At 70.7% G+C, this 56,255-nt stretch carries 50 protein-coding genes and 5 pseudogenes (2 of these 55 only partly in view); 32 read left to right on the top strand and 23 right to left on the bottom strand.

Going from position 1 to position 56,255, the window contains the following annotated elements; genetic code table 11:
- From ACZ6TU_RS04555 to ACZ6TU_RS04530, 6 genes are all read left to right on the top strand, one after another.
- A protein-coding gene (locus tag ACZ6TU_RS04555; RefSeq protein WP_467672536.1) for an acetoin utilization protein AcuC crosses the window boundary here: on the top strand, nt 1-1,000 show its 3' portion. Its footprint begins 173 nt before the window's first position; the window shows 1,000 of its 1,173 coding nt (coding positions 174-1,173); its start codon lies off the left edge, out of view; the stop codon is at nt 998-1,000.
- A gap of 101 nt (nt 1,001-1,101) precedes the next feature.
- The gene (locus ACZ6TU_RS04550) at nt 1,102-1,917 is read left to right on the top strand and encodes a phosphatase (RefSeq protein ID WP_467672534.1); all 816 of its coding nucleotides are present in this window, start codon (nt 1,102-1,104) and stop codon (nt 1,915-1,917) included.
- Between the two features lie 129 nt (nt 1,918-2,046).
- The gene (locus tag ACZ6TU_RS04545; RefSeq protein WP_004984898.1) at nt 2,047-2,259 is read left to right on the top strand and encodes a helix-turn-helix domain-containing protein; all 213 of its coding nucleotides are present in this window, start codon (nt 2,047-2,049) and stop codon (nt 2,257-2,259) included.
- A gap of 153 nt (nt 2,260-2,412) precedes the next feature.
- Nucleotides 2,413-2,511 (top strand): 30S ribosomal protein bS22, encoded by a 99-nt coding sequence (locus tag ACZ6TU_RS04540; RefSeq protein WP_003948845.1) that lies wholly within the window; start codon nt 2,413-2,415, stop codon nt 2,509-2,511.
- A gap of 202 nt (nt 2,512-2,713) precedes the next feature.
- Nucleotides 2,714-3,775, top strand: coding sequence for an NAD-dependent epimerase/dehydratase family protein (locus tag ACZ6TU_RS04535; RefSeq protein WP_467672532.1), 1,062 nt, complete (start codon nt 2,714-2,716; stop codon nt 3,773-3,775).
- A gap of 14 nt (nt 3,776-3,789) precedes the next feature.
- Nucleotides 3,790-4,845: a lysophospholipid acyltransferase family protein gene (locus ACZ6TU_RS04530; protein WP_467672530.1), complete on the top strand. Its 1,056-nt coding sequence runs from the start codon at nt 3,790-3,792 to the stop codon at nt 4,843-4,845.
- 81 nt (nt 4,846-4,926) lie between these two features.
- Here ACZ6TU_RS04530 and ACZ6TU_RS04525 read toward each other — a convergent pair whose 3' ends face one another.
- From ACZ6TU_RS04525 to ACZ6TU_RS04515, 3 genes are all read right to left on the bottom strand, one after another.
- Nucleotides 4,927-6,174, bottom strand: coding sequence for a DUF5667 domain-containing protein (locus ACZ6TU_RS04525; RefSeq protein ID WP_467672528.1), 1,248 nt, complete (start codon nt 6,172-6,174; stop codon nt 4,927-4,929).
- 236 nt (nt 6,175-6,410) lie between these two features.
- Complete coding sequence (locus tag ACZ6TU_RS04520; RefSeq protein WP_037671603.1) at nt 6,411-7,181, bottom strand: ECF subfamily RNA polymerase sigma factor, BldN family; 771 nt, start codon at nt 7,179-7,181, stop codon at nt 6,411-6,413.
- A gap of 363 nt (nt 7,182-7,544) precedes the next feature.
- A complete protein-coding gene (locus ACZ6TU_RS04515; RefSeq protein ID WP_467672526.1) occupies nt 7,545-8,462 on the bottom strand; it encodes an HAD family hydrolase in 918 nt (305 codons plus the stop codon).
- Nucleotides 8,463-8,624: 162 nt separating this feature from the next.
- Here ACZ6TU_RS04515 and ACZ6TU_RS04510 point away from each other — a divergent pair, with 162 nt between their 5' ends.
- From ACZ6TU_RS04510 to ACZ6TU_RS04490, 5 genes are all read left to right on the top strand, one after another.
- The gene (locus ACZ6TU_RS04510; RefSeq protein ID WP_436730732.1) at nt 8,625-8,903 is read left to right on the top strand and encodes a glutaredoxin family protein; all 279 of its coding nucleotides are present in this window, start codon (nt 8,625-8,627) and stop codon (nt 8,901-8,903) included.
- 313 nt (nt 8,904-9,216) lie between these two features.
- Nucleotides 9,217-9,981 (top strand): redox-sensing transcriptional repressor Rex, encoded by a 765-nt coding sequence (locus ACZ6TU_RS04505; protein WP_467672524.1) that lies wholly within the window; start codon nt 9,217-9,219, stop codon nt 9,979-9,981.
- Nucleotides 9,978-11,675: a glutamyl-tRNA reductase gene (locus ACZ6TU_RS04500; protein ID WP_467672522.1), complete on the top strand. Its 1,698-nt coding sequence runs from the start codon at nt 9,978-9,980 to the stop codon at nt 11,673-11,675. The genes ACZ6TU_RS04505 and ACZ6TU_RS04500 overlap by 4 nt, the downstream gene beginning before the upstream one ends.
- Nucleotides 11,672-12,631 carry a hydroxymethylbilane synthase gene (hemC, locus tag ACZ6TU_RS04495; protein WP_086852382.1) on the top strand — a complete coding sequence of 320 codons (960 nt, stop codon included), beginning with the start codon at nt 11,672-11,674 and terminating at the stop codon, nt 12,629-12,631. Before ACZ6TU_RS04500 ends, hemC begins: the two co-directional genes overlap by 4 nt.
- Entirely contained in the window at nt 12,628-14,334 is a 1,707-nt protein-coding gene (locus ACZ6TU_RS04490; RefSeq protein WP_467672518.1) for a bifunctional uroporphyrinogen-III C-methyltransferase/uroporphyrinogen-III synthase, read from the top strand. Before hemC ends, ACZ6TU_RS04490 begins: the two co-directional genes overlap by 4 nt.
- Before the next feature lie 24 nt (nt 14,335-14,358).
- On the opposite strand, the gene ACZ6TU_RS04485 is transcribed toward ACZ6TU_RS04490, so the two are convergent.
- Entirely contained in the window at nt 14,359-15,747 is a 1,389-nt protein-coding gene (locus ACZ6TU_RS04485) for an FAD-binding oxidoreductase (RefSeq protein WP_469546526.1), read from the bottom strand.
- Between the two features lie 320 nt (nt 15,748-16,067).
- On the opposite strand from ACZ6TU_RS04485, the gene hemB reads away from it, so the two are divergent.
- Nucleotides 16,068-17,066, top strand: coding sequence for a porphobilinogen synthase (gene hemB, locus ACZ6TU_RS04480; protein WP_467672514.1), 999 nt, complete (start codon nt 16,068-16,070; stop codon nt 17,064-17,066).
- Here hemB and ACZ6TU_RS04475 read toward each other — a convergent pair.
- Nucleotides 17,060-17,758 carry a DUF4232 domain-containing protein gene (locus ACZ6TU_RS04475; protein ID WP_467672512.1) on the bottom strand — a complete coding sequence of 233 codons (699 nt, stop codon included), beginning with the start codon at nt 17,756-17,758 and terminating at the stop codon, nt 17,060-17,062. The genes hemB and ACZ6TU_RS04475 overlap by 7 nt on opposite strands.
- Before the next feature lie 228 nt (nt 17,759-17,986).
- On the opposite strand from ACZ6TU_RS04475, the gene ACZ6TU_RS04470 reads away from it, so the two are divergent.
- The 4 genes from ACZ6TU_RS04470 (at nt 17,987) to ACZ6TU_RS04455 (ending at nt 22,604) form a co-directional block, all read left to right on the top strand.
- A complete protein-coding gene (locus ACZ6TU_RS04470; protein WP_469546521.1) occupies nt 17,987-19,309 on the top strand; it encodes a helix-turn-helix domain-containing protein in 1,323 nt (440 codons plus the stop codon).
- A 103-nt stretch (nt 19,310-19,412) separates the two neighbouring features.
- Nucleotides 19,413-20,315 carry an SAM-dependent methyltransferase gene (locus ACZ6TU_RS04465; protein ID WP_467672508.1) on the top strand — a complete coding sequence of 301 codons (903 nt, stop codon included), beginning with the start codon at nt 19,413-19,415 and terminating at the stop codon, nt 20,313-20,315.
- A gap of 143 nt (nt 20,316-20,458) precedes the next feature.
- Complete coding sequence (locus ACZ6TU_RS04460; protein WP_469546519.1) at nt 20,459-21,682, top strand: aminotransferase-like domain-containing protein; 1,224 nt, start codon at nt 20,459-20,461, stop codon at nt 21,680-21,682.
- Between the two features lie 88 nt (nt 21,683-21,770).
- Nucleotides 21,771-22,604, top strand: coding sequence for an arylamine N-acetyltransferase family protein (locus ACZ6TU_RS04455; protein WP_469546516.1), 834 nt, complete (start codon nt 21,771-21,773; stop codon nt 22,602-22,604).
- A gap of 9 nt (nt 22,605-22,613) precedes the next feature.
- Here ACZ6TU_RS04455 and ACZ6TU_RS04450 read toward each other — a convergent pair whose 3' ends face one another.
- Entirely contained in the window at nt 22,614-23,399 is a 786-nt protein-coding gene (locus ACZ6TU_RS04450; RefSeq protein ID WP_467672502.1) for a DUF4253 domain-containing protein, read from the bottom strand.
- Between the two features lie 87 nt (nt 23,400-23,486).
- On the opposite strand from ACZ6TU_RS04450, the gene ACZ6TU_RS04445 reads away from it, so the two are divergent.
- Nucleotides 23,487-23,987 (top strand): DinB family protein, encoded by a 501-nt coding sequence (locus ACZ6TU_RS04445; protein WP_469546512.1) that lies wholly within the window; start codon nt 23,487-23,489, stop codon nt 23,985-23,987.
- Nucleotides 23,988-24,303: 316 nt separating this feature from the next.
- Nucleotides 24,304-24,687 (top strand): peptidase inhibitor family I36 protein, encoded by a 384-nt coding sequence (locus ACZ6TU_RS04440; RefSeq protein ID WP_467672498.1) that lies wholly within the window; start codon nt 24,304-24,306, stop codon nt 24,685-24,687.
- Nucleotides 24,688-24,764: 77 nt separating this feature from the next.
- Here the strand turns inward: ACZ6TU_RS04440 and argS are convergent, their stop codons facing one another.
- Entirely contained in the window at nt 24,765-26,537 is a 1,773-nt protein-coding gene (gene argS / locus ACZ6TU_RS04435; RefSeq protein ID WP_467672496.1) for an arginine--tRNA ligase, read from the bottom strand.
- A 149-nt stretch (nt 26,538-26,686) separates the two neighbouring features.
- Here argS and lysS point away from each other — a divergent pair, with 149 nt between their 5' ends.
- Entirely contained in the window at nt 26,687-28,429 is a 1,743-nt protein-coding gene (gene lysS / locus ACZ6TU_RS04430; RefSeq protein WP_469546508.1) for a lysine--tRNA ligase, read from the top strand.
- Nucleotides 28,430-28,472: 43 nt separating this feature from the next.
- On the opposite strand, the gene ACZ6TU_RS04425 is transcribed toward lysS, so the two are convergent.
- The 3 genes from ACZ6TU_RS04425 to ACZ6TU_RS04415 form a co-directional block, all read right to left on the bottom strand.
- Entirely contained in the window at nt 28,473-29,744 is a 1,272-nt protein-coding gene (locus ACZ6TU_RS04425) for a DUF2637 domain-containing protein (protein ID WP_467672492.1), read from the bottom strand.
- 115 nt (nt 29,745-29,859) lie between these two features.
- On the bottom strand, nt 29,860-30,729 hold the full coding sequence (locus ACZ6TU_RS04420) for a DUF3558 family protein (RefSeq protein ID WP_469546505.1): 870 nt from the start codon (nt 30,727-30,729) through the stop codon (nt 29,860-29,862).
- Between the two features lie 118 nt (nt 30,730-30,847).
- Nucleotides 30,848-31,666, bottom strand: a complete 819-nt coding sequence (locus ACZ6TU_RS04415; protein ID WP_469546502.1) for a DUF3558 domain-containing protein — start codon at nt 31,664-31,666, stop codon at nt 30,848-30,850.
- A gap of 172 nt (nt 31,667-31,838) precedes the next feature.
- Between ACZ6TU_RS04415 and ACZ6TU_RS04410 the strand changes: the two genes are divergently transcribed.
- Nucleotides 31,839-33,032, top strand: coding sequence for an RtcB family protein (locus tag ACZ6TU_RS04410; RefSeq protein WP_469546499.1), 1,194 nt, complete (start codon nt 31,839-31,841; stop codon nt 33,030-33,032).
- A 26-nt stretch (nt 33,033-33,058) separates the two neighbouring features.
- Here ACZ6TU_RS04410 and ACZ6TU_RS04405 read toward each other — a convergent pair whose 3' ends face one another.
- Together ACZ6TU_RS04405 and ACZ6TU_RS04400 are read right to left on the bottom strand one after the other, a co-directional pair.
- Entirely contained in the window at nt 33,059-33,229 is a 171-nt protein-coding gene (locus ACZ6TU_RS04405) for a hypothetical protein (RefSeq protein WP_469546496.1), read from the bottom strand.
- On the bottom strand, nt 33,229-34,005 hold the full coding sequence (locus tag ACZ6TU_RS04400; RefSeq protein ID WP_467672482.1) for an SDR family NAD(P)-dependent oxidoreductase: 777 nt from the start codon (nt 34,003-34,005) through the stop codon (nt 33,229-33,231). Before ACZ6TU_RS04400 ends, ACZ6TU_RS04405 begins: the two co-directional genes overlap by 1 nt.
- Before the next feature lie 121 nt (nt 34,006-34,126).
- Between ACZ6TU_RS04400 and ACZ6TU_RS04395 the strand changes: the two genes are divergently transcribed.
- Nucleotides 34,127-34,561: an ester cyclase gene (locus ACZ6TU_RS04395; RefSeq protein WP_467672480.1), complete on the top strand. Its 435-nt coding sequence runs from the start codon at nt 34,127-34,129 to the stop codon at nt 34,559-34,561.
- A 21-nt stretch (nt 34,562-34,582) separates the two neighbouring features.
- On the opposite strand, the gene ACZ6TU_RS04390 is transcribed toward ACZ6TU_RS04395, so the two are convergent.
- The gene (locus tag ACZ6TU_RS04390; protein WP_467672478.1) at nt 34,583-34,918 is read right to left on the bottom strand and encodes a YnfA family protein; all 336 of its coding nucleotides are present in this window, start codon (nt 34,916-34,918) and stop codon (nt 34,583-34,585) included.
- A gap of 244 nt (nt 34,919-35,162) precedes the next feature.
- Between ACZ6TU_RS04390 and ACZ6TU_RS04385 the strand changes: the two genes are divergently transcribed.
- The 4 genes from ACZ6TU_RS04385 (at nt 35,163) to ACZ6TU_RS04370 (ending at nt 39,781) form a co-directional block, all read left to right on the top strand.
- Nucleotides 35,163-36,239, top strand: a complete 1,077-nt coding sequence (locus tag ACZ6TU_RS04385; RefSeq protein ID WP_469546491.1) for an LLM class flavin-dependent oxidoreductase — start codon at nt 35,163-35,165, stop codon at nt 36,237-36,239.
- Nucleotides 36,240-36,356: 117 nt separating this feature from the next.
- A complete protein-coding gene (locus ACZ6TU_RS04380; RefSeq protein ID WP_467672474.1) occupies nt 36,357-37,076 on the top strand; it encodes a response regulator transcription factor in 720 nt (239 codons plus the stop codon).
- On the top strand, nt 37,077-38,495 hold the full coding sequence (locus ACZ6TU_RS04375; RefSeq protein ID WP_467672472.1) for a sensor histidine kinase: 1,419 nt from the start codon (nt 37,077-37,079) through the stop codon (nt 38,493-38,495). It begins immediately after the preceding gene.
- A gap of 236 nt (nt 38,496-38,731) precedes the next feature.
- Complete coding sequence (locus ACZ6TU_RS04370; RefSeq protein WP_469546607.1) at nt 38,732-39,781, top strand: LacI family DNA-binding transcriptional regulator; 1,050 nt, start codon at nt 38,732-38,734, stop codon at nt 39,779-39,781.
- A gap of 53 nt (nt 39,782-39,834) precedes the next feature.
- On the opposite strand, the pseudogene ACZ6TU_RS04365 reads toward ACZ6TU_RS04370, so the two are convergent.
- Nucleotides 39,835-39,957, bottom strand: a pseudogene (locus tag ACZ6TU_RS04365) (GNAT family N-acetyltransferase); the annotation flags it as partial.
- A 277-nt stretch (nt 39,958-40,234) separates the two neighbouring features.
- Between ACZ6TU_RS04365 and ACZ6TU_RS04360 the strand changes: the two are divergent.
- On the top strand, nt 40,235-40,474 hold the full coding sequence (locus ACZ6TU_RS04360) for a hypothetical protein (RefSeq protein ID WP_467672470.1): 240 nt from the start codon (nt 40,235-40,237) through the stop codon (nt 40,472-40,474).
- A gap of 194 nt (nt 40,475-40,668) precedes the next feature.
- On the opposite strand, the pseudogene ACZ6TU_RS04355 reads toward ACZ6TU_RS04360, so the two are convergent.
- The 8 genes and pseudogenes from ACZ6TU_RS04355 to hemL form a co-directional block, all read right to left on the bottom strand.
- A pseudogene (locus tag ACZ6TU_RS04355) lies at nt 40,669-41,097 on the bottom strand (zinc-dependent alcohol dehydrogenase); the annotation flags it as partial.
- Between the two features lie 202 nt (nt 41,098-41,299).
- Nucleotides 41,300-42,379: a c-type cytochrome biogenesis protein CcsB gene (gene ccsB, locus ACZ6TU_RS04350; protein ID WP_467672468.1), complete on the bottom strand. Its 1,080-nt coding sequence runs from the start codon at nt 42,377-42,379 to the stop codon at nt 41,300-41,302.
- On the bottom strand, nt 42,376-44,118 hold the full coding sequence (resB, locus tag ACZ6TU_RS04345; protein ID WP_469546485.1) for a cytochrome c biogenesis protein ResB: 1,743 nt from the start codon (nt 44,116-44,118) through the stop codon (nt 42,376-42,378). Before resB ends, ccsB begins: the two co-directional genes overlap by 4 nt.
- Nucleotides 44,119-44,121: 3 nt before the next feature.
- The gene (locus ACZ6TU_RS04340) at nt 44,122-44,892 is read right to left on the bottom strand and encodes a cytochrome c biogenesis CcdA family protein (protein ID WP_467672464.1); all 771 of its coding nucleotides are present in this window, start codon (nt 44,890-44,892) and stop codon (nt 44,122-44,124) included.
- 13 nt (nt 44,893-44,905) lie between these two features.
- The gene (locus tag ACZ6TU_RS04335; protein WP_469546483.1) at nt 44,906-45,553 is read right to left on the bottom strand and encodes a TlpA family protein disulfide reductase; all 648 of its coding nucleotides are present in this window, start codon (nt 45,551-45,553) and stop codon (nt 44,906-44,908) included.
- A 66-nt stretch (nt 45,554-45,619) separates the two neighbouring features.
- The gene (locus ACZ6TU_RS04330; RefSeq protein WP_469546480.1) at nt 45,620-46,909 is read right to left on the bottom strand and encodes a polysaccharide deacetylase family protein; all 1,290 of its coding nucleotides are present in this window, start codon (nt 46,907-46,909) and stop codon (nt 45,620-45,622) included.
- Nucleotides 46,910-47,060: 151 nt separating this feature from the next.
- Entirely contained in the window at nt 47,061-47,798 is a 738-nt protein-coding gene (locus tag ACZ6TU_RS04325; RefSeq protein ID WP_467672458.1) for a histidine phosphatase family protein, read from the bottom strand.
- Nucleotides 47,795-49,111, bottom strand: coding sequence for a glutamate-1-semialdehyde 2,1-aminomutase (gene hemL, locus ACZ6TU_RS04320; RefSeq protein ID WP_467672456.1), 1,317 nt, complete (start codon nt 49,109-49,111; stop codon nt 47,795-47,797). The genes ACZ6TU_RS04325 and hemL overlap by 4 nt, the downstream gene beginning before the upstream one ends.
- 491 nt (nt 49,112-49,602) lie before the next feature.
- On the opposite strand from hemL, the gene ACZ6TU_RS04315 reads away from it, so the two are divergent.
- The 6 genes and pseudogenes from ACZ6TU_RS04315 (at nt 49,603) to ACZ6TU_RS04290 (ending at nt 55,354) form a co-directional block, all read left to right on the top strand.
- The gene (locus ACZ6TU_RS04315) at nt 49,603-50,040 is read left to right on the top strand and encodes a hypothetical protein (protein WP_467672454.1); all 438 of its coding nucleotides are present in this window, start codon (nt 49,603-49,605) and stop codon (nt 50,038-50,040) included.
- A gap of 43 nt (nt 50,041-50,083) precedes the next feature.
- Nucleotides 50,084-50,894: pseudogene (locus ACZ6TU_RS04310) on the top strand (DUF2637 domain-containing protein).
- Between the two features lie 239 nt (nt 50,895-51,133).
- Complete coding sequence (locus ACZ6TU_RS04305; protein WP_469546604.1) at nt 51,134-51,658, top strand: MobC family plasmid mobilization relaxosome protein; 525 nt, start codon at nt 51,134-51,136, stop codon at nt 51,656-51,658.
- Nucleotides 51,655-51,846, top strand: a pseudogene (locus ACZ6TU_RS04300) (mobilization protein); the annotation flags it as partial. The gene ACZ6TU_RS04305 and the pseudogene ACZ6TU_RS04300, both read left to right, overlap by 4 nt.
- Before the next feature lies 1 nt (nt 51,847).
- Nucleotides 51,848-52,513 (top strand): annotated as a pseudogene (locus ACZ6TU_RS04295) (class II glutamine amidotransferase); the annotation flags it as partial.
- 165 nt (nt 52,514-52,678) lie between these two features.
- Nucleotides 52,679-55,354: a winged helix-turn-helix domain-containing protein gene (locus tag ACZ6TU_RS04290; RefSeq protein WP_469546601.1), complete on the top strand. Its 2,676-nt coding sequence runs from the start codon at nt 52,679-52,681 to the stop codon at nt 55,352-55,354.
- Between the two features lie 182 nt (nt 55,355-55,536).
- On the opposite strand, the gene ACZ6TU_RS04285 is transcribed toward ACZ6TU_RS04290, so the two are convergent.
- Nucleotides 55,537-56,255: the 3' portion of a hypothetical protein gene (locus ACZ6TU_RS04285; RefSeq protein ID WP_467672450.1), read on the bottom strand. Its footprint extends 247 nt past the window's final position; the window shows 719 of its 966 coding nt (coding positions 248-966); its start codon lies off the right edge, out of view — the gene reads right to left on this strand; its stop codon occupies nt 55,537-55,539.

Genomic DNA, 56,255 nt, shown 5'->3' with positions numbered 1-56,255 from the left:
GCGGCTCGTCCACCGGGAGGACTACATCGAGGCGGTGAAGGCCGCGTCGGCGGAGCCGGGGGCGGCGGACCAGTCGTACGGGCTGGGGACGATGGACGATCCGGCCTTCGCCGGGATGCACGAGGTGTCGGCGCTGATCGCCGGGCAGTCGGTGGGGGCCGCGGAGGCCGTGTGGCGCGGTGACGCGCTGCACGCGGTGAACTTCGCGGGTGGGCTGCACCACGCGATGCCGGGTGGGGCGTCCGGGTTCTGCATCTACAACGACGCGTCGCTGGCGATCGCCCGGCTGCTGGAGCTCGGGGCCGAGCGGGTGGCGTACATCGACGTCGACGTGCATCACGGGGACGGGGTGCAGGCGGCGTTCTGGGAGGACCCGCGGGTACTGACGATCTCGCTGCACGAGCATCCCCGGACGCTGTTCCCGCAGACCGGGTGGCCGGAGGAGACCGGGGCGGACTCGGCGGAGGGCTCGGCGGTGAACGTGGCGCTGCCGGCCGGGACCGGGGACGCCGGGTGGCTGCGGGCGTTCCACGCGGTCGTGCCGGAGCTGATCGCCGACTTTCGGCCGCAGGTGCTCGTGACGCAGCACGGGGCCGACACGCACTTCGAGGATCCGCTGGCGCATCTGGCGGTGTCGCTGGACGCGCAGCGGGCGGTGCAGGTGGCCTGTCACGACCTGGCGCACGAGTACGCGGACGGGCGTTGGGTGGCGCTGGGCGGGGGCGGATACGCCGTCGTGGACGTCGTGCCGCGGTCGTGGACGCATCTGGTCGGGGTCGCGGCGGGCCGGGCCGTGGAGCCCGAGGCGATGATTCCCGAGGCCTGGCGGCAGGAAGTGTTCGCCCGGACCCGGCAGTTGGCCCCGGCGCGGATGACGGACGGGCGCTGGCCCGTGTCCTTCCCCGGATGGGAGGAGGGGTACGACCCTGCGGACCGGCTGGACCAGGCGGTGCTGGCGGCTCGGCGGGCGGTGTTCCCGCTGCGGGGGTTGCTGGCCTGACCGGGTGGGGCCGGCCGGGGTGCTGCCCCTCTCGTAGGCCGACCGTGCGGTGTTCCCCGGTTCTCGGGACACGTGGGGTTCCTGTCGCGCACGATCTCCTCGTGCTGACCCCCGAAGCCCTTCGTGCACACCTGGTGGGCGCACGCCTCGCCGGGACCGTGGCCACGCCTCGGGAGGAGAGCCTGCGGAGCTACCGGCTGTTCGCCGCCCGGGATCCCCGGGTGCTCCTCGGGCTCGATCCCGAAGGAGCCTGGAGCCAGCGGGATTTGATCGAGCTGATGGCGGACCGGTGCGGGGTTTCGGCCGATTTCCGCCGGATTTCCGGCCAGGATGTGATCGATCCGGAACGCACCCTGGCCGCGCTGGACGCCTTCGCGGAACGCCTCGCCGAGGCCGCCCGACGGAGCGCGCCCGTGCTCCTCGGTACCGGGCACCCCCACCGGCTGCTCGGTTTCTACGCCGCTCTGGCAGACGCGCTGTCGGCGGCGGGGTGTGAGGTTCTCACCCCGGCGCAGGGTCGCTGTGTCGACATAACGACCCGGTTCGGCCTACGCACGTACAACCTCGACTACGTACGAGGAGTCGCGCTGGTGCGGGGCCCCGGTGGGGAACGCCCCGGTTGTGAGCCCGGCGCACATACGCACTCACCCCTCCCGGTTCGTACCGTGCTGGCCGCTGCCGCGGAGGCCGGCGAGCCCCTTCCCGTGCTGGTCATCGGGGACCACGGGTGGGTCTGCGGAGCAGGTCAGCTGGGGTTCGAGGCCATCGGGCCGGCCGACACCGACGACCCCGCCCTGTTCGTCGGTGAGGCGGAGGGGTCCGTCTCCGTCGTTGTTCCACTTGATGACGGCGTGCGGTCTGATTACTACCTGCCGCTTACCCGCTACGTACTCAATCGAGCGTGTCTGTCACAGTAGGCCGCCGATGGGTGCACCTCTTCCCCACTCGCATCACCCGCCCCTACATTGGGGAGTGAGCACGCAGCGACGAAGAGTCACCGGAAGGGGAAGCCGGTGGCCGTCGAGTGCGGAAGGTTCAGGTGTGTCATGGCTGCAGCTGGCGAGAGGCCTCTGAACGAGGTTCAGTTCCTTACCGTGGCGGAAGTCGCCTCGGTGATGCGAGTGTCGAAGATGACCGTGTACCGGTTGGTGCACAGCGGTCATCTGCCCGCGATCCGTGTGGGGCGGTCCTTCCGCGTCCCGGAGCAAGCGGTTCACGAGTACCTCCGCGAGAGTTATGTGGGGGTGGAAACCGCCTGACGGCTGGGGCGGGGTGATCCCTCACAGGGCACTCGGGATCACCCTGGCCCCCTCGATTACGACCTCAGCGCTCGGACGGGTAGGCTGGCCCCTCGTAGGTCGTGTGGGCCCCGGCGCCCAGCACCGAGTGATGAGAAGTGAGCGAGGGTAGTCGTGGGCTCTGTTATCAAGAAGCGGCGCAAGCGGATGGCCAAGAAGAAGCACCGCAAGCTGCTCAAGCGCACGCGCGTTCAGCGTCGCAACAAGAAGTAAGTTCGCGACGCGGACGCCGCGAGAGCGTTGCTGTGGCCCCCCACCCACCGGTGGGGGGCCACACGTGTTCCGGCTCGTACGTCCGGCTGCTTCCGTCACTTCGCGCATCGGGCGGTCATCACAGCGCAACACCGACCCGCTAAGTTGGCCCCACGGGGGAACGCGGCGGGGCAAGAGGTTTTCTGGAAGGAAGGCGCTGATCTTGGGCAAGGTCGTGCTCGTGACCGGTGTGGCCCGCCAGCTGGGGGGCCGGTTCGTACGGCGGATCCAGCGTGACCCCGAGGTGGACCGGGTCGTCGCCGTGGACGCGGTGCCGCCCGAGCACCATCTGGGCGGCGCGGACTTCGTCCAGGCCGACATCCGGCAGCCCGGAATCGCGCGGGTGCTCGCCGAGACGGGCGCCGACACGATCGTCCACCTGGACGTGACGGGCACGCCGCTGGGCAGCGGCAACCGGGCCTCCCTGAAGGAGACCAACGTCATCGGCACCATGCAGCTGCTCGGTGCATGCCAGAAGTCCCCGAACGTGCGGCGGCTGGTCGTGAAGTCCAGCACCAACGTCTACGGGTCCGCGCCCCGCGACCCGGCCGTCTTCACCGAGACGACTCCGCCCAAGTCCCTGCCCAGCGGCGGCTTCGCCAAGGACACGGTGGAGGTCGAGGGCTACGTCCGCGGCTTCGCGCGCCGTCGGCCCGACGTGGCGGTGTGCGTGCTGCGGTTCGCCAACATCCTCGGCCCGACCGCGGACACCCCGCTCGTCTCGTACTTCGCGCTGCCGGTCCTGCCGACCGTGTTCGGCTACGACCCGCGGCTTCAGTTCGTGCACGAGGACGACGTGATCGAGGTGCTGCGGATCGCCTCGCACGAGCCGCGGCGGGGCACCCTCAACAGCGGCACGTTCAACATCGCCGGTGACGGCGTGCTGCTGCTCTCGCAGTGCTCCCGGCGCCTCGGGCGCCCCACCGTGCCCCTGCTGCTCCCGGCCGTCACCTGGGCGGGCTCGCTGGTGCGTACGCTGGGCATGACGGACTTCTCGCCCGAGCAGATCCGGCTGCTCACCCACGGCCGGGTCGTGGCCACGGGCCAGATGCGCGAGACGCTGGGATTCCAGCCCAAGTACACGACGGCGGAGACGTTCGCGGACTTCGCACGCAGCCAAGGTCCCGGACTTCTTCCGCCGGAGGCCCTTGCGGGGGCCGTCGACCGGATCGCCGCGCTGCCCCTCGCGGGCGGCGGCCACCCCCCGACGCAGAGCGCCAACTGAGGAGCGCATCAACGATGGCGGATGCCAAGGTCATTCCGTTCGACGACGACCGGTCCCGCGGGGGCGCCGTGCAGCGTCCGCAGCGGCGCCGGAGCGCGGGGAACCGGCGCCCCGGCACGGAGTCCGCGCCGGTCCGTGAGGTGCAGCCCCTGCCCACCAGGACTGTTCCGCAGGATGATGTTCCTGTGACATCCGAGGAACAGCCGCCGGAGGGGCTCCAGGGCGGCGAGGGCGGCCTGGAGCGGCGTATCGCGGGCGGCCTGGCCTTCCTGCGCCGCCGCCTCACCGGGGACTACGAGGTCGACGACTTCGGCTACGACGAGGAACTGACCGACCAGGTCCTGATGTCCCTGCTGCGCCCGCTGTACGAGAAGTACTTCCGGGTGGAGGTGAAGGGCATCGAGAACATCCCGTCCGAGGGTGGCGCCCTGATCGTCGCCAACCACTCCGGGACGCTGCCGATGGACGGCCTGATGATGCAGGTCGCCGTGCACGACAACCACCCGGCGGGCCGGCATCTGCGGCTGCTCGCCGCGGACCTGGTGTTCATGCTGCCGGTGGTCAACGAGCTGGCCCGCAAGCTCGGTCACACCCTGGCGTGCGCCGAGGACGCGTCCCGGCTGCTGGAGCAGGGCGAACTGGTCGGGGTGATGCCGGAGGGCTTCAAGGGCCTCGGCAAGCCCTTCGCGGACCGCTACAAGCTCCAGCGCTTCGGCCGCGGCGGTTTCGTCTCGACCGCCCTGCGCGCGGGGACGCCGATCGTGCCCTGCTCGATCGTCGGGGCCGAGGAGATCTACCCGATGATCGGCAACGCCAAGACGGTCGCCCGGCTGCTGGGTTTCCCGTACTTCCCGGTCACGCCCACGTTCCCGTGGCTCGGGCCGCTCGGCGCGGTTCCGCTGCCGACCAAGTGGACGATCCAGTTCGGCGAGCCGATCCCCACGGACGGCTATCCGCCGGAGGCCGCCGAGGACCCGATGCTGATGTTCAACCTGACCGACCAGGTCCGGGAGCAGATCCAGCACACCCTGTACAAGCTGCTGGTGCAGCGCCGGTCGGTCTTCTTCTGAGGCAGTGCGTACGACCGAGGCCGTGCCTACGACGATGGGGGCGCCCCTTTCGAGGGGGCGCCCCCACTGTCGTACCGCCGGCTAGTTCGCGTCCTCGCTGTCGATGCCCAGCCCGGGCAGCAGATCGGGCAGGAGCGGCGGGAGCGTCACGTCCGGCTCGGGGACGGGCGTGTTGCCTTCCGCCGACGGCGAGGTGCTCGTGTCGCCCTCCTGCGGTGGGTCGAGCAGGCCGCCGGTGTTGCCGCCGAGCAGGCCGTCGCTGTCGCTGCCGGAGCCGGCCGAGCGGCTGGGGCTACCGCTGTCGGCGTTTCCCTCGTCGGAGTGGCCGCGGCCGCTGTCGCTGGGCCGGGCCGACCGGTCGGTGGCCGAGGAGCCGGTGGAGGCCGACTCGGAGACGCCCTGCCGGTTGCCTTCGCCGCCGCTCGGGGCCGGGGGCTCGGGCAGCAGGGACCGCAGCGGGGCGACGTCCTCCTCTATGGCGTCGAACACCGACGACACCTGCTCGCTGACGTCCCCGAGCTGGACGGGGAGCCTCTCGCGCAGTTCGCCCCAGGCCGCGCGGTGGGAGCGGGAGAACGAGGACAGGGCCTGGATGGGCTCCAGGGAGTCCGGGTCGCGCTCGTACGCCTCGCTCAGCAGCCGGTGGCCCTCCGACGCGTCGTGCCGCATGCCGGACAGGGCGCGGCGGATCTCGCCCAGGGACTCGTGGTCCAGCGGGCCGCTGCGGCCCCGCTCCATCAGGCGGCGGGCTTCGCTGAGCCGGGTGGAGGCGTGGTCGAGATGGACCCGGCCGCGCTCGTCGACTCCGTCGGCGAGGCCGAGTTTGACGTCCTCGATGCCGCGCTTGAGGCCGTAGAGCGAGTCGCCGGGCAGGGCGTCGGAGCTGGCGGCGGCGGCTCCGCCGAAGGCGCTCGCGGCGACGCCGACGCTGAGCCCGCCCGCGGTGAGGCCCTTGGCGAGGCGGGACCGGGGCCGCAGCTTCTTCAGTGGGGTCGCGCGGTGGGCGCCGCGGGCCCGGGGAGAGCGCTGTTCGGGGACTGTTCGGTCCGTCGCCCCGCCTCCCGCGGCGCCCTCCTGGAGCATGGCCTCGAACGCGGCCACCAGCTGGGCCCGCTGGACGACCTTGACCTCCGGGTCGAGCTCCGGCTTGGGCAGCGCGCCGAGACCGGAGGCGAGCGCCAGCTGGCGTGCCTGTTCGGTCCGCTCCGCAGCGGCCGGGGCCGGTGCCGATCCTTCGGACTGCTCGGCCGCCGTGCCCTGCTCGGACTGCTCCTGAAGGGCCTGGGCGAAGGCGTTCGCCCGCCGGTGCGCCGATACGTTCGCGATCACTGGCGGCACCTCCTCTCGTCATGACGGTCGACTCCCCAGGGGGTCCTGAGGGTTACACACCCTGACCACGACCGCACGATCGAGTGATCGGGGCCGGTCAGGGGGTGACCACAGGGAGCCTGCATCCCGCACAACGAGCGGCGCGGCACTTGGGTTACGGACGCCGCATGATCGGATGCCGAAGTCAACAGACTTTCACGGAACGTGAGTTGACCGTCGCCGAGCGTGCGGCCCGATCAGCGGGCGTCTTCCGGGAGGAGCCGGGCGAGAGTGCGGACGGCCCGGTACTGGAGGGTCTTGATGGCGCCCTCGTTCTTGCCCATCACACGGGCGGTCTCGGCGACGGAGAGGCCCTGGAGGAAGCGGAGTGTCACGCACTCCTGCTGCTGGGGGTTGAGTCGCCGCACGGCGTCGAGCAGGGCGGCGTTGGAGAGGGACTCCAGGACGGAGTCCTCGGGGGAGCGCTCGACCTCGTTGGCGTCGAGCATCTCGCCGGTGGTGACCTCGAGGCGGAAGCGGCTGGACTTGAAGTGGTCCGCCACGAGGTTCCGGGCGATGGTGACCAGCCAGGCGCCGAAGTCGCGGCCCTGCCAGGTGAACGTGCCGATGCGGCGCAGGGCGCGCAGAAAAGTCTCGCTGGTGAGGTCCTCGGCGGTCGCCTTTCCTCCGACCCGGTAGTAGATGTACCGGTAGACGGTGTCGCTGTATTGGTCGTAGAGACGGCCGAAGGCGTCGGCCTCGCCGGCCTGGGCGCGCTCCACGAGGTCCATCATGCGGGCGCTGTCGCTGTCCGCCGCCGGCCGTCGGGCGGTGGCCGCGCCGGACGGGCGCCCTCGTCTGCCGACCGCGGCGCTGCCGTCGGCCAGTGCATAGCACGGGCCGACGGGCGCGGCGGTGGCGAATGCGGGGCCGGCGTACGCGGTGGGGACGAAGCCGCGCAACAGGTCGAGGACCGTTGCGCGCAGCGTAGCCAGGCCCGAGGCGTCAACCCCGACGTGTGGGTACACGGGACTCCCAGAGGCAGAGCTTCCATCACGTGCAGTGCGGGACCTTTCACCCGTCGTAGCGACGGAGGGGTACCGGTTTGCGTCTGAGGAGAATAACGCTTCGTGTAGGCCCCGCTACACCGAGTTGCTCAAATCATCGATTACGTCGCTTCCGTAACCGATTGACGCCGCATCAAGTGCCGGAGCGTGACCGGTTATTGATCGGAAAGGTTCGAATTGAGGCTGAGTCCGGGGCGTGTTGTGGCCGTGTGCAGCCAAGAGGACTGGATACGAGGTTGTGGGGGTACGCCAGTTGGATTTACGGGGTTTGTCATCCCTAAACGAAGGTGTCCCGGATTGATCGGCCGTCGGCTTGATCGCTCGTCAGCGGCGACGGCGGTGCAGGGCGATCGCCGCCGCCGTGCCGCCGGCCACCGCGCCCACGCCGGCCGCGGCCGGGATGCCGACCTTGGCCGCCTTGCGGCCGGTGCGGTAGTCGCGCAGGCGCCAGTCCAGGTCCCGGGCGTGCTTGCGCAGCTTGGAGTCCGGGTTGATGGCGTAGGGGTGGCCGACCAGGGACAGCATCGGGATGTCGTTGTGCGAGTCGCTGTAGGCGGCGCAGCGGCTCAGGTCCAGGCCCTCGGCCGCGGCCAGCGCGCGGACCGCCTCGGCCTTCGCGGGGCCGTGCAGCGGTTCGCCGACCAGCTTGCCCGTGTAGACGCCGTCGACCGACTCGGCGACCGTCCCCAGGGCGCCGGTCAGGCCCAGTCGGCGGGCGATGACCTGGGCGATCTCGACGGGGGCCGCCGTGACGAGCCAGACCTTCTGGCCCGCGTCCAGGTGGGCCTGGGCCAGGGCGCGGGTGCCGGGCCAGATGCGCTCGGCCATGTACTCGTCGTAGATCTCCTCGCCGATCGACTGGAGCTCGGCGACGCGGTGGCCCTTGACGATCGACAGGGCCGAGTCGCGGGCCTCCTGCATGTGTTCGGGGTCCTCGACCCCGGCCAGCCGGAACCACGCCTGCTGCCAGGCGAACCGGGCGAGGTCGCGCGTCTCGAAGAACTTCCGCTTGTACAGGCCCCGTCCGAAGTGGAAGAGGGCGGCGCCCTGCATGACGGTGTTGTCCAGGTCGAAGAAGGCGGCGGCCTGGACGTCGCCGTGGACCGGGAACTGCGGTTCCTCGGTCGTGCCGGCGGCCTCCTGTGAGGACTTGCGGGCAGCCTCCGCCGAGGCCTCGCCTGCCAAAACGCTCCGCGCCGTGGCGGAGCGCCTACGGGGAGTGAGCCATCCGAGAGCGGCCATGGCGTGAGCATAGCCAGTTTGTTCGGGGGTTCCGGAGTCGAGAGGTTTGGAGCGTGTGAACTCTCGGCGAGTGTGTCGTCAAAGAGACCGAACGTGGCGGACGTGGTCGGCGTGTCCGCTTCCGCTTTCGTGAGTGTTCCCCTCGTTCGCCTGCGCGCGACAATGGCCGACATGAGTCCCCTCTTTCGTCGCAGGCCCCCCCGGGACCGGCTCGTCACCCTGATCCGCAAGCCCGGCTGTCATCTGTGTGATGACGCACAGGTCGTCGTGGAGAAGGTGTGTGGTGATCTCGGCGTCCCCTGGGAGCAGAAGGACATCACCGAGGACCGGGAACTGCACGACCGGTACTGGGAACAGATCCCGGTCGTGCTGGTGGACGGCAGGCAGCACACGTTCTGGCGCGTGAACGAGGACCGCCTGCGCAAGGCACTGACCGACTGATCCCGACCGGTCCCGCAACTGACCGAGCAGTCCAAAGGGCCCGCCGGCTCGCTTAGGATCGACGGTGGCTGGTCTCGGGGGCGGGATACACAGAGGAGAGTGTGCGGTTTTGCCCCCAGAAGTAAAGGAACTGTGGTGCGTATGCGCCGGTTCCCCACGAGTGCGCCGGGGGCGCGTGACCCCGGTCACGTTGGCCGGGCAAATCGGACACCATCTTTGTGCACGCGTTCACAAAGACATAGCCTGCTTTCGACGGGGCGGTCATGTAGGGACGTATGACCGCCTACAGCCCCGCTCTACCCGCAGGAGCACCGTGGCAACTGGCCGAACTCACCGACCGGCGACCCGCAGCCGAGGGATTCCCGAGGCCACCGTCGCCCGGCTTCCGCTGTACCTCCGCGCTCTGACCGGGCTGTCGGAACGCTCGGTGCCCACGGTCTCCTCCGAGGAGCTCGCGGCCGCGGCGGGGGTCAACTCCGCGAAGCTGCGCAAGGACTTCTCCTACCTCGGCTCCTACGGGACCCGGGGCGTCGGCTACGACGTCGAGTATCTCGTCTACCAGATCTCCCGCGAGCTGGGCCTCACCCAGGACTGGCCCGTCGTGATCGTCGGTATCGGTAACCTCGGCGCCGCCCTCGCCAACTACGGCGGGTTCGCCTCCCGCGGCTTCCGGGTCGCCGCGCTGATCGACGCCGACCCGGCCATGGCGGGCAAGCCCGTCGCCGGGATCCCCGTGCAGCACTCCGACGACCTGGAGAAGATCATCCAGGACAACGGCGTGTCGATCGGTGTCATCGCCACCCCCGCCGGTGCCGCCCAGCAGGTCTGCGACCGGCTCGTGGCCGCCGGTGTCACCTCCATCCTGAACTTCGCGCCGACCGTGCTGTCCGTCCCCGACGGCGTCGACGTGCGCAAGGTCGACCTCTCCATCGAGTTGCAGATCCTCGCCTTCCACGAGCAGCGCAAGGCCGGCGAGGAGGCCGCCGCCTCCGACGGTGGCGTCCCGGCCGCCGCCGCGCGCAGCGACTCCGCCGACCAGGGGCCCGACGGGGACATGCCCGCCGTGATGCCGGCATGAGCCTCCTCGTCGTCGGACTCAGCCACCGCAGCGCCCCGGTCAGCGTGCTGGAGCGGGCCTCGCTCAACGCGGACGCGCAGGTCAAGCTGCTCCAGGACACGGTCGCCGCCGAACCGGCCGCCGAGGCCGCGGTGCTCGCCACCTGCAACCGCATCGAGCTCTACGCCGACGTGGACAAGTTCCACGCCGGTGTCGCCGAGCTGTCCACGCTGCTCGCCCAGCACAGCGGGGTCGGCCTGGAGGAGCTCACTCCCTATCTCTACGTGCACTACGAGGACCGGGCCGTCCACCACCTGTTCTCGGTGGCCTGCGGGCTGGACTCGATGGTCGTCGGCGAGGGGCAGATCCTCGGCCAGATCAAGGACTCCCTGGCCCGTGCGCAGGACCTGAACACCGCGGGCCGGTTGCTGAACGACCTGTTCCAGCAGGCCCTGAGGGTCGGCAAGCGCGCGCATTCCGAGACCGGCATCGACCGCGCCGGCCAGTCCCTGGTCACCTTCGGCCTGGAACAACTGGCCGCGGGCGGCGATGTGGAGACCTGGGCCCGGGGCAAGAAGGCCCTGGTCATCGGCGCCGGGTCGATGTCCTCACTGGCCGCGGCGACGCTCGCGCGGGCCGGGGTCGCCGAGATCGTGATCGCCAACCGCACCGTCGACCGCGCCGAGCGGCTCGCGCAGATCCTTTCCGAGGGCGACGACACGGACGTGCTGGCCCGCGCGGTACCGATGGATGCGGTGCCGACCGAGCTGACACGTGCCGACGCCGTCGTCTCCTGCACCGGCGCGACGGGCCTGGTCCTGACGGCCGAGTCGGTCGCCGCCGCGGTCGAGGGCCGGACCGGGCAGCCGGCCGCCGAGGTCGAGGACGACCGGCCCGCGGAGTCCCGGCAGGCCCCGCTGTCTCCATCCTCCGCCGGCAACGACGAGAACTGCCCGCTCGACCTGGCCGCCGTGCAGCCCGGCTTCTCCGTCATGGGCGAGGCCGCCGTGGCCGGCATGGACGCCGCCATGCTGGAGCAGCACGCCGCCTGGGCCGCGGGCGCCACCGTCGACCGCCGGGACGCGGCTCGCCGCAGCCCCGAGGCCGACGCCGAGCTGATCGGCGCGCTCGCCGCGACCGCCGCCACCGTCGGGCGCATCCCCGAGCGGCGCCGGCCCGAGCCGGTCGAGGAGCCGCAGCGCCCGGAGCCCGTGCTCTTCCTGCTCGACCTGGCGATGCCGCGGGACATAGACGCGGCCGCGCACCGGCTGGCCGGGGTGCGGCTGGTGGACATCGAGTCGCTGGCGGAGGCCTCCGCGGGCGCTCCGATGGCTGCCGATGTGGACCAGGTCAGGCGTATCGTCTCCGACGAGGTCGCGGCCTTCGGGGCAGCACTGCGGGCCGCGCACATCACACCGACCGTGGTCGCCCTGCGCACCATGGCCGCCGATGTCGTGGCCAGCGAGATCGCCCGCCTGGACGGGCGGCTGCCCGGCCTCGACGACAAGCACCGCGCGGAGATCACCCAGACCGTGCGGCGCGTGGTGGACAAGCTGCTGCACGCGCCGACCGTACGGGTCAAGCAACTCGCGGCCGAGCCCGGCGGCGCCGGGTACGCGGACGCGCTGCGGACCCTGTTCGACCTCGACCCGGAGGCGGTTGCCGCCGTCTCCCGGGCCGAGGACAGCACAGAGAAAGACCGAGGGCCGGCATGAATGACAAGGCACTACGGCTCGGCACCCGGCGGAGCAGGCTAGCCATGGCCCAGTCCGGGCAGGTGGCCGAGGCCGTGAGCCGGGTGACCGGGCGGCCCGTCGAGCTCGTGGAGATCACCACGTACGGCGACGTCTCGCGTGAGGCGCTCGCCCAGATCGGCGGCACGGGCGTGTTCGTGACCGCCCTGCGCGACGCGCTGCTCAAGGGCGAGGTCGACTTCGCGGTGCACTCGCTGAAGGACCTGCCGACCACGCAGCCCGATGAGCTGGTCGTGGCCGCCGTCCCCGCGCGGGAGGACCCGCGGGACGTGATCGTCGCCCGGGACGCGCTGAAGTTCACCGACCTGCCGAGCGGGGCCCGCATCGGTACCGGATCGCCGCGCCGCATGGCCCAGCTCAACGCGTACGCGCGCAGCCACGGCCTGGACATAGCGACGGTCCCGATCCGCGGCAACGTCGACACCCGGATCGGATACGTACGGTCCGGTGAGCTCGACGCCGTCGTGCTGGCCGCCGCCGGACTGAACCGGATCGGCCGGGGTGACGAAGTGACCGACTTCCTGTCGGTCGACACGGTTTTGCCCGCCCCCGGCCAGGGGGCACTGGCGATCGAGTGTGCCGCGGGCAACGCGGACCTCGTCGCCGCGCTCGCCGAACTCGACGACCCGTTCACGCGGGTCGCCGTGACGGCCGAGCGGTCACTGCTCGCCGCCCTGGAGGCCGGTTGCAGCGCCCCTGTGGGCGCGCTGGCCGACCTTTTGGCCGACGGGCAGATTGTCAAGGAAATGCGCCTGCGCGGCGTCGTCGGCACGACCGACGGCACCCGCATGGTGCAGCTGTCCACCACCGGTCCCGTGCCCGAGACGCACGACGGGGCAATGGCGCTCGGTCGCGAACTCGCGGCCGAGATGCTCGCCCAGGGCGCGGCCGGTCTGATGGGGGAGCGAGCACATTGAGCCCCACCACCCTTTCCGCCGGTCCTGAACACGGGCACGTCACCTTCCTGGGTGCCGGACCCGGAGATCCGGGACTGCTTACTCTGCGCGCCGTCGAGGCGCTGGCGAACGCGGACGTCCTCGTCGCCGAGCACGAAGTGCTCGACGTCGTACGTCAGCACGCCAGGCAGGGCGTCTCCGAAGTGACCACGGACTCGGATCCTTCCCAGGAGCCGGGTCCGGGCACAGGAGCGCCCCAGCTGACGGTAGTTGACGGCACGTCAACCGCCGTCGCCGCCCCCGCGGTGCGGGATGCCGCACATCTTGTCATGGAGGCCGCACGGGGCGGCAGGCGGGTCGTGCGTGCGGTGTCCGGGGACCCCGGACTCGACACGTACGCCGCCGAGGAGATGCTGGCGTGCGCCGCCGCCGGGGTGCCCTTCGAGGTCGTCCCCGGTATCGCGAGCGCCGTCGGTGTGCCCGCGTACGCCGGTGTGCCGCTGCGGGACGCGCAGGGCGCGGACGTGCGGTTCGTGGACGCGCGGACGGCGTCGGACCGGTGCTGGACGGAGGTCGGGGCGTCGGACGGCACGGTCGTCGTGTCCACCACCCTGGACTCCGTCTCCGCGGCGGCCGGCGAGCTCGTCTCCGCCGGCCGCAAGCCGGACACCCCGATGACGGTCACCGTCGCCGGTACGACCACCCGGCAGCGCACCTGGACCGCCACGCTCGGCACGATCGCGCAGACGCTGAAGCAGGCCAAGGTGCTGCCCTCACCCGAGGGCGGCCGACCGGTGATAGCCGTGGTCGGGGAGCGTTCCTCCGCCGCCCAGCGCGACCAGCTCGCGTGGTTCGAGTCCAAGCCGCTGTTCGGCTGGAAGGTGCTCGTGCCGCGCACCAAGGAGCAGGCGGTGTCGCTCTCCGACCAGCTGCGGTCGTACGGGGCCGTGCCGCACGAGGTGCCGACCATCGCCGTCGAGCCGCCGCGCACGCCCCAGCAGATGGAGCGGGCGGTCAAGGGCCTCGTGACCGGCCGCTACGAGTGGATCGCCTTCACCTCGGTGAACGCGGTCAAGGCCGTGCGGGAGAAGTTCGAGGAGTACGGGCTCGACGCACGTGCCTTCGCGGGCATCAAGGTCGCGGCCGTGGGCGAGCAGACGGCCAAGGCGCTGATCGCCTTCGGCGTGAAGCCGGACCTGGTGCCGAGCGGGGAGCAGTCCGCGGCGGGGTTGCTGGAGGACTGGCCCCCTTACGACCCGGTCTTCGACCCCATCGACCGGGTGTTCCTGCCGCGTGCCGACATCGCCACGGAGACGCTGGTCGCCGGGCTGATCGAGCTGGGCTGGGAGGTCGACGACGTCACTGCGTACCGCACCGTGCGGGCCTCGCCGCCGCCGGCCGAGACGCGGGAGGCGATCAAGGGCGGCGGGTTCGACGCCGTGCTGTTCACGTCGTCGTCGACCGTGCGGAACCTGGTCGGTATCGCCGGCAAGCCGCACAACGTCACCGTCATCGCCTGTATCGGGCCGGCCACGGCGAAGACCGCCGAGGAGCACGGGCTCCGGGTGGACGTGATGGCTCCGGAGCCGTCCGTGCACAAGCTGGCGGAGGCGCTGGCCGACTTCGGCGCGAAGCGGAGAGCTGCCGCTCTCGAGGCCGGGGATCCGGTGACGCGGCCGAGCGAGAGGCGGCCGGGGGCTCGGCGGCGGCGTTCGACGACGTAGGTGGATCGACTGTGCCGGCTGCGGCTACGCGGGGGTCACCGCGTGGCCGTAGCGGAGCAGGTTGGACGGGTCGTAGGTGGCCTTGTCGTGGCGTAGGCGCTCGTAGACCTCCGGGGTCCAGGCGCGGGCGCGGTCCTGTTCGTCGCCCGGGGTGCCGTGGATGTTGACCATGGTGCGGCCCGTGCCGTAAGGGGCCATGGCCGTGTAGAGCTGCTGCGTCGCCTGTTCGATGGCCTCGGCGGCGGGTGGCGCGGCCATGATGCCGACCGAGTCGATGAAGTACAGGGCGTCGCGGGCGCAGACGGCGTCCTCGACGGGGGACGGGCGGGACAGCGCGCCGCCCATGTGGCGTATCTCGACCATCAGCAGGGGGTGGTCTGCGCCGGCCGCGGGGCCGGCCTGGTCCAGGAACGTGCCGATGGCGTCGGGCGTCAGGTCGCGCAGGAGCAGGCAGGACTCCCTTCCGGGGAGCGGGTCCTGCGGTTCCATGTGGATGCGGTCCAGGGCCGCGTGGTCCATCACTTCGACCGTGTCGACGGCCACGGGGGCGGCTGCGCGGAGAGGCGCGATCAGGGCCTCGCCCTCGGCCGGGAGGCCGGGCCAGGCGATCGCCACGCGGGCCCAGAAGCCGCCGCGCAGGGGCTCCGGGATCTGGGGGATGGGCGGCAGACGGAGGATCGTGAACGCGCTGCACATCTGGTCCGGGACGGTGCGGGTCCAGTGCGCCCAGGCCTGGAGCAGGGCCTCGGTGTGCTCGCCCGGGCAGTAGATGCCGCCGCCGTAGAGGCGTGGGAGGGGGAGCAGTTCGGTGACGAGTGACGTGACGACGCCTACGTTGCCCTTGCCGCCGCGCAGGGCCCAGAACAGTTCCGGTTCGTGCTGGGGGTCCGTTTCGCGCGGTTGGCCGTCCGGGGTGACGACCTGGAAGGAGCGGACCAGGTCGGCGGCGTAGCCGTAGGCACGGCCGAGGACGGGGAGTCCGCCGCCGAGGGTGTAGCCGATGACGCCCGCGTCCGTGGAGGTGCCGCAGAGGCCGGCGAGGCCGTGCGGGGCGCCCGCGGCCATGACGTGGCTCCACTTCGCGCCCGCGGCGATGGTGGCCGTGCGGGTGGCGGGGTCTATCCGTACGTCGGTCATGCGGGCCGTGTTGATCAGGAGGCCCTGCTCGATGGGGAAGTTGGCCCCGTGGCCGGTGGCCTGGACGGCGACGGGTGTGTGGGTGGCCTTCGCCCAGCGCATGGCGGTGACGATGTCGTCGGGGGCGGTTGCTCCGATGACCACGTCGGGGGTGTGGAGGGCGGCCAGGTTGAAGCCGGTGACCTCGTCGGCGTAGGCGGGATCGCCGGGGCGCAGGACCGGGCCGTGGATTTCAGAGAGGGCGAAGAGGTCGGGCGTGTCGTGGCGGGCGGTCATCGCGTCCTCCGTGGGTGGCGTACGGAGGGACGGCGGCGGCGGGGGGCAGGCCGTCGGGGTCCTTGTCCTTGTTGTTGTTCTCAGGATGGACCTGGTGAGTGGCGGGCGCACCGTGGGGTTGTGGGGTGCTTGGTGCCCGGCGTGGGGGCTGGGGCCGGGCGGGTGCGCAGCTCGGCGCGACGGGGTGCCGCTGCGCCCACCCGTGCCGCCCTGGGGGTACCTCCCAGGCCCTTAAGGCACTGGGAGGCACGCATGCCCGCAGCTGAGTTCCGACAGTGCGTCGGCATCGGGCGGTTTTGGGCGGGCGTAGCGTAGACGGCATGACGACGTACGGATCTTTTCCCGGTACGCGGCCGCGGCGCTTGCGGAGCAATCCCGTCATGCGTCGGATGGTCGCCGAGACCCGGTTGCACCCTGCCGATCTCATTCTTCCGGCCTTCGTGCGGGAGGGCGTCAGCGAGCCGGTGCCGATCGCGGCCATGCCGGGGGTCGTGCAGCACACCCGGGACAGTCTGAAGAAGGCCGCCGCGGAGGCCGTCGCGGCGGGGATCTCCGGGATCATGCTGTTCGGCGTGCCGGAGGAGTCGAAGAAGGACGCCCTCGGGACGCCGGGGACCGACCCGGACGGGATTCTCCAGGCCGCCATCCGGGACGTGCGAGCCGAGGTGGGTGACGACCTGCTCGTCATGTCCGATCTGTGTCTCGACGAGACCACCGATCACGGGCACTGCGGGGTGCTCGACGCTCAGGGGCGGGTCGACAACGACGCGACCCTGGAGCGGTACGCCGAGATGGCCCAGGTGCAGGCCGATGCCGGCGCTCATGTGGTCGGCCCCAGCGGGATGATGGACGGGCAGATCGGCGTCGTCCGGGACGCCCTCGACCAGATCGGGCGGGAGGATGTCGCCATCCTCGCCTACACCGTGAAGTACGCCTCCGCGTTCTACGGGCCGTTCCGGGAGGCCGTCGGCTCGTCCCTGCAGGGGGACCGGAAGACCTATCAGCAGGATCCGGCGAACGTGCGTGAGTCCATGCGGGAACTCGCCCTCGATCTCGAGGAGGGAGCCGACATGGTCATGGTCAAGCCCGCGGGGCCCTACCTGGACATCCTCGCCCGGGTCGCGGACGCCGTGGACGTGCCCGTCGCCGCCTACCAGATCTCCGGTGAGTACTCGATGATCGAGGCCGCCGCCGAGAAGGGCTGGATCGACAGGGATCGCGCGATCATGGAGGCCCTGACCGGTATCCGGCGGGCGGGCGCCCGGAGCATCCTCACCTACTGGGCCACCGAAGTGGCCCAGCGGCTCAAGGATCAGTAGGACAGGGCCTGCTCCATGTCCCGCAGCCAGTACGTGACGGTCAGCGAGCTGTCGTAGTACACGCCCTCGGAGGGCAGCTGCGGGATCGCCGAGGGGCCGCCGCTGCTGTGCGGCGTGCGGCCCTGGAAGCCGACCGTGAGCTCGCGGCCGGTGGTGCCGCCGGAGCCGCTGCCGTCGGCCGCCGACAGCGCTACACCCGCGTATCCGGACTCGCCGGGTGCGAGGGTCGTCACGGCCTGCGGCTTGGACTCCTCGATCGGCTGCGGGGCCCACTGCATCTCGTCGAAGCGCAGCATCGGGTAGTAGGTGAGGTCGCACGTCTTCGAGCCGGTGTTCTTCACCGTGATCAGCATGTGGTTGATGGGGCGGCGGACCGGCTTGGCCGTGACGGTGGTGTTGGCGCCGTTGCAGGAGACACGGGCGGCGGGGGCGGCGGCCGACCCGGGCTTCCTGCCCTTCGCGTTCGTGCCCCGCGTGTTCGTGCTCTTCGTGTGCGTGGCGTTCGTGTTCGTGGCCGTGTCGGCGGCCGTGTCGCTCGCCCTGCCGGGGGCCGTGTCGGTGGGCGCGGTGTTCGCCGTCGCCGTCAGCTGCGGCTCGGCTGCGCCCTCGTCCTGCGTGCCCGTGCCGTCCTGGCACGCCGTGAGAGCGAGGGCGGCCAGGAGGGCGACGGGGAGAGCGTGGTGTTTGCGCATGAGTGGGTTCCCTTTCGGACAAAGGTCGTCGGCAAGAAGGCCCGAGCGAGCCGCTCTACCGGTCGGCCGGGAGCGGCGTGCTTGGATGACCAGAGCTTGTGCGGTGATCCGTCCCAGCCGCCACAGCCGGCGGACGATCAGGGACGCTGGAATGCCCGCACAGGCCTTGACCAGGGGAAATGACTCTCCCCTGGAACGGGGGAACGGGACATGGGGGATGGAGGAACGGTGTCGGAAGGCACGGCCGCGGCAGACTTCGCCGCGTTGCTGGGGGAGTTGAAGGAGCGGTCCGGGCTGAGCTACGGGGTGCTCGCCAAGCGGCTCCACATGAGTACGTCGACGCTGCACCGGTACTGCAACGGGGATGCCGTACCGACCGACTACGCGCCTGTGGAGAGGCTCGCCCGGCTGTGCAAGGCGTCGCCCGAGGTGCTTGTCGAACTGCATCGGCGGTGGGTGCTGGCGGATGCCGGCCGAGGGCGCAAGGGGGTCGGCGCCGCTCCGGCCGGCGAGGCGGTGTCCGTGGTGGAGGCTCCTTCGGAAGCAGGCCTTCCCGAGGAGTCGGGCGGCGTTGTTTCAGCGGGACCGGCGGATCGCCGCCCGCGCCGTCCACGTCCCGCCCTGCTCGCCGCTGCCGTCGCAGCCGTCGTCCTGGGTGGGGTCGGGCTCGCCGTGGCCCTTCCCTCCGGCGGGGTGGACGACGACGGGCGTCGTGGCTCGGCGGCGGTCTCCGACGGGCGTCGGCAGCAGCTGGATGCCGGCCCGGCCGCGTCGGTGTCGCCCTCGGGCAGTTCCTCCTCCGGCAGCGGCAGCGGCAGGAAGAAGGGCGCCGGAATGGACACCGCCTCCGCGACGCCCACCTCATCCGCCTCTGCCACCGGTAGCGGTAGCGGTACAGGCGCCGACCGCCCCGGGCGTGACGCCACCGCCCCCTCGGTCCCCGCCCCCGTCACCGTGCGCACCGAGCCGCACGCCTGGGAGAACCCCTGTTCCCAGCGCTATCTGGTGAACCGGACGCCGGGGCGGGTGGGGCCGCCGCCGCTGGAGCAGGACGCGCCCGCCTGGGTGGGGGCGATGGGAGCCGTGCCGTCGGGGCAGCAGTATCTGGAGGTCACCGTGCAGGGCACCGGGAAGGAGACGGTGGTCGTCGACGGGCTGACGGTCCGTATGGCCGGCAAGCGTGCGCCGCTTGCCTGGAACGACTACGCCATGGGCTATCCGGGCGTCGGCTGCGGCGGCGGCGTCCAGACCCGCTCCTTCACGGTCGCTCTCGACGCCGCGCGTCCCGCCGTCGTCCCGGAGGCGGGGCACGACGACTTCCCGTTCAAGGTGAGCGAGTCCGACCCGGAGGTCTACTACATCCGGGCCGACGCCTCCGCGTACGACGTCAGCTGGTACCTGGAGCTGAGCTGGTCCAGCGGCGACCGGAGCGGCACGCTGAGGGTGGACGACCGGGGCCGGCCCTTCCGGACGAGCGGCAACAACGGGCGTCCGGCGTACGAGTTCCCGCTGGGCGGCGACAAGTGGGTCCCGGCCGGGACCACCGACTGACTCGGTGGCACTCGCACGGGCACCATCAAATCGCCTGAGCCGTTAGGTTGTTGACCATCGGAGTGGTTGCTGATTGAACCACCTACTCTTCAGGGAGACGTCCATGACCGGTGACGCCCTCAGCCAGGATCCCGCCGAGCTGCAGAGGAGGATCGACAGCAGCAAGGCGCACCCGGCCCGCGTCTACGACGTCTTCCTCGGCGGCAAGGACCACTACCCGGCCGACCGGGACGCGGCCGCCGCCGCGCTCGCCGCCAACCCGCGCGGGTACCTCGACGTACGGCACAACCGCGACTTCCTGCGCCGCGCGGTGACCACGCTGGTGGAGCAGGACGGCATCCGGCAGTTCCTCGACATCGGCACGGGACTGCCGACCGCCGAGAACGTGCACCAGATCGCGCAGCGCATCGCGCCCGACTCGCGGGTCGTGTACGTCGACAACGACCCGGTCGTGCTCGCGCACGCGCGGGCCCTGCTGACGAGCGGTCCCGAGGGGCGTACGGACTACATCGACGCCGATCTGCGGGATCCGGCCCGCATCCTGGAACAGGCCGCCAAGACCCTGGACTTCGACCAGCCGGTCGCGCTCTGCCTGGTCGCCATCCTGCACTTCGTCGCGGACGAGGAGGCGTATCCGCTGGTGCGCGAGCTGCTCGACGCGCTGCCCGTCGGAAGTCGGCTGGTGCTCAGTCACCTCACCGAGGACCTCAACCCCGAGAACATCCGCGCGGTCCAGCGGACGTACACCGAGCGGGGGTTCACCTTCGTGCTGCGGTCCCGGGCGGAGGTGGAGCGGTTCTTCACGGAGAACTCCCTGGAGATCGCCGACCCGGGGGTCGTGCCCGCGCACCGCTGGCGGCCCGACCACGCGGCTCCCGTCCCCGAGCAGCCGGAGGAGTCGTACCTCGCCAATCTCGACGAGATCGAGAAGGTCCGCTACCGCGACATCAACGACGTCACGGACGCGGACATCAACGTGTACGCGGGGATGGCCGCCAAGGGCTGAGCAGGGTCTCCCGGCGTCATCGGGCGTCTTCCGGCGCCTGCCCTTGCCGTCCCGCGTCCGGATCGCGGAAATGTGCTTGTAGGTGGCACGTACTTCTCTAGGCTGCGTCGCACACTCGTCGCCGCAGTCGAAGGAGCCGTGTCATGACCGTCACCGAGCCCGCGCCCGCCCACTCTCCCGTGCCGCCGCTCGCCGCGCGGGCGCGATCGGTCGGCGGTTCTCCCGTGCGGGACATCCTCGCCGTCACCGCCCGCCCCGAGGTGATCAACTTCGCGGGCGGGCTGCCGGCGCCGGAGCTGTTCGACGCGGAGGGCATCGCGGCCACGTACCGGGCCGTCCTCGCCGAGGAACCCGCGCGGGCGTTGCAGTACTCCACGACCGAGGGCGAGCCCACGCTGCGGGCCGCGCTCGCCGACCGCACCACGGCACGCGGACTGCCGACCGCTCCCGACGACCTGCTCGTCACCACCGGCTCCCAGCAGGCCCTCTCGCTCCTGGCCACCGCGCTGCTCGAACCCGGGGACACCGTCCTCGTGGAGAGCCCCTGCTATCTGGCGGCCCTTCAGGCGTTCGGCTTCGCCGGAGCGCGGGTCGTGGCCGTGCCCGGCGACGAGCACGGTGTCGATCCCGAGGCGCTGGAGGAGCTCGTGGCGCGCGAGCGGCCCAAGCTGCTCTACACCGTCCCCACCTTCCAGAACCCCACCGGCCGCACGCTGCCCGCCGAGCGGCGCGCCGCCGTGGCCGCCGTCGCAGCCCGGCGCGGGCTCTGGATCGTCGAGGACGACCCCTACGGGGAGCTCCGCTACGAGGGCGAACGCCTGCCGTGGATCGCCTCCCACCCGGGCGCCGAGGACCGTACGGTCCTGCTCGGCAGCTTCTCCAAGGTGATGGCGCCCGGTCTGCGGCTGGGCTGGCTGCGCGCTCCCGGTGAGCTGCGGCGCGCCTGTGCCGTCGCCAAGCAGGCCGCCGACCTGCACACGCCGACCGTCAACCAGCTCGCAGCGGCCCGGTACCTCACCGACCACGACCTGGACGCCCACGTCACGCGTGTCGCCGGCGTGTACCGCGAACGCCGGGACGCCATGCTCGCGGGACTGCCCGGCGCGCTGCCCCAGGGGTCGGTCTGGACCTGGCCCGAGGGCGGCATGTTCCTCTGGGCCCGCCTCCCCGAGCCGTACGACACGACGGCCCTGCTGCCGCAGGTGGTGCGGCACGACGTGGCGTACGTCCCCGGAGCCCCCTTCCACGCCGGCACGCCCGACCGTACGACCCTGCGGCTGTGCTTCGTGACGCAGACGCCGGAGGAGATCGAGGAGGGGCTGCGGAGGCTGGGGAAGGGACTGCGGGCCGGCACGCCGGGGGCCTAGGACCAACGGGGCCTAGGACCAACGGCGGAGCGGCGGCTCCGGCTGTGGGCTGCGGACAGGGTGGGACGGGTGTCGTTACGGTGACGCCATGCTGGACTCCACACAGTTCGAACTCGACGCGTATTTCCGGCGGATCGGATGGGAGGGGGAGCGGCGGGCCGACCCGGCCACCCTGCGCGGTGTGCATCTGGCGCACATGAGGGCCATCCCGTTCGAGAACCTCGACGCACTGCGCCGCACGGCCCCCTCCCTCGATCCGGCCGACCTCATGGCCAAGCTGGTCCACAGCCGGCGCGGCGGCTACTGCTACGAGCACAACACGCTGTTCGCCCGCGCGCTGGAGGCCCTGGGCTTCCGGGTGACCCTGCTGGCCGCGCGGGTCGTCGTCGGCGCCGACACCATCGCCAGCCGGCCCCGCACACACATGGCGTTGCTGGCCGAGGTCCCCGGCGAACCGCGGCCGTACCTCACGGACGTCGGCTTCGGGGCGATCGGTTCGCTGCTGGAGCCGGTGCCGCTGGTGGCGGACGTCGAGTTCGCCGGGGCCGGGCGGCGGCACCGCCTGGTGCACGTGCCGCACGACGGTCCGCTGGAGATGTGGCTGCTTCAGGCCCACGACCCGCAGAAGGACGACTGGACCGGGCAGTACGCCTTCACCCTGGAGCCCTTCGAGAAGCCCGACTTCGACGTCATCAACTGGCACATCGCGACCAACCCGCGCTCGCCGTTCAGCCAGCGCGCCTATGTCCAGCACATCAGCGCCGCCCGGCACCTCCTGCTCGACGGCCGGCTCCTCACGGAGACCCGCGCCGACGGGACGGTCACCGAGCGGGAGGTGACCGGTGAGGCGGAGGCGCGACGGCTCCTGGAGGAGGAGTTCGGCATCACCGCGCCGGAGGGGATGACGCTGCTGACCGGCTGACGGGCCGGGTCAGTCCCACCAGAAGTGCCAGACCGGCTGGTCGAGGACCTGGTGCTCGGCGTAGGCCCGCAGCGTCGGATCGGTGCCCTGCCGGACGTTGTCCGGGCAGAACGCGAAGTGCTCGGCGGCGACGGCCTCCGCGTCGGCCATGGTGGCGGGCGGGGCGGCGACCGACACCAGCAGGTGATCGAAGCCGAGGGCCACGACCCGTATGCCGAAGCGGTCCTCCCAGGAGCGCAGCACCGCGCTGAGCCGGGCCGTGTCCCCATCGTGGTTCGCCGGGCCCGTCCAGCCGATCGCCGTCGGTATGTCCGCGCTGCGGCGGGCCGGGACGAGGGCGAGACGGGGGTCCTTCAGCGGGCCTCCGTCGTCGAGCAGCGAGTCCGCGACACCGGTGGCGACGGCGTCAGGGTCCTGGTGGAGCGGGCGAGGGTCGGCCGGCCCGGGCCATGCCTCGTCCTGCGGGGCGTACTCCTCCCAGTACTCGGCCAGGACCTCCTCGGCGTCGTGGTCCCCGGGGTACGACACCTCGCCGGGAATCAACTCCCAGCGGTCCGGCCCACCATGGCCGTCGCCCCTTTCGAGGACGACCGGCAGCAGTCCCGTACGACGGGCCGGCTCCAGCGCCGCCCAGCCACCCGGCAGGGCCCGCTCGTCCGCGCACCACAGCAGCGGCTCGCGCCAGGGGCCCTCGTCCGTGGTGTCGACGAGTGCCCCGGCGGGGAGCCGGAGTCCGAGTGCGCTGCCGCTCGGTTCTGCCGTCAGCTTCGGCAAGGGGTTCGGAAGAGTCGCCATGGTCGTGACTGTAGAGGCGACCACTGACAATCGGGACCAGCCTCTCAGAGGACACAGGCTGACCTAGTTGCTCCCTACTGTCCTCCCATGACCACTTCCTCGGAGATGACGGACCTGTCGCAGGCGCTCGCGGAGCAGCGGGAGTTGCTGCTGATCACCGTGCGCGGACTCACCGACGCGCAGGCCGCGCAGCGTACGACCGTCAGCGAGCTCACTCTGGGCGGGATCGTGAAGCACCTCGCCCAGGGCGAGGCGGCATGGACGCGGATCATGGTCAAGGGAGACGGGGAACTGCCCGACGGCATGCTGGACATGGGGCAGTACCGGATGGCCGAGGGCGACACGCTCGCCGGGCTGCTGGAGCGGTACGCGGCGGCTGCCCGGGCGACCGACGAGGCCGTGGCCGGGCTGCCGGACCTGGGGCAGAGCGTGCTTCTGCCGACGACTCCGTGGTCACCGCCGGAACCCGAGTACTGGTCGGCGCGCCGGATCCTGCTGCACCTGATCAGGGAGACGGCCCAGCACGCCGGGCACGCGGACATCGTCCGGGAGGCACTGGACGGCGCGAACACCACGGCCCAGCGCTGATCCGGCGGCCGGTCGGACGCGGGCGTCGAAGCGCCGTGGTCAGCGGTCCCCGTCACCGCCGCATTCTGCATCAGCATCCACGCCGTGCCCCATACCTCGGTTCCTTTCTCCCCGCCGCCCCCTACCGATTCGGCCAGGCCTGCCGCGACCGTCCCGCCGCACCGTCCCGGCGGCCGGTGTCCCCGCAGGTCAGCGCGCGGGACGTCCCGCGAGTACGTCACTTCGGAGGCGGCTGTGGCGGCTCCGGGTCCCCGGGCCGCAGTCTCGTTGCCGAGTCGGCCGGTGCGGTCGGCCCGCCCACGAAGGGGGAAACAGCATGCGTATGACCAGGAAGCTCGCCGTCATGGCCGGGGGCATCGCGCTGACCGGTGGTCTGCTGGCCGGCAACACGGGCACCGCCGGTGCGGCGGAGACCGCCCCGCAGGCGGCGTCGGACTGCCCGACGGGCTGGTTCTGTGTCTGGGCCGGCAAGAACTACACCGGCCGCATGCAGAAGGTCGAGGGAAGGAACGCGGACCTCACCGGGTTCGTCGTCTTCCAGGGGTTCAAGTCCTGGTACAACCACGGCCGGTCCTGTGACTACAAGTGGTACGGGCAGAAGAACTTCCGCGGCGACAGCGGGGTCCTCGCGAGGGGAGCCAAGGGGACCGGCGACACGGTCTGGGCCCAGAAGTCCAACGAGTGGGTCAACTGCCGCTGAGCAGCGGCCCGCCACAACGCCCGAGGGCGGCACTCCACGGGGGAGTGCCGCCCTCGGCCTGTCTCCGGCGGCCGGTCTCAGAGCCGCTCGGGCGTCCGGATGCCCAGCAGAGCCATGCCCTGGTGGAGCGTGCGGGCCGTGACGTCGCAGAGGAACAGGCGGTTCTCGATCTGCTCGGGCGACTCGGCCTTCAGGACCGGGCACTTGTCGTAGAACGTCGTGTACAGGGACGCCAGCTGGTACAGGTACGCCGTCATCTTGTGCGGGGCGTACTCCGTCGCCGCCTCCGCCACCGTCGCCGCGAACGAGTCCGCGTGCAGACCCAGCGCGCGCTCCGCCTCGTGCAGGTCCAGCTCGGGGTGCGCGACGGGGCGGGAATCGCCGGCCTTGCGCAGGATCGACTGGATACGGGCGTAGGCGTACTGGAGGTAGACGGACGTGTCGCCGTTCAGCGAGACCATCTGGTCCAGGTCGAACTTGTAGTCGCGGTTCGCCGACGTCGACAGGTCCGCGTACTTCACCGCGCCGATGCCGACCTGGGTGCCCCGCTCGGCGATCTCCTCCTCGGAGAGGTCCTGCGCCTTCTCCCGGACCACCGCCGAGGCACGGTCGATCGCCTCGTCCAGCAGGTCGACCAGGCGGACCGTCTCGCCCTCACGGGTCTTGAACGGCTTGCCGTCCTTGCCGAGGACCGTGCCGAAGGCGAGCTGCACCGCCCTGACGTCCTCGTTCAGCCAGCCCGCCCGGCGGGCCGTCTCGAAGACCATCTTGAAGTGCAGCGACTGGCGGGCGTCCACCACGTACAGCAGCGTGTTCGCCTTGATGTTGAACACGCGGTCGCGGATCGCCGAGAGGTCGGTCGCCGCGTAGCCGTAGCCGCCGTCCGACTTCTGCACGATCAGCGGGACCGGGTTGCCGTCCGGGCCCTTGATGTCGTCGAAGAAGACACAGAGCGCGCCCTCGGAGCGGACCGCGACGCCCGACTCCTCCAGCAGGCGGCAGGTCTCCGCGAGCATGTCGTTGTAGCCGGACTCGCCGACGATGTCCGGGTCCCGGATCTCCATGTCCAGCTTCTCGAAGACGGAGAAGAAGTAGATCTTCGACTCGTCCACGAACTTCTGCCACATGGCGAGGGTCTGCGGGTCGCCCGCCTGGAGGTCCACCACCCGGCGGCGGGCCCGCGTCTTGAACTCCTCGTCCGCGTCGAAGAGCTTGCGGGCGGCCTTGTAGAGGCGGTCGAGGTTCGACATCGCCTGTTCGCCGGACGCCTGGAGGTCTTCGCCCTCGTGGTGGTCCAGCTCGTGCGGGTGCTCCTCCAGGTACTGGATGAGCATGCCGAACTGGGTGCCCCAGTCGCCGATGTGGTGACGCCGGACGACGCTCTCGCCGGTGAACTCCAGCAGCTGCGCCACCGAGTCGCCGATCACCGCGGAGCGCAGGTGACCGACGTGCATCTCCTTCGCCACGTTCGGCTGGGCGTAGTCGATGACCGTGGTGCCCGGCTGCCCGGCGTGCGGCACGCCGAGGCGGCCGGTGTCGTCCGCGTAGCGCGCGGCGAGGGTCTCCGTGATCGCCCGGTCCGTGATCGTGATGTTCAGGAAGCCGGGGCCGGAGACCTCGATGTCCTTGATCACGTCACCCGACTCGACCCGGGAGACGACCTGCGTCGCCAGCTCCCGCGGGTTCGCCTTCTCCTTCTTCGCGAGGGCCAGGATCCCGTTGGCCTGGAAGTCGGCCCGGTCGCTTCGTCGCAGCAGCGGGTCCGCGGAGCCGGCCTGCGGCAGAGCTGCCGACAGGGCCGCCGCGAGGCGCTGGTGGACGGAGTCGCTGAGGGACGTGACCGAGGCCATAGGTAAGGGTGCCGTTCTCCTCGTGGGGATGGATAGACCCGCCCAGTATCCCATGTGGGTAAAGCCGTTTTTCCGGGCGCACGCAGGTCTGGGACAATGAGGCGGTCAGCCGTGCGACCGTACCGGCTGCCCGATGCAGAAAGAAGGACGTGCCGATCGTGGCTCAGAGCACCGAGACCACCGACTGGGTCTCCCGTTTCGCGGATGAGGTCATCGAGGAGTCGGAGCGCCGGGCCCCGGGCAAACCCGTCGTCGTCGCGTCCGGGCTGTCGCCGTCGGGCCCCATCCACCTCGGGAACCTGCGCGAGGTCATGACGCCGCATCTCGTCGCCGACGAGATCCGCCGCCGGGGGTACCAGGTGCGGCACCTGATCTCCTGGGACGACTACGACCGGTACCGCAAGGTGCCGGCCGGTGTCCCGGGCGTCGACGAGACGTGGGCCGAGCACATCGGCAAGCCGCTGACGTCCGTCCCGGCCCCGAAGGGCTCCTCGCACGCCAACTGGGCCGAGCACTTCAAGGCCGCGATGGTCGAGTCGCTGGCCGAGCTGGGCGTGGAGTTCGACGGGATCAGCCAGACCGCGCAGTACACCTCCGGCGTGTACCGCGAGCAGATCCTGCACGCCATGAGGCACCGCGGCGACATCGACGCGATCCTCGCCCAGTACCGGACGAAGAAGGCCCCGGCCAAGAAGCAGCAGCAGAAGCCCCTCGACGAGGCCGAGCTGGAGGCCGCGGAGGGCTCCGGCGCGGCCGGCGAGGACGACGGCAGCTCCGGCGCCGCCGGGTACTTCCCGTACAAGCCGTACTGCGGCAACTGCGAGAAGGACCTCACGACCGTCACGTCCTACGAGGACGAATCCACGGAGCTGACGTACGCCTGCACCGCGTGCGGCTTCTCCGAGACGGTCCGGCTGAGCGAGTTCAACCGCGGCAAGCTGGTCTGGAAGGTCGACTGGCCGATGCGGTGGGCCTACGAAGGGGTCGTGTTCGAGCCCTCCGGTGTCGACCACTCCTCCCCGGGATCGTCCTTCCAGGTCGGCGGGCAGATCGTCGGGATCTTCGGTGGGAAGCAGCCGATCGGGCCGATGTACGCCTTCGTCGGAATCTCCGGCATGGCGAAGATGTCGTCCTCGAAGGGCGGCGTGCCGACGCCCGCCGACGCCCTGAAGATCATGGAACCGCAGCTGCTGCGCTGGCTCTACGCCCGGCGCAGGCCGAACCAGTCCTTCAAGGTCGCCTTCGACCAGGAGATCCAGCGGCTGTACGACGAGTGGGACCGGCTGGACGCCAAGGTCGCCGACGGCAGCGTCCTGCCGGCCGACGCCGCCGCGCACTCGCGTGCGGTGCGTACGGCCGCCGGTGAGCTGCCGCGGACGGCCCGGCCGCTGCCGTACCGGACGCTGGCGTCCGTCGCGGACATCACCGCCGGACACGAGGACCAGGCGCTGCGGATCCTGAGCGAGCTGGACCCGGAGCAGCCGCTGACCTCGCTCGACGAGGCCCGCCCGCGGTACGACAAGGCCGAGGCCTGGATCAACACGCACGTGCCCGCCGACCAGCGGACCATCGTGCGCGACGAGCCCGACGCCGAGCTGCTGAAGTCGCTCGACGAGCAGGGGCTGGAGTCGCTGCGGCTGCTGCTCGACGGACTGGCCGACCACTGGTCGCTGGACGGGCTGACGCACCTCGTCTACGGCGTGCCGAAGGTGCAGGCCGGGTTCTCGGCCGACGCCACGCCGAAGGAGCTGCCGCCGGAGATCAAGACCGCCCAGCGGTCCTTCTTCGCCCTGCTGTACCACCTGCTGGTCGGGCGGGACACGGGGCCGCGGCTGCCGACGCTGCTGCTGGCGGTGGGGCAGGAGCGGGTGCGGGCCCTGCTCGGGGAGTAGTCGCCGGTGTGAAAAGAGGGGCCCTGTTCGCAGGGCCCCTTCTTCATGCGATGTGCTCTTCTTCCAGTTCCTTGTAGTGGCGGCTGCTGAAGCGGTCGACCATGCGCTTGGCTTCCGTGGTGTCGATGCGGATGCCGTATTCCGCTTCCAGGTTGTCGACGAGCTGGTTCGGGGTGGGGTAGCTGCCGTTGATCGACTGCTTGAAGACCTGGTAGTAGGACTCCTCGTCCGGCTCGGAGGCCGGCGGGGTGCCGCCGCCCTCGCCGAGTTCGCGGGTGCGGTTGGGGCCCACCGGGATGGGGAAGCTGCCGGTGTCCTCCGGGGCGGGTTCCTGCTCGTACTGGGTCTGGTACTGCTCGGCCTCTTGCTGTTCCGCGATCCACTGGGCGTACTGCTCGGGGTCGTAGGCCGGGTCGTAGCCGCCCTGGTACTCGACCGCGCGCTGGGTGTTGAACCAGGGGCTCTGGTCCGGCTCGGGCTCGTAGTCGGGAGCCTCCGCGTGAGGGCTGCCGTCGAGTTCGGGGCGCTGCTCGCCGGGAGGCGCCGCTCTCTGCGGAACAGGGCCCGCCCCGACGGCACGACTGCCCGCAGCCGGGTCGGCTGCCGCGCCCGCGTCCAGGGCCTGCTGCGGCGGCGGAGGGATCAGGGCCGGTTCGATGCCCGCCGCTGCCAGTCCCGCCGGGGCCGTCTCCGCCAACGGCACTCCGTACCTGGCCAGCCGTAGCGGCATCAGGGACTCCACCGGGGCCTTCCTGCGCCACGCCCGTCCGAAGCGGGAACGCAGCCGGGCCTGGTAGACGAGACGTTCCTGCTCCAGCTTGATGACCTGGTCGTAGGAGCGGAGCTCCCAGAGCTTCATGCGGCGCCAGAGGAGGAACGTCGGGACGGGGGAGAGCAGCCAGCGGGTGAGGCGGACGCCCTCCATGTGCTTGTCGGCTGTGATGTCGGCGATCCGGCCGATCGCGTGGCGGGCCGCCTCGACCGCGACCACGAACAGGATCGGGATCACCGCGTGCATGCCGACACCGAGCGGATCCGGCCAGGCGGCAGCGCCGTTGAAGGCGATCGTCGCCGCTGTCAGGAGCCAGGCCGTCTGGCGGAGGAGCGGGAAGGGGATCCTGATCCAGGTGAGGAGCAGGTCCAGGGCCAGCAGGACGCAGATGCCCGCGTCGATGCCGATCGGGAAGACGTAGGAGAAGTTCCCGAAGCCCTTCTTGAGGGCCAACTCGCGGACGGCCGCGTACGAACCGGCGAAGCCGATGCCGGCGATGATCACGGCGCCGGCCACGACCACACCGATGAGAACGCGGTGCATCCGAGTCAGCTGAAGTGGCGCGGCCACCCGTACTCCCCTCCCCTTGCGTGTTGTTGCGCGCAACAGGGTGGCACATGTGTGCGGAGGACGGGTGGCCGGTTCCCGTCGGGCTTGTTCAGCTCTTCGACGCGGGCTTCTTGGACGGCGACTTCGACGCGTCGTCCGAGGGCTCGTCCGACGCGTCCTTGGACGCCGACTTCGACGGGGCGCCGCTCGCCTTGCCGCCGCCCGCGCCGTTCGCGTCGGACACCGCCGCCACCGCCTCCTTGGCGGCCTTCTTCGCGTCCTTCATCAGGTCGTCGGCGCTCGGGCTCTTGTCGCCGGCCAGGCCCGCGCCGTTGTAGTCGAGGGTGATGACGACGTTCTCGACGCGTGCCACGACCGTCTGCTGCTTGAAGGTGCCTTCCTTCTTCTTCAGCTCGTAGCGCACGGCCGTCGCCTCGTCGCCCGTCCCGGGCACCGGCTCCGACTTGGCGCTCTTGGCACCCTCCACGGCCTGGGCGTCCTGGACCTGCTTCTCGAAGTACTCCTGGGCCAGCTTGTCGGCCGGGCCGCGGGAGACGTCCGACTCGAAGCGCAGCATCGACACGTTCAGCCAGCGGAACTGCGAGCCCTTGACGCCGTTGTTGTCGAGGCTGTTCCAGGAGCAGTTGCCGCGGGTCGAGATGTCGTCCGACTTGCCCTCCTTGCCGGACTTGCCCTCCGGGACGAGGTCCTTCAGCGTCTTCTTCGACAGCGCCTTGCAGGGCTCCGGAAGCTTGTCGTACGCCGCCGCCTCCACGGTCGGCGACGGGCTCGTGGAGGCCGAGGCGGCGGCCTTCGCGGCCTTGTCCGTGCTGTCGCCGGAGCCGGAGTCCGAGGAGCAGCCGGCGGCGACCAGCATCACGGGGACGGCGGCCGCGCAGACAAGGACGCGGTTGAGTCGCTTCGCTCGCTGATCTCGCTGGTCACGCTGTGCTCGTAGCTGCATGGTTCCTTCACTCATGACGCTCGTGGTTCCTGCGGTCGGAACGGGTCCGAGTGGTCACGGTACGCGGTGAGGCGGCGGTGTGTTCTTCCTCCGGGTGCTTTGCGGGTGCCCGTGAAGGGGGCGTGAAGGGGCCTCAGTCGCTCAGCGAATCGGCCAGCTGCGAGGCCAGTTTCCGGGCCCTGTCCTGCATTTCCTTGCTGTCCGGGACGACGCCGACGGTGGCCGGCTGCTCGGCGTACTCGATGGTCACGATGACGTTGGACGTGCGGAATGCCACAGTCACCGTCCGCTGCTTGGCCGTCGAACCGGAGCTGCTCAGCTCGTCGTCGAGGAAGGCCTCGTCGCCGACCTCCTCCAGGACGCGCGGCTGGAGATCGGTCGGGGCGGCGGAGGCGGACGCCGAGGGTGACGAGGAGCCCGACGGGGACGGGGAGCCGCTCGGAGCGGTGGAGGAACCGCCGGCCGGGGTGCTGCCGACGGCCGCCGACTCGGTGGCGGTCGGCTCGGGCAGGTGGGCCGCCGCCTCCTTCTCCGCGAAGAGCTGCTCGGCCTGGTTGTCGTCGCTGACCGCGTTGTCGTAGGAGACGACCCGTTCGAAGTCGACGAGCAGATGGTCGGTGGCCTGCTGCGAATCGACCTTCCACTGGCAGCCGACCTTGCGGTCGGTGTCGTACGTGACCGTCGCCTCGCCCTCGTACGCCTTCTCGCGCTGTTCCTCGTCGGTGATCTGCCGGATACCGGGCAGGAGTTCGTCAAGGGAGCTCTGGCCGACGGCGCCGCAGGGCTCGGGCAGGGTGCGGTACCGGCCCGGCTCGGCGGCGGCCGAGGCCGTGCCCGTGTCGTCCGGGTTGGAGTCGTCCGTCGGGCCGCCGTCGCCCGAGCCGCCGGTGCAGCCGGCCAGCAGGGCCGCGAGGAGCGCTGCGATACCTGGTGCGTACGCCTTCCGTTGCACGTGGTGGCTCCTCTCGACGCGGATATTGGCTTGCCGCCGCGGGGCGGCCGATGAACACAATGTGTATCGCACGCACTGCCGTGGACGCCGGTCCGGATTCCCTTTCGTCGACCTTGGCTCCGGTATTTGCTGTTGAAGACTTCTGTTCGTTTTACGGGGGATTGAGGGCGCTATGTCGTATGTAGAGATACCTGGTTCGAAAGTACCGATCCGGATGTGGACCGACCCGTCCACGGTCGAGGGCTCCGCACTCCAGCAGCTCCAGAACGTCGCCACGCTGCCCTGGATCAAGGGCCTGGCCGTCATGCCCGACGTGCACTACGGCAAGGGTGCGACGGTCGGCTCGGTCATCGCCATGCAGGGTGCGGTGTGCCCGGCGGCGGTGGGCGTCGACATCGGCTGCGGAATGTCGGCGGTGAAGACGTCCCTGACGGCGAACGACCTGCCCGGTGACCTGTCCCGGCTGCGGTCGCGGGTCGAGCAGGTGATTCCGGTGGGGCGGGGGATGCATGACGATCCCGTCGACCCCGGGCGGTTCCATGGGTTGGCCACTGCCGGGTGGGAGGACTTCTGGGGGCGGTTCGACGGGGTTGCGGAGGCGGTCAAGTTTCGTGCGGAACGCGCCACCAAACAGATGGGAACGCTCGGCGGAGGCAACCACTTTGTCGAGATCTGCACGGACACGACCGATTCTGTCTGGCTCATGCTCCACTCCGGTTCCCGCAACATCGGCAAGGAACTGGCCGAGCACCACATCGGCGTGGCCCAGAAGCTCCCGCACAACCAGGGCCTGGTCGACCGTGACCTCGCCGTCTTCGTCGCGGACACCCCGCAGATGGCGGCGTACCGCAACGATCTGTTCTGGGCGCAGGAGTACGCGAAGTACAACCGCTCGATCATGATGGCGCTCCTGAAGGACGTGATCCGCAAGGAGTTCAAGAAGGTGAAGCCGGCCTTCGAGCCGGAGATCAGCGCGCACCACAACTACGTGGCCGAGGAGCGCTACGACGGGATGGACCTGCTCGTGACCCGCAAGGGTGCGATCCGGGCCGGCTCCGGCGAGTACGGGATCATCCCCGGCTCCATGGGCACGGGTTCGTACATCGTGAAGGGCCTCGGCAACGCCAAGTCCTTCAACTCGGCCTCGCACGGCGCGGGCCGGCGCATGAGCCGCAACGCGGCCAAGCGCCGCTTCTCGACGAAGGACCTGGAGGAGCAGACGCGGGGCGTGGAGTGCCGTAAGGACTCCGGCGTCGTGGACGAGATCCCGGGCGCCTACAAGCCGATCGAGCAGGTCATCGACCAGCAGCGGGACCTGGTGGAGGTCGTGGCGAAGCTGAAGCAGGTGGTGTGCGTGAAGGGCTGAGCCGCTCTTGGTGAGCGGCTGCCCCTTCACTTCGGAGCGTGCATCACCGCGTAGATCATGACGAACGCCACGATGTGGATGCCGAAGAGGAAGTAGGCGAGCCACCACCACATCCGGCGTTCGTTCTTCGTCTCCTGGGCGAGGTGCCGCTGTTCCCGATCCCGATCCTGTTCCTGATCGTGTTCGGCGTCCGGCATCACAGGTCCCGGTGGACCTTCGTGTTGGAGGCCTGGGCGCGGGGGCGGAGGACCAGGAGGTCGACGTTGACGTGGCCGGGGCGGGTGACCGCCCAGGTGATGGTGTCGGCGACGTCGTCGGCGGTGAGGGGTTCGGCGACGCCCTCGTAGACCTTGGCCGCCTTGTCCTCGTCGCCGCCGAAGCGGGTCAGGGCGAACTCGTCCGTCTTGACCATGCCGGGGGCGATCTCGATGACGCGGACCGGCTGGCCGACGATCTCCAGGCGCAGCGTCTCGGCGAGGACGTGCGCGCCGTGCTTGGCGGCGACGTAGCCCCCGCCGCCCTCGTAGGTGCCGTGGCCCGCGGTGGAGGAGACGACCACGACCGTGCCGTCGCCGCTCGCGACCAGCTTGGGCAGCAGGGCCTGGGTGAGGTTGAGCGTGCCGATGACGTTCGTCTCGTACATCTGGCGCCAGTCGGCCGGGTCGCCGGTCGCGACCGGGTCGGCGCCGAGCGCGCCGCCCGCGTTGTTGACCAGCACGCCTATCGTCTTGAAGGCCGTGGCGAACTCGTCGACCGCCGCGCGGTCGGTGACGTCGAGGGCGTACGCCGTCGCCTGGTGGCCTGCCTTGGTGATCTCCTCCGCCAGCGCCTCGATGCGGTCCTTGCGGCGGGCGGTGAGAACGACGCGGTAGCCCGCGGCGGCGAGCTGCCGGGCCGTGGCGGCGCCGATTCCGCTGCTCGCACCGGTGACGACGGCGATGCGGGAGGCTGCGGACGGGGCGGCGGTGGCCATGGGAGCTCCTCGGGCGTGGTGGACGGGCCGACTTCTGTGCGAAGGCCTCCGGCCAGGATAGGTGGGCCCCGCGGTGGGAGAATGGGGACGGGTGGTCCTCCTGTTCCTCTGGAGGTGGGTCATGGGAGAGGCACGTGAGGTCATGGACCGGCTTACGGACGCGGTCACCACGCACGCCGATCTGAAGGTCATCAGCGAGCTGTACGCCGAGGACGCGGTCGCCTTCACGCCCGACGAGGGCGAGCTGCGCGGGCGCGACAGCATCGTCGAGTACTGGCGGACGATGACGGAGGCGGTCCCCGAGGCCAGGTTCGAGTCGCTGCACTCCTACGAGGTCGGCGACACCGCCATCGACGAAGGGATCTTCAGCGGACGGAACACCGGGCCGCTGCCATTGCCCAACGGCGAGACGCTCCCCGCGACCCAGAAGGAGATCAGGATCCGTGGGGTGGACATCGCCACCGTGAAGGACGGCCGGATCGTCGACTACCGCCTGTACTTCGACGAGATGGACTTCCTGGGGCAGCTGGGGCTGCTGCCCGACGAGCCGTTCTGAGTCCCCGGCCCGGGAGGCCGGTCAGTTCCCTCGAGGGGCGTACATGATCACCGCCATGCCCGCGAGGCAGATGAGTGCGCCCGTGATGTCCCAGCGGTCCGGGCGGTAGCCGTCCGCGATCACGCCCCACAGGATCGAACCGGCGACGAAGATCCCGCCGTACGCGGCGAGGACGCGGCCGAAGTGGGCGTCGGGCTGGAACGTCGCGACGAAGCCGTACGCGCCGAGCGCGAGGACGCCGCCGGCCGCCCACAGCCAGCCCCTGTTCTCGCGCACGCCCTGCCAGACCAGCCACGCGCCGCCGATCTCCAGCAGGGCGGCGAGGGCGAAGAGGGTGGCGGAGCGCAGGATCTGCATGCGGGCAGCTTCGCATGCCGGGGCCACGCTTCCAGGGGTGCGGTTGTCACCTGATGGACGGCGCCTGCGGGGCGCTCCGCGCGGGATACATCGGAGTGTCCCGGTGGTGGTTGTTCCGGCGGTGTGAGGAGCGGGCGGTATGGGGCGAGTGCGGGTTTTCGCCGTAGGGGGGCACGCGGTGCGGGGGCACTTCTGACCCCGAGGGTACGGTTGAAGGGTAAACAACCCTGGAGGGTGAGCGACCATGCAGTTCGGGATCTTCAGCGTCGGCGACGTCACGCCCGACCCGACCACCGGCCGGACGCCGACCGAACGCGAGCGCATCAAAGCCATGGTCGCCATCGCGCTGAAGGCCGAGCAGGCAGGCCTCGACGTCTTCGCCACCGGTGAGCACCACAACCCGCCGTTCGTGCCCTCGTCCCCGACCACGATGCTCGGCTACGTCGCCGCCCGCACCGAGCGGCTGATCCTCTCCACGGCCACCACCCTCATCACCACCAACGACCCGGTGAAGATCGCCGAGGACTTCGCGATGCTCCAGCACCTGGCCGACGGCCGGGTGGATCTCATGCTGGGGCGTGGCAACACCGCCCCCGTCTACCCCTGGTTCGGGCAGGACATCCGGCAGGGCATCCCGCTCGCGATCGAGAACTACGCCCTCCTCCACCGGCTGTGGCGCGAGGAGGGCGTCGACTGGGAGGGGAAGTTCCGTACGTCGTTGCAGGGCTTCACCGCCACGCCCCGCCCGCTGGACGGCGTACCGCCGTTCGTCTGGCACGGGTCGATCCGCTCGCCGGAGATCGCCGAGCAGGCCGCGTACTACGGCGACGGCTTCTTCCACAACAACATCTTCTGGCCGGCCGACCACACCAAGAGGATGGTCGAGCTGTACCGGGCGCGGTACGCGCACCACGGGCACGGCACGCCCGAGCAGGCGATCGTCGGACTCGGCGGGCATGTGTTCATGCGGCGGACCTCGCAGGACGCCGTGCGTGAGTTCCGGCCGTACTTCGACGTCGCGCCGGTGTACGGGCACGGGCCGTCGCTGGAGGACTTCATGGACCAGACGCCGCTGACCGTGGGCTCCCCGCAGCAGGTCATCGAGAAAACGCTGGCCTTCCGCGAGTACGCCGGTGACTACCAGCGCCAGCTGTTCCTGGTCGACCACGCCGGGCTGCCGCTGAAGACCGTGCTGGAGCAGATCGACCTGCTGGGCGAGGAGGTCGTGCCGGTGCTGCGCAAGGAGTTCGCCGTGGGCCGCCCGGCGGACGTGCCGGACGCGCCGACGCACGCGGCCCGGCTCGCGCAGGCCCGAGGGTGAGAGGACGGTAGGCCCCCGGCCTGCGGTTGCGTGTCCCCTGGTGAGAGGGCAGTAAGAAGGACGCTCCGGCGCAGCTCGTCCGGTCCTGGAAGCCCGGCGGCGGGGCACACTGGACGCGTGTCCCAAACAGTGCTGCTCGCCGAAGACGACCGCGCCATCCGCAACGCCCTGGAGCGTGCCCTGACCCTGGAGGGTTACCAGGTCATGGCGGTCGCCGACGGTGTCGAGGCACTGGCGCAGGCCCACCGCAACCGTCCGGACGTCCTCGTCCTGGACGTGATGATGCCCGGCATCGACGGGCTCCAGGTGTGCCGCGTGCTGCGCGCCGAGGGCGACCGGACGCCGATCCTGATGCTGACGGCCCTCGTGGAGACCGCCGACCGGATCGCCGGCCTGGACGCGGGCGCCGACGACTACGTGGTGAAGCCCTTCGACGTGGAGGAGGTCTTCGCCCGGCTGCGCGCCCTGCTGCGCCGCACCAGCCCGGTGAGCGTCGGCGGCGCATCCGTGGCCGAGGCGCCCCGGCCGGTCCCCGAGCGGTTCATCGAGGCGGCCGGCATCCGCATGGACCCGCAGGCGCGCCGGGCCTGGCGCGGCGCCCGCGAGCTGGAGCTGACGCGCACCGAGTTCGAACTGCTGGAGCTGCTGGTCCGCAACGCGGGCATCGTCCTCGACCACTCGACGATCTACGACCGCATCTGGGGCTACGACTTCGGCCCCGGCTCGAAGAACCTCGCCGTCTACGTCGGCTATCTGCGGCGCAAGCTCGACGAGCCGGACGCGCCGCAGCTGATCCACACGGTGCGTGGCGTGGGTTACGTGCTGCGGGAGGACTGAGTGGGCCGCCTCGGCCGGCGCTTCAGCGGGCGGCGGCTGAAGCTGGTCTCGTTGCGCACCACCTTCGCGGTGTCGTTCGCGGCGGTGACGGCGGCCGTGACGATGCTGGTCGGCATCCTGTCGTACAGCGCGGCGGCCCGGCTGGTGCGGGTGGACCAGCAGACCGTGTTCGCCGAGGTCGTGCAGGACCTGCGCGACGAGGTGCGGGAGAACCGCATGACGCCCGGCGACTTCTCGTCCGCCGCGCCGGGCCACGACCTGGTCCGGCCCGCCCGGACGGACGTGCAGGTGCTCGGCCCGGACGGGCATGTCGTCGACCGGGGCAGTCCGGGGCTGCCGGTCACCGGCGCCGATGTGCGGATCGCCGCCGCGGCGACGTCCGGGCGGGTGGCCCAGCACAAGGACGTCGACGTCGGCGACGACATCTACCGCGTCGCCACCGTCTCCCTCGGCGGCGGCCGGGGCGCGGTGCAGGTCGCGCAGGAGTTCAGCGACGTGGAGGACCTGCTGCGGGCGCTCCAGCGGCGGACGCTCCTGCTGATGGCCGCGGTCGTGATCGCCGCCGGCCTGTTCGGCTGGTGGCTGGCCCGGCGGATCACGCGCCGCCTGGTCGTCCTCACCGACGCCGCCGAGGACGTCGCCCGCACCCGGCGGCTCGGCATCCAGGTGCCCGTCGCCGGTCACGACGAGGTGGGCCGGCTCGGCCGGGCCTTCGACCGCATGCTGGGGCGGCTCGCCCAGTCCGAGGAGGACCAGCGCCGCCTGGTCCAGGACGCGGGCCACGAACTCCGTACGCCGCTGACCTCGCTGCGTACGAACATCTCCCTGCTCCGCCGGATCGACGAACTCCCGCCCCGGGCCCGCGAGGAACTGGTCGCCGACCTGGGGCAGGAGGCCCGCGAGCTGACCGACCTGGTCAACGAACTCGTCGACCTCGCGGCCGGGCAGTCCGACACCGAGCCGCCGCAGCGGGTGAACGTCGCCGACATCGCGGAGGAGGTGGCGGGCCTCGCCCGGCGCCGCAGCGGCCGGCGGATCCTGCTCCGCGCGAGCGGCGACACCACCACCGACGGGCGGCCCGGGATGCTGACCCGGGCGCTGTCCAACCTCGTCGAGAACGCGGTGAAGTTCGACCAGGGCGGCACGGCCCCCATCGAGATCGTCGTCGCCGGGCCCGCCCGGCCCGGCACGATCCGCGTCGAGGTCCTCGACCGCGGCCCCGGCATAGCCGACAAGGATCTCGACCGCGTCTTCGACCGCTTCTACCGCGCCGCCGACGCCCGCTCACTGCCGGGTTCCGGCCTGGGCCTGTCCATCGTCCGGGAGGTGGCACTCACGCACGGGGGAGCGCCGTTCGCCTTCCGGCGGGAAGGGGGCGGGACGGTGATCGGGTTCACGGTGGGTGGAGGGCTCGACTGACCGCGAAGCGAAACGCCCGCGCGCCAAGCTGCACGAGAAGGTCGTGCGTCAGCGCCGCCGGGCGGAGAGCTGAGACAGCGCTTGCATGCTGCCCGCCGGTTCGGGGAGTCAATGCGTTGCAAGAGGTAACAGGGAGTGGGGTAGTGCTGCCGTGGTAGCGCTGCCTCCATGACAGGGGAATGGGCGATTCCCTGTGTTACCGTCCGCTCATGCCTCCAGCCCAACGGCTCCCCACGATGGCCGACGTCGCGGAACGGGCCGGGGTCTCCACCTCCACCGTCTCGCGCACGCTGCGCGGCCTGTCCACGGTCTCGCCGGAGGTGCGGGCCCGCGTCGAGAAGGCCGCGCGCGAGCTGAACTTCGCCGTGTCCCGGCAGGCCGCGAGCCTCGTCACGGGCAGGACCGGGACGGTGGCGGTGCTGGTCCCGACGCTCAACTCCTGGTTCATGGGAGCCGCCCTGTCCAGCCTGGCCCCGCTGCTCCGGGCGGCGGGCATGCAGCTGAACGTCTACGAGATCCCCGACCTGGCCGAGCGCACCGCGTTCTTCGAGCACCTCCCGGCACGCCGCAACGCCGACGCGCTCCTGGTGTTCTCCTTCGACCTCACCGACGAGGAGACCGCGCGGCTGGACGACCTCGGCATGCCGGTGATCTACGTGAGCCAGCACGTCGACGGACGGCCCAGCGTCTACGCCGACGACGTGGCCGGCGCCCTGCACGGCACCCGGCATCTGCTCAACCTCGGCCACCGCCGGATCGCCTTCGTCCAGACCGCGGGCGCGAGCGGCTTCTCCTTCAGCTCCAACGAGCGGCTGCTGGGCTACCAGCAGGCGCTCACCGAGGCGGGGGCCCCGCTCGACGACGACCTGGTGGTGTCCACGCGGGTCGGCGACAAGCGCGCCGCCGCCGAGGTGCTCGGCATGCTGCTGAGCCTGCGCGAGCCGCCCACCGCCGTCTTCGCCGAGCAGGACGAGGTCGCCGTCGCCCTCATCTGGAACCTGCGCAAGACGCAGATCGCCGTACCCGAACGCATCTCCGTCCTCGGCTTCGACGACCAGCCGCTGGCCGACTGGTTCGACCTCTCCACGGTCGCCCAGTCACCGTCGGACATGGGCCGGGAGGCCGGGGAGCTGGCGCTGAGGCTCATCGACGACTCCGGGGCGGACCACGAGCGGCACGTCGTGCTGCCGACGTATGTGATCCCGCGGGCCACGACCGCGCCGGTGGCCCCGGCCAGGGCCCGGGGCGAGGGGGAGCGGGGCGGCGAGCCGGCACAGGGGGAGTGAGGTGACGCAGGTCCCTCGGCAGCGGTGAGGCACGCGCCGCCGAGGGACGTGCGTCAGCCCTCGGCGAGGGTGAAGAAGTGCATCGGGGAGTTCGCCTCGAAACCGAAGCGCGGATACACGGGCGCTCCGGCGGCGGTGGCGTGCAGGGTCGCCCGGGTCTGTCCGGTGGCCCGGCCACACCCAGGTAGGCGTACACCTGGCTCTTCCACAGCGAGGAGCGGCCGAGCACCATGACGCGCCACACCGTGGCGAGCTGCTCCATCGATTCGATCGAGTCCGCGAGATCGCGCTTGAGTACCCCTCAGACAGGCTGCGGGGCAAGGGAGTTGTCCGCACTGCACACACTGCCCTCCACAGACCTTCCTCATCCACACCCGGGAACCTTCGCGATCATGAACTGCAGCGTTCTCACCCCTACACTGAGCCGCGTTTTCAAGATGATCGGAGTACGACATGCATCGTCGCCTTGCCGCTGTTCTCGTGGCGGCCGGCGTCCTCGCACTCGCCGGGTGCGCGCAGAACTTCGACCAGGGCCCCGAGGGCAAGGTCACCGAGAAGGTCAAGGACGGGAAGAAGTTCTACCTGGTCGTCGATCCGGCCAAGGCCGGTGACGAGAAGAAGTTCAGGGTCAGCAAGTACGACTACCACGACTGCAACCGGGGCTCGAAGTACCCCAAGTGCATCGACGACTGAGCGGTTTCGCTCGGAAGCCTCTGAAGGCGGACGCGGCCTGGATCTGTTCCCCCAGGAGCATGGCGCTCATCCCGCCGTGGCCGTAGCCGGGCCGCCCTTCGTGGGTGCTGCCGAGGGTGCACTCGCCGATCAGGCCGTGGTCGGCGGGCGTGACCCGTCGGCCCCAGTGACGGGGCTGTAGACCCGCGCTCCCACCGGGTGTTGTCGCGGGCGACGCGCAGGGTGACGCCGGTGAGGCCGAGCTGGTCGACGCGGCCGGTGGCCTCGACGGCGATGTCGTGGCCCTGTGGGAGGGGCTCCAGGGTCTCGGTGGTGGCGGCGCCGAACGCGCGGGCCAGTTCGCGGTGTTCGGGGGCGGGGTCGACGTAGAGCACGTCGGAGGCGCCGAGCGCGCGGGCGATGTCGCACATGTAGAGGCCGATGCTGCCGCGGGCGACGACCAGCACCCGTGCTCCGGGGCGGGCTTTGAGGTGGGGCGCGACCAGGCGCCAGGCCAGGGACCAGTTGTCGCTTGCCGAGGCCATCGCGACCGGGTCGAGGCCGGTGGGCAGCGGGACCAGCATGGCGTCGGCGTACGGGACACGGACCAGGTCGGAGAAGAGTCCGCCCCACGTCCCCGACACGTACTGAATCGTGTCGTTCGCCGACGCCCGGGGTGTCTGCGCCTGCATCACCCGGCTCCGCGAGGGCCTGGTTCGCGGCCCGCCACCCGGACACCGATGTCGCACACAAGAACGTGCGGCTGTACGCCGACCGGCTGCCGGACATCATCGTGTCGGTTGCGGACCGCGCTCCACATCCCCGGGGGTGAGGTGCCCGGCGGACCTACACGCCCGCGTACGAGTGCTTGCCGGAGACGAAGATGTTCACGCCGTAGTAGTTGAACAGCCAGCAGCCGAAGGCGATGAGGGCGAGGTAGGCGGCCTTGCGGCCCTTCCAGCCGGCGGTGGCGCGGGCGTGCAGGTAACAGGCGTAGGCGACCCAGGTGATGAAGGACCAGGTCTCCTTCGGGTCCCAGCCCCAGTAGCGGCCCCAGGCGTCGCCGGCCCAGATGGCGCCCGCGATGATCGTGAACGTCCACAGCGGGAAGACGGCCGCGTTGACGCGGTAGGAGAACTTGTCGAGGGAGGCGGAGGAGGGCAACCGCTCCAGGACGGAGGTCGCGAAGGTGCCGGGCGTGCCGCCGCTCGCGAGCTTGTTCTCGTAGGAGTCCTTGAAGAGGTACAGGATCGTGGCGACCGCGCCGACGTAGAAGACCGCGCCGCAGAAGATCGCCGTGGAGACGTGGATGTACAGCCAGTACGAGTGCAGGGCCGGGACCAGCTGGTCGCTGGCGGTGTAGAGGACCGTGACCGCGAGGCCCAGGTCCAGCAGGACCGAGGTGATCAGGAACAGGCCGAGCCAGCGCACGTTCTTCTTCAGAGCCAGCAGCCCGAGGTACACGCCGACGGCGACCGTGGAGAACGTGATGTTGAACTCGTACATGTTGCCCCACGGCGCCCGCTCCACCGAGGCCGCGCGGGCGATGACCCCGCCCAGCTCGATCAGGAAGGCGAGCACGGTGAGGGAGATGGCGATCCGGCCGTACAGGTCGCCCTGTTCGTCACCGCCGTGCGCCCCGGGTCCGTCCGGCACGTCCCGCTGACCGGCCGCGGCCCGCACGGTGACCTTCGGCCGCTCCAGCACGGCGGTGCCGCCCGCCTGGTTCACGGTGACGGCGGGCGCCTTCTTCGCCTCCGGCTCGGTGGTGAGCGCGGCGGCGGTCCGGGCGACCTTGCTGCGGCTGCCGAAGAGCCATTCGGCGATGTACGCGAAGAACGCCAGGGTGTAGACGGCCATCGCGGAGTAGATCAGCACATTGCTGATGTTCGCGAGGTTTTCGTTGGTGGCGGCGGCGAGAGTCACTGCTCAGCCCCTTCGGCAGGTACGGGGGTTTCGGTACCCGGCTCCTGATCGGTGTCGGGGGAATCTGCGGGGTCGTCCGGGCCGGGCGCGGCCGGTGTCTCGTCGTAGAGGATCCCGGCGAGGTCGCCCAGCTCCTCGGGGACCTTGGCGGACTCGCTGCGGCCGAGGCCGGCCATCTCCACGACGGTGATGCCGTCGGCGCCCTTGACCGCGCGCACCCAGACGCGGCGGCGCTGGATGAACAGGGAGGCGGCGAGGCCGCCGATGGCCGCGAGGGCCCCGGCGAGGGCCCAGCCGCCGCCGGGCTCCTGGACGACCTGGAAGCCGGCCCATGCCTTGATGTGCTTGCCGAAGGTGACCGAACCGGCGCCGTTCGGGAGCTTCATGGTCTCGCCGGGCCGCAGCAGCTTCTTGAACAGCTTGCCCTTGGAGTCCTTGAACTCCTTCATGTTGGTCTTGTCCATCTGGTACACGCTCTGCGGGATGCCGGAGTCGGCCCCCAGGTCGCCGTGATAGGCGGACAGCGCGAGCACCGGGGAGTCCAGCGCGGGGAACTGCGACAGCATCGTGCCGCTGGCGGCTCCGCCGAAGGTCGGCACGAAGAACGCGTTGAAGCCGAGCTGTTCCTTCTTGCCCTCGGGGTTGCGGTAGCCGTCGAGGACCTTGATGGCGCCGGAGGAGGTGACGTTGGCGTCGAGCGGCAGCAGCGGTACGGCGTCGTCGTAGACGACGTTGCCCTTGGCGTCGCGGACGGTGATGACCGGGGCGTAGCCGTGGCTGACGAGGTAGACCTTGGCGTCGCCGATCTCCAGCGGGTGGTTGACCTTGACGGTGGTCTTCTCGTCCTTGCCGTAGGGACCGTCGCTGTAGGTGAGGTCGGCCTGGTAGACGCGCGGGGTGCCCTTGTTGGGGCCGCTGCGCTCGTAGGTGCCGGTGAACTTCTTCAGGTTGAAGCTGAACGGCACCAGGTCGTCGGAGGTGAAGAGGTTGCCGGACTTGAAGTCGTCGTACTGGGTGAGCGTGTTGGAGAAGCCGTCGCCCTCGACGATCAGCTTGTTGCCCTCCGACTTGTACAGCTGGCCCCAGGCGAAGGCGACCAGCAGCACGATGAGGGCGATGTGGAAGACGAGGTTGCCCAGTTCGCGCAGGTAGCCCTTCTCGGCGGCGACGGCGTCACCGGCGAGGTGGGCGCGGAAGCGGCGCTTCTTCAGCAGGGCCAGGGCGGCGCCGTGGACCTGATCGGGTTCGGCCGTGGTTCGCCAGGTGGTGTGGGCGGGCAGCCGGGTCAGCCGCCTGGGCGCACCCGGCGGGCGGCCGCGCAGCTGGCCCACGAACTGCCAGGTGCGGGGGATGATGCAGCCGATGAGGGAGATGAACAGCAGGATGTAGATCGCGGAGAACCACACCGAGCTGTAGACGTGGAACAGGCCGAGCTTGTCGTAGACGTCCCCGAGGGTCGGGTTGGCCTTGCGGAAGTCGGCGACCTTCGTCTCGTCCTGGCCGGACTGCGGGATGAGCGAGCCGGGGATCGCGCCGAGGGAGAGCAGCAGGAGCAGCAGCAGCGCGACCCGCATGGAGGTCAGCTGCCGCCAGAACCAGCGGGCCCAGCCGATGACGCCCAGGGAGGGCAGGTTGGGCGGTTCCTCCGTGGGGGCGGTGGACAGCTGCGAGCCGGCCTCACCCAGCTCCTGGTCCTCGGCGGCGGTCGGGGCCGGGTCGGAGGCGGTGGTCTTGCTCATCGATCAGATCCCCACAGTGAAGCCGTCGGACCAGACCTGCATCTCCTGCACGATGCGGTCCCACGCGCCGGTCAGCAGCAGCAGACCGGTCACGATCATCATGGTGCCGCCGATCCGCATCACCCAGACGTAGTGGCGCTTGATCCACCCGAAGGCGCCGAGGGCCTTGCGGAAGGCGACCGCGGCGAGCACGAACGGCACGCCCAGGCCCAGACAGTACGCGACGGTGAGGACGGCACCGCGTCCGGCGCTCCCCTGGCCGGAGGAGAGGGCCAGCACGGAGGCGAGGGTGGGGCCGATGCATGGCGTCCAGCCGATCCCGAACAGCGCTCCGAGCAGGGGCGCGCCGACCAGCCCGGCCACCGGCTTGCGGTGGAGCCGGAACTCGCGCTGGGTGAACCAGGGCATCAGGCCCATGAAGAAGACGCCCATGAGGATCATGAGCACGCCGAGCACCTTGGACAGGACGTCCTTGTGCTCCTGGAGCGTGACGCCGAAGTAACCGAACAGCGCGCCGGAGGAGACGAACACGGCGGTGAAGCCGAGCACGAACAGGGAGGCGCCCGCGACCATCCGGCCGCGTCGCGCCTCGGCGAGGTCGGTGCCGGCGACCCCGGTGACGTAGGACAGATAGCCGGGCACGAGCGGCAGCACGCAGGGCGAGAAAAAGGAGACGAGTCCGCCGAGCAGGGCGATGGGCAGGGCCACCAGCAGGGCGCCGTTGAGCACCGTGCCGTTGGGGTCCGCGACCGCGGCGAGAGTGAGCGCGCTCACGTCACTACTCCGCTCACTTCTCGGCGACGACCGGCTTGAGCATCTTCAGCAGCCGTTCCTCGCTGAGCGCGGACAGCGAGCGTGCGGCGATCTTCCCGTTCCGGTCGAGGATCAGGGTGGAGGGGATCGCCTGCGGGTTGAGGGTGCCCTTGTCGAAGCGCAGCAGCAGCTTGCCGGTCGGGTCGTAGAGGCTGGGGTAGGTGATGTCCCAGTCCTTCTCGAAGGCGAGCGCGGCGCCGGTGGAGGTGTCGCGGGTGTTGATGCCGACGAACTGCACGCCCTTGCCGGCGTACTCCTTCGACACCTTCGCGAAGTACTTGGCCTCGGCACGGCAGGGGTTGCACCAGGACCCCCACACGTTGAGGACGACGACCTTGCCCTTGTAGTCGGCGACGTCGAGGGTCTTGCCGGCGATGGTCTTGCCGGACAGGTCGGGTGCCGGGGTGCGCTCGCCCTTGGCGACCGTGGCGACGCCGTCGGTGCCGGTGACGAAGTTGGTGTTGCCGCCTCCGCCGGAGGTGCCGCCGGAGCCGCACGCGGTGACGAGCAGCGCGGCCACGGCGGCACCGGCGGTCAGGGCGGCGCGGCGACGGACCCGGGTCGAGGGGGTCGTGCGGGTCGAGCGGTTCGAGCGCAGGGGGGCGCGGCTGGCGGCACTCATGTGAAAAGTTTCGCATGTCCGTTCTGGGGATCTCGCCCACCCCCCTTGCGGGCGGAAAACCGCATTTCAGGCGGCGTTCCGGGAGGGCTCACCGGCACCCCCCGGGGCCGTCTCGATGAACCCGTTCCAACCACCGGCCGGTTGCTGCCCGACGTCGAGCGTGCGGAGCTTTTCGAGCACCTCGGGCTTCTGCACGTCCAGCCAGTCGACGAACTGCCGGAAGGAGACGAGGCGCACATCCGCGCCCTTCTCCTTCTCCCGCGCGATGTGCGTGAAGGCCTCCTCCACGGCGTCCATGTAGATGCCGCCGTTCCACTGCTCGAAGTGGTTGCCGACGAAGAGGGGTGCCCGATTGGTCTCGTATGCCCGCTTGAATCCCTGGATGTACGCCTGCGCCGACTGCTCCCGCCAGCCCGGGTAGTTGTGCGCCGGGGCCTTCGTGGTGCTGATGGACTGGTTCGCCAGCATGTTGTAGTCCATGGAGAGGACCTCGAAGCCACGGCCGGGGAAAGGTATCTGCTGCAACGGCAGGTCCCAGATCCCCTGCCGCTTCACCGGCCACACCTGACGGCCGCCGGGCGAGGAGGCGTCGTAGCGCCAGCCCAGCTCGCGGGCGGTGGGCAGCAGGTTGTCCTGGCCGAGCAGACAGGGCGTACGGCCGCCGATGAGCTCCTTGTCGTAGTCGAACGGCAGCGACGGCAGGTCGGTCCAGCCGGTGTTGGTCCGCCACTCCTTCACGAAGGACTTCGCCTGGTCGATCTCGCTGCGCCACTGCCGGGGCGTCCAGTTCTTGACCGAGCCGTGGGACTCCCCGCAGAAGTGCCCGTTGAAGTGGGTGCCGATCTCGTGACCCTCCAGCCACGCCCGGCGGACGTTCTTCAGCGTCTCCTTGACGTGCTCGTCGGTGAGGTAGCCGATGTCGGAGGCGCCGCGCGGGTTGTTCGGCGGGTCGTAGAGGCGCTTCTTCGACTCGGGCAGCAGATACAGCCCGGACAGGAAGAAGGTCATGCTCGCGCCGTGCTCCTTGGCGAGGTCCAGGAAGCGCGGGAAGAGCCCGTTGCCGACCTCGCCGGCGCCGTCCCAGGAGAACACGACGAACTGCGGCGGGGCCTGCCCCGGCTCCAGCGGCTCGGGCTTGGCGGGCTGGTGGGGCTGCTTGCCGGTGTAGGCGGTGGAGCCGTCGCCGATGGGCCGGGCGGCGGGCTTCGGCTTCGACCCGCCTTGTGCGGAGTCTCCGGAACCGTCGGCATGGCTGGACCCATCTGACCCGGTGAGTCCGCCGCACCCGGCGAGCGAGACGGCAGCCGCGGCACCCGCGCCGATTCCGAGCATTCCCCTGCGGGAGTAAGGGCGCATTGCATCCCCGTTCGTCACGTTCTCTGGTGGTCATCCAGTCAGAGGACGTGATGAACGGGGAGGTTCCGCTGATGTTTGCAGATTCCGTAACGAAGGGATCAGAAGCGAACAGAAGGGGCTTAGACGCTCGCCGGGCGCCGTGCGCGCCGGCTCACGCGCCGAACGCCTTGTCCTTCCCCTTCACCGGCTTGGCACCGGCCAGGAGATGCGCCGGGACGAGATCGCGGGCCGGCTCGGTGTAGCCGACGGAAACGATCCGGTCACCCCGGTACGTGAAGGTCGTCAGCGAGGCGAGCGTGCACTGCCGCTTGCGCGGGTCGTGCCAGAGCCGCCGCCGCTCGACGTACGACCGCACGATCCAGATCGGCAGCTGATGGCTGACCACGACGGCCTCGTGCCCCCGGGCCCGGTCCTTCGCCGCGCTCAGCGCGTTCATCATCCGCACGACCTGGTCGATGTACGGCTCACCCCAGGACGGCCGGAACGGGTTGACCAGGTGCTTCCAGTTGCCGGGCTTGCGCAGCGCCCCGTCCCCGACGCCGAACGTCTTCCCCTGGAAGATGTTGCCGGCCTCGATCAGCCGCTCGTCGGTGGCGAGGTCCAGCCCGTGCGCCTTGGCGATCGGCTCCGCCGTCTCCTGCGCCCGCTCCAGCGGGGAGGCGACGACGTACGTCACATCGCGGGACGCGAGGTGCTCGGCGACCCGGTCGGCCATGCGCCGGCCCAGCTCGGAGAGGTGGTAGCCGGGCAGCCGCCCGTAGAGGATGCCGTCCGGGTTGGCGACCTCGCCGTGCCGCATGACGTGGACGACGGTGATGTCGCCGTCGGCGCCGTTGCTCCCGGGGATGCCGTCCCGGTCGTTCCGGGGGCTGCCGCTCCGGGGGCTCATGCCGTGGCCTCCGCGGCGGCTCGGGCCGCCGCCGGGAGGGCGTCGGCGATCCGCTGCACGGCCCGCTCGTCGTGCGCGGTGGAGACGAACCAGGACTCGAAGGACGACGGCGGCAGGTAGACGCCGCCCGCGAGCAGCGAGTGGAAGAAGGCGGTGAAGCGGAAGGAGTCCTGCGCCTTGGCGTCCTCGTAGTTGCGCACGGGCCGGTCGGTGAAGAACACGGAGAACATGTTGGAGGCGGTCTGCAGCCGGTGCGCGACACCCTCCTTGGTCAGGGCCTCGGTGACGAGCCCCTGGATCTGTGTGGAGACGGCGTCGACCTTGTCGTAGGCGGCGTCGTCGAGGAGCCGCAGCTGGGCGAGCCCGGCCGCGGTGGCCACCGGGTTCCCGGACAGGGTGCCGGCCTGGTAGACGGGCCCGGCCGGAGCGAGGTGTGCCATCACGTCCGCGCGCCCGCCGAAGGCCGCGGCGGGGAAGCCGCCGCCCATGACCTTGCCGAAGGTCATGAGGTCGGGCCGGACCCCGTCGACCCCGTACCACCCGGCCCGGCTGGTCCGGAACCCGGTCATGACCTCGTCGGAGATGTAGAGGGCACCGTTCTCGGCGCAGAGGTCCTTGAGGCCCTGGTTGAAGCCGTCCGCGGGCGGTACGACGCCCATGTTGCCCGGGGAGGCCTCGGTGATCACGCAGGCGATCTCGCCGGGGTGGGCGGCGAAGGCGGCGCGTACGGCGTCGAGGTCGTTGTAGGGCAGGACGATGGTGTCGCCGGCCTGGGCGCCGGTGACGCCCGGGGTGTCGGGCAGCGCGAAGGTCGCGACGCCGCTGCCGGCGGCGGCGAGCAGTGAGTCGACGTGCCCGTGGTAGCACCCGGCGAACTTGATCACCTTGCCGCGCCGGGTGAACCCGCGCGCGAGCCGGATCGCGGACATGGTCGCCTCGGTCCCGCTCGACACGAGCCGCACCTGCTCCAGCGGCTCGATCCGCCGGACCATCTCCTCGGCGAGCGCGACCTCGCCCTCACCGGGCGTACCGAAGGACGTGCCGCGGGCGACGGCGTCCTGCACGGCGGCGATGACCTCGGGGTGCGAGTGCCCGAGGATCATGGGCCCCCAGGAGCACACGAGGTCGACGTACTCCCGCCCGTCGGCATCGGTCAGATACGGCCCCTCGCCGGACACCATGAACCGCGGCGTGCCGCCGACGGCGCGGAAGGCCCGCACCGGCGAGTTCACGCCACCAGGTGTGACGGCCGCCGCACGGTCGAACAGAGCCTGCGAGGCCGGTGCTTCATACGGATATGCCAGTTCGCTCATGACCTGCGACTTCTCCGACCTTCTCCGACGACATCGGGATCCGGGTGTGAGTGACTTGTTCAGGGTAGGACAGTGCCCGGCAACCGGTCCCCGGACCTCTGTCGTCTGCGAGACTGGGACGTGATACACACAGCTCAATCGGCCCAGGGTGGTCGGAGGCTGCGAAGATCCCGCGGGCAGATGTTTCGACGCACGTTTCGGCGAGCGGCCGCGGGGGAGGTCACTGACACGATGATCGGGTTGCGCGGCGGGGGCGACGCGTCCTAGAAAAGCAGTCGGGTGGAGATATGCATCGCGGTGGCGGACTGGGCGAGGGGACTGATGACCTGGGTCCTCGACGTGCCCGGCGGGGAAGGCACCGGCGCCAAGCGGAGGAGACGCAGGAACCACGCCGGACTCAGGGTCTACCGAGTGAACCGGAGCGGCTCGACGGACGTACAGAACGCCGGGTGGACGATCTTCGGGCCGGGAGCAGCAGGAATGGTGGTCGGGTGGGGGTGACGTACAAGTACTTCGGCGCGCCGGACGGCGCGACCGCGGCCCGCGTCCCGATCTCGATGCGCCCCGAGGAACTCGGCGGCGACGAGCTCGGCATGAACGGCATGTTCACGAAGATCAAGCCGGAGACCATGGCCGCGATGGTCCTGACGGGCATCGAGGGCGTCCCCCTGAACAAGGTGCCACCCCTGGAACTGGTCGTCCTGCACCCCGACTACGCGGTGGTGAAACTCCCGATGACCGTCGTCGACCCCCTGAGGGGCGTCGGCGAGGAGGCGGTGGGCGCGGCGGCCTTCATCTGGTCGACGGTCCCGGACCGGGGTGGGCCTCGGGACGCGTTCAATGTGTACCAACTGCTGCACGAGTGGCAGGACTTCAGCCATCGGTTGCATGAGGCGGGGCATCAGGCGTATTGCTTGGTGTGGCCGTGACCTGGGGTTTCTTGCGGATCGGGCGGGGTCTTCGGGCCTAGCCATGATGACCGCCGCGATCCGCCTGGGGGTCGCTCTGGTCGGCACGATCGGCTTCGCCCTCTCGTACGACGCCCTGCGGCAGATGGCAGTCGCCATCCACATACGCGGAGTGCTGACCTACGCCTTCCCGCTCGTGATCGACGGGTTCATCGCCATCGGCGTCGCGGCCCTGCTCATCCTGCGTGCCGCCCCCTGGCGCTCTCGCCTCTACGTCTGGGCCCTCGTCGGCATCGCCACCATCACGAGCATCTGGGCGAACGCCCTGCACGCCGTCCGTCTCAACCAGGAGAGCGACGCCGCCGGGGCTCCACCTGGACGACGTCACCGTCGGCGCCCTGTCGGCCATCGCCCCGCTCGCGCTCGCTGGAGCCGTCCACCTGGATCTCGTCATACGCCGCCACCCCACTGGACGGCACTCGACTGAACCGGTCAGTGCCCAGCGCCACATTCACGTCGAGAACTTGCTGCGGCCCGCTCCGAACAGCAACACGGCCGATGCCTCGAAGGGCGCGGCACAAGCACGGCCTGAAGTTGTGGCGGAGGACATCGCGGACGTGGCGGACCCTCCGGCCGAAGTGGCGGAGGCGCGTCAGTCCCACAGCCCGATCAAGGGTCGGCAGCCCAGCGTTTCCACGGAAACGCTCCTGGCTCTCGGCCGCGCCGCGCCCCTGGGCCGCCAAGGACGTATCTCCCGCCGCCACGTTGAAGCGGCGATCCGAGCCCAAGGCCACCCCGTCGGCAAAGACCGCCTCACCGAGATCACGCGCCGCCTGCAGGCCGAACTCGACCGTACGCCCGAGCGCGTCTCCTAGCGCGCTGACCGGTCGGTACCGCCCGTCATCGCGCTGCTCAGCGAGTGGACAAAGGGCGGAGCCGACCGCCCCTGGCACTTCCCGTCCGCCGTCCCCTAGTAAGGACTGCCCCGAAGCGCGAAGCCCGACGTGAGCTGCCCTCCGGACAGCACGTGATGACCACAAGCGTCACCCAGCCAGCAAGGTATGCCGCTGGACCGTCCAAGGACGGCCCCAACGCGGCAGCCTCCGCCCCGGGGGTGGCGGTGGCAATCGGGCACCAGGGGGTGCCCGAAGGGGAACAGCCAGCCGACTCCGACGCGCACTCGCCACTGCCGCGTGCCGCCGAAGCCGCCGCGCTGCACCGTGTCGCCCGACGCCGCAAGCCCGACCCGAACGGCCAGCGCAAGGAGCGAGTCGACGCCCGCTACAGCGTCGACGAGAAGAAGGACATCCTGCGCATGGCGCGGTCGCTGAACATCGCCGGCGCACACTACGTCGGCGTCGTCGTCATGGCACACGTCCACGGCGACCTTGCCCTGCCCGGCCAGCGCACGCCGCTCGACGACTACATCGACGAGCTGACCGCCCTGCGTCAGCAGGTCGCCAAGATGGGCCACAACATCAACCAGATCGCCAAGAAGCTCAACTCCGGCGGTCATGCACACCCTGGGGATACCACCGTCCTGGCCCAGGCCGAGCAGACGCTGACCGCGGTCGGCGCCACCGTCCGCCACATCGCCACAGCCGCGAACGAGGCCGTTACCAAGAAGGTGGCCAGGTGATCGCGAAGATCAGAAGCGGCAAGGACACCGCCGGCCTGATCCGCTACCTCTTCGACACGAAGAAGGCCAAGGACCACACCGACCCGCACCTGGTCGCCTCCTGGGACGACTTCGCCCCCGACCCCGGCCGCACCGACGACTTCCACGCCACCAGGAAGCTCCTCGTCGCCGACCTCGACCTGCACGTTTCCTGCCTGGAGCAACCGCAATCTGCTGGAGGTCGCTCACCACGTTCGCTCGGGTCTGTTCTTCGCGCACATCAGGGCCTCGACCGGGACTGCCGTGCAGCAGACCAACTGTCACCCCTTCCGGAGCGGTCGCTGGATGTGGATGCACAACGGGGCCATCAGCGGGTTCCACCGGCTCCGGCGGGACCGCGCACTGGCCGTCGATCCGGCCCTGTATCCCGACATCGAGGGTTCCACCGACTCCGAGCTCATGTTCTTCCTGGCCCTCACGTTCGGCTTGATGGAAGATCCTCCCGGTGCCGTGGCGCGCATGGCCGGCCTGGTTGAGAAAGCGGGGCACCCGCACGACATCCCCCACCCGCTGCAGATGACCCTCGCGGTGGCCGACGGCGAACGCGTATGGGCCTTCCGCTACTCCAGCGAGGGCCGCTCACGGTCGTTGTACTTCAGCACCAAGGTGGACACCCTGCGCGCGCTCCACCCGGACGCCGCGTTCCTGCGGGACATCTCCGACGAGACCCGCCTCGTCGTGTCCGAACCGCTGGGCACCCTCCCCGGCCCATGGAACGAAGTGCCGGAGAGCAGTTACGGCATCATCCAGCCGGGCCATGACGCGCTCCACGCCTTCCGGCCCGACCTCCAGGAAGACGACTCGGCCCAAAGCTGACCAGCGCGCACACGGCTGGTAAACAGGCCGATGGCTCGGTGTGGCGCGCGCCGGGGCAGGAAGACTGGGATGCTGGGTGAGGAAGTACCGCCCGTGACGTGGCCCTGACGGACAGGGGTGGTGAGCGCCGTGGCCGAGACCTACGAGGACGCTCAAGGACCGACCATTCCGATAGATACGGCCGTTCCTTGCACCAACCCCCCGGGAGATCCGTTTCTGCGTACCAGGTTCGCCCTCCCCGCGAGGCCCGCCACGTTCCTGCGGCGGCAACGGCTCGTCGATCACCTCGACCAGGCTCTGCGGACACCGTTGACGCTGCTCAACGGCGCGGCCGGGGCCGGCAAGACGCTGCTGGCCGCCGACTGGGCCGCCGGCCTGCGGCAGCCGGTCGCCTGGCTCACCGTTGAAGTGGGGGACCGGCGCCCAGGGATTTTCTGGGCGTACGTCATTCAGGCCCTGCATGCTTGCGGTGCGCTGGCGCCCGGCCCGGTCGGGTTTCCGGCGGATGCGTCCCGGGTGGATGACCGACTCCTGGCAGCACTCGCAGCCGAGCTGAACGATCATGGCCGGCCCGTTGTCGTCGTGCTCGACGAGTACGACCGCGTGACCGCTCCGGAAGTCGCGGAGCAGCTCGGGTTCGTCCTGCACCACGCCGGGCGAGGGCTGCGCCTGGTCCTCGTCACCCGCACCGAACCGCTGCTTCCACTGCACCGTTACCGGGCGGCCGGCGAGCTGACGGAGATCCGCGCCGCCGAGCTGGCCTTCACCCCGGAAGAGGCCGTCGCACTGCTGGAGCTGCACGGTCTGAGCCTTCCGGTCCATGCCGCACGCGCACTGGTGGACCGTACCCGGGGCTGGGCCGCCGGCTTGCGCCTGTCCGCCCTGGCCGCTCGGGAGAGCGCCGACCCGGAGCGCTATCTGAAGGAGTTCGAGGCGGACCGGAGTACGATCGCGGATTTTTTGCTGGCCGAAGTCCTCAAGGGGCAGACGGAGGAGACACAGGACCTCCTGCTGCGTGTCAGCGTCCTGGAGCGTTTCAGCCCTGATCTGGCCGACGCGCTGACCGGCCGGACCGATGCGGAGCCCATTCTCGTCGGGCTGCACCGCGCGAACGCGTTCGTCGAGCACCTCGGGCGCTCGTGGTACCGGCTCCACCCACTGTTCGGGGAGATACTCCGGGCCCATCAGCGCGTGCGCCTGCCCGGACTGGAACAGGAACTCCACCGGCGGGCCGCGCGGTGGCTGCGTCGGCACGGATTCCTGCCGGAGACACTCGCCCACGGCGCCGCTGCGGGCGAGTGGGATTTCGCCGCCGGAGCCCTCATCGACGACCTGGCGATCGGCCAGCTCTTCACCGGCCTGCGCTCGGGCGACCTGATCCAGTTGTTCTCCCACATGGGACCCGAGGCCAAGAGCCCCGCGACGGACCTCGTGCGTGCGGCTCGCGACCTGGCCCAGTGCGACCTCGGCCGTGGTCTGGCGCGCCTGCGCCACGCCGAGGAGCGGCTGGCTCCCGAGGCGTCCGAACCGGCGCCTGACCTGGTGCCCGACCGAGCGGCCGCACAGCTGAGCTGTGCGCTGCTGGAGGCGCTGGCCGCCCGGCTGACCGGATGCCCCCCGCAGGCCGAGAAGGCCGCCCGGACGGCCGATGAGCTGCGGCGGGAAGTTCCGGCGCACCTCCTGGAGGAACATCCCGAAATCCCCGCTCTGCTGCTGACCCATCTCGGGTCGGCCCGTCTGTGGGCGGGGCGTTTCGAGGAGGCGCGCGCTGCCCTGACCGCCGTGGCCGGTACTCCCGGCGGAGTCTCCACCGTGCTGCCCCGGGAGGAGTCGATGGGGCACCTTGCCCTGCTCGACTATCTGAACGGCTGGCCCGGCCGGGCGGAGCGCAGGGCCCTGGCGGCGGTGGCCGAGGCGGAGCGGGTCGGCCTTCCCCAGCCGTCCGGCTCCGGCATCGGAAAGCTGGTCCTGGCCGCCGTGGCCGTCGACCGCCATGAACTGAGCCGGGCCCAAGCCCTCCTCGACGAGATGAACCGGCTCCTCTCGGGAACGCGTGATCCGGTGATGGCGGCGGGTCGAGCTTTCGCCACAGCCCGCCTCCTGCTGGTCAGGGGCAATGCACGAGCCGCCGTCGAGGCGGCGGACCCGGCCGTCGCCACCGCCGTGGCCTCACCCTGGGCGGCAGGCCATGAAGCGCTCGTCGCCTCCGCCGCATACCTGGCCGAAGGACGGCCGGACGAGGCCGCCGAGATACTCCAGCGCGTGTCCGGCGACCAGCCCACGTGTGCGGTGGAGGCCGCGGCGATCCAGGTCGCCGCAGGCCGTACCGGGGCGGCCATCGACCTGCTCGACAGTATCCGCACCGAAGGCCGGGCCGGGCCCGGGGTGACCGTGAGGGCAGCGCTGGTGAGGGCTCAGGCCGCTCAGAGGGCAGGAGACACCGCCACCGCCCGCAGGCTCGTGGCGCATGCGCTCCTCGATGCCAGGCGGGAGCGGCTGCGACGTCCGTTCCTCGATTCGGGAGCGTGGATCCGGCCTCTCCTGGCCATGACTCCGCTCCGCGAGCTGGCAGCGGGCTGGCTCACGCCCGGCCCACCGCGACACGGTGAACATCTGCGGGCGGGGTCGCCGCCCCCGCCGCTCGTCGCGGTGGAGCTGAGCCAACGTGAACGCGACGTCCTTGAGCGGGTGGCCCGGATGATGTCGACGGAGGAGGTCGCCGCCGACCTCTACGTGTCCGTGAACACGGTGAAGACGCACCTCAAGAGCGTCTATCGAAAGCTGGCGGTGAACCGTCGAGGCGACGCGGTGCGCCGCGCACGCGACCTCCGGCTGCTGTGAACGCACGTCGGTGCGAGCGTCCGGCGCCCGCGCCCACCGGCGGGACACATACAGGGGAGATGCCCTTCCCCCTCAGCAACCCGGGCTGGTCGTACCGCCGCAGGGTCAGTGGTTGCCGGTGTTCGCCTTCGCCCGCACACGACCTGATGTCCCGGAGGTCGCCGTCAACTGCTGGAGGACGGTCAAAGGCGCCGGTGGCGGCGCCAGTACCACAGCGCGCCGACCCCGGCGGACGCCGTGGCCAGGGCGATGCCGAGGACCGGCCAGCGGCTCTCGGCGATGCGCAGGCCGGTCAGGAACGTCACGGCGGTCAGGACGAGCGGTACGAGGAGGGAGAGGACCGCACGGAGTACGGCCGCCATTACTTCCGGTTCGAGGCGGGAGGTCCGGCGGCGCGGGGCGGGTGCGGTGGCGGCGAAGTAGTAGGCGAGGACGCGGTCCGCCAGGCGGGCGTCGGCACGCCGGTAGACCACCGCCATGTACGGGAGCCAGACAAGGGGCGCGACGAGCCCGACCAGGAAGACCACGCCGAGGAGCAGCCACCGCCAAGCCTGGACGGCGACCCGGCGTACGCGCCGGCCCGCGTCCTGGCTCTCGTCGGCTGGCGCGAGAATGCCGAGGAGGTGGGCCATGCGCAGGGTGACGTTCCACGGGGCCGCCCATCGCTTCCAGCGGGCGGGTGCGCCGACGGCGCGTCCGGTGCGGGTAAGCGCGTCCTGGGCCTGTCGGGTGTCCTCGTATACGCCCTGGAGGACGAGGAGTTCGCCGGCGCGGGCGCTCGCCGTGGGGTCGCGGCCGTCCAGGGCGGCCAGCTCCAGGACCGTACGTGCCTGGCGGAGCAGCGCCGCGCAGAACGCGAGGGGAATGAGCACGAGGAACGGGCCGCCCACGATGGATCCCT

The organism is Streptomyces sp. NPDC052064 (assembly GCF_055585925.1).
The sequence above is the reverse complement of the archived record's forward strand: the minus strand, read 5'-3'. Positions and strand labels throughout refer to the sequence as shown.

Excerpts from the sequence above, each read along its gene's own strand:
- ACZ6TU_RS04545 (WP_004984898.1), top strand. The coding sequence starts at position 2,047 with ATGGCTGCAGCTGGCGAGAGGCCTCTGAACGAGGTTCAGTTCCTTACC.
- ACZ6TU_RS04530 (WP_467672530.1), top strand. The coding sequence starts at position 3,790 with ATGGCGGATGCCAAGGTCATTCCGTTCGACGACGACCGGTCCCGCGGG.
- ACZ6TU_RS04515 (WP_467672526.1), bottom strand. The coding sequence starts at position 8,462 with ATGGCCGCTCTCGGATGGCTCACTCCCCGTAGGCGCTCCGCCACGGCG.
- ACZ6TU_RS04510 (WP_436730732.1), top strand. The coding sequence starts at position 8,625 with ATGGCCGACATGAGTCCCCTCTTTCGTCGCAGGCCCCCCCGGGACCGG.
- ACZ6TU_RS04500 (WP_467672522.1), top strand. The coding sequence starts at position 9,978 with ATGAGCCTCCTCGTCGTCGGACTCAGCCACCGCAGCGCCCCGGTCAGC.
- hemC (WP_086852382.1), top strand. The coding sequence starts at position 11,672 with ATGAATGACAAGGCACTACGGCTCGGCACCCGGCGGAGCAGGCTAGCC.
- ACZ6TU_RS04485 (WP_469546526.1), bottom strand. The coding sequence starts at position 15,747 with ATGACCGCCCGCCACGACACGCCCGACCTCTTCGCCCTCTCTGAAATC.
- hemB (WP_467672514.1), top strand. The coding sequence starts at position 16,068 with ATGACGACGTACGGATCTTTTCCCGGTACGCGGCCGCGGCGCTTGCGG.
- ACZ6TU_RS04475 (WP_467672512.1), bottom strand. The coding sequence starts at position 17,758 with ATGCGCAAACACCACGCTCTCCCCGTCGCCCTCCTGGCCGCCCTCGCT.
- ACZ6TU_RS04465 (WP_467672508.1), top strand. The coding sequence starts at position 19,413 with ATGACCGGTGACGCCCTCAGCCAGGATCCCGCCGAGCTGCAGAGGAGG.
- ACZ6TU_RS04460 (WP_469546519.1), top strand. The coding sequence starts at position 20,459 with ATGACCGTCACCGAGCCCGCGCCCGCCCACTCTCCCGTGCCGCCGCTC.
- ACZ6TU_RS04455 (WP_469546516.1), top strand. The coding sequence starts at position 21,771 with ATGCTGGACTCCACACAGTTCGAACTCGACGCGTATTTCCGGCGGATC.
- ACZ6TU_RS04450 (WP_467672502.1), bottom strand. The coding sequence starts at position 23,399 with ATGGCGACTCTTCCGAACCCCTTGCCGAAGCTGACGGCAGAACCGAGC.
- ACZ6TU_RS04445 (WP_469546512.1), top strand. The coding sequence starts at position 23,487 with ATGACCACTTCCTCGGAGATGACGGACCTGTCGCAGGCGCTCGCGGAG.
- ACZ6TU_RS04440 (WP_467672498.1), top strand. The coding sequence starts at position 24,304 with ATGCGTATGACCAGGAAGCTCGCCGTCATGGCCGGGGGCATCGCGCTG.
- argS (WP_467672496.1), bottom strand. The coding sequence starts at position 26,537 with ATGGCCTCGGTCACGTCCCTCAGCGACTCCGTCCACCAGCGCCTCGCG.
- ACZ6TU_RS04425 (WP_467672492.1), bottom strand. The coding sequence starts at position 29,744 with ATGCACCGCGTTCTCATCGGTGTGGTCGTGGCCGGCGCCGTGATCATC.
- ACZ6TU_RS04420 (WP_469546505.1), bottom strand. The coding sequence starts at position 30,729 with ATGAGTGAAGGAACCATGCAGCTACGAGCACAGCGTGACCAGCGAGAT.
- ACZ6TU_RS04410 (WP_469546499.1), top strand. The coding sequence starts at position 31,839 with ATGTCGTATGTAGAGATACCTGGTTCGAAAGTACCGATCCGGATGTGG.
- ACZ6TU_RS04405 (WP_469546496.1), bottom strand. The coding sequence starts at position 33,229 with ATGCCGGACGCCGAACACGATCAGGAACAGGATCGGGATCGGGAACAG.
- ACZ6TU_RS04400 (WP_467672482.1), bottom strand. The coding sequence starts at position 34,005 with ATGGCCACCGCCGCCCCGTCCGCAGCCTCCCGCATCGCCGTCGTCACC.
- ACZ6TU_RS04395 (WP_467672480.1), top strand. The coding sequence starts at position 34,127 with ATGGGAGAGGCACGTGAGGTCATGGACCGGCTTACGGACGCGGTCACC.
- ACZ6TU_RS04390 (WP_467672478.1), bottom strand. The coding sequence starts at position 34,918 with ATGCAGATCCTGCGCTCCGCCACCCTCTTCGCCCTCGCCGCCCTGCTG.
- ACZ6TU_RS04385 (WP_469546491.1), top strand. The coding sequence starts at position 35,163 with ATGCAGTTCGGGATCTTCAGCGTCGGCGACGTCACGCCCGACCCGACC.
- ACZ6TU_RS04370 (WP_469546607.1), top strand. The coding sequence starts at position 38,732 with ATGGCCGACGTCGCGGAACGGGCCGGGGTCTCCACCTCCACCGTCTCG.
- ACZ6TU_RS04360 (WP_467672470.1), top strand. The coding sequence starts at position 40,235 with ATGCATCGTCGCCTTGCCGCTGTTCTCGTGGCGGCCGGCGTCCTCGCA.
- resB (WP_469546485.1), bottom strand. The coding sequence starts at position 44,118 with ATGAGCAAGACCACCGCCTCCGACCCGGCCCCGACCGCCGCCGAGGAC.
- ACZ6TU_RS04335 (WP_469546483.1), bottom strand. The coding sequence starts at position 45,553 with ATGAGTGCCGCCAGCCGCGCCCCCCTGCGCTCGAACCGCTCGACCCGC.
- ACZ6TU_RS04330 (WP_469546480.1), bottom strand. The coding sequence starts at position 46,909 with ATGCGCCCTTACTCCCGCAGGGGAATGCTCGGAATCGGCGCGGGTGCC.
- ACZ6TU_RS04325 (WP_467672458.1), bottom strand. The coding sequence starts at position 47,798 with ATGAGCCCCCGGAGCGGCAGCCCCCGGAACGACCGGGACGGCATCCCC.
- hemL (WP_467672456.1), bottom strand. The coding sequence starts at position 49,111 with ATGAGCGAACTGGCATATCCGTATGAAGCACCGGCCTCGCAGGCTCTG.